The following is a 44,179-nucleotide window of genomic DNA, read 5'->3' on the forward strand; positions in this document are numbered from 1 at the left end:
GAATGTAGATAAAGTTAATGAAAGCGATAATATCACATTGTTAAATATATTAAATTAAGCTATATGTGTTAAATTAAACTATATGTATTGAATTAAAATGTAAGTCTATGTTGGGGCCATTGGCCCCAACAAGTTAAGCACTCTTTATCGAAGGCGTTTTATATTTAGCCAAATATTGTGGTTGGAAAATACACATACGAATTGCAGTGCGATATTCACCATTGATAAAGAACTCTTGTTTTAACTCGCCTTCCAATTCAAAGCCTAATTTGCTGTAGATATGAATCGCTTTCTCATTTTCTTTATCCACAATCAAATACAGTTTATAGAGGTTCAGTACGGAAAAACCGTATTCCATTGCTAACTTTGCTGCTGAACCTGCATAACCTTTGCCTTGATGGGCTGGGTCGATAATAATCTGAAACTCAGCACGGCGATGAATGTGATTAATTTCAACTAACTCAACCAGACCGACTTTTGTCCCCTGGCTTTCAATAATAAAGCGGCGTTCGCTTTGATCATGAATATGTTTATCATACAGATCAGACAGCTCGACGAAAGCCTCATAAGGCTCTTCAAACCAATAGCGCATAACGCTGGCATTGTTATCTAACTGATGTACAAACGGCAGATCATCCCGTTCCAATGGACGTAACCGGACGCTGCTAGTGGTAGACATGCTGATTCCTCATATGACGACAGCGGCTGCTGCCAGAGGAATTATAACCTGAGCGCCTGTTTTGAGCGATAATAGACAGGTAAAAATGCGAATATTATATCAATCGCTTTTAGTTAATGCCCATTCCCAAAATTATTGGAGTTATTCAGCCGCATAACCCTGTGGTGGCAAAGGCTTATCATCCAACCAAGCTGCATTATCGCGCATTGCTAAACGGCCATCAGTAAACCAACCGACCACTAACGGATAAATATTGTGTTCTTGAGTTTGGACTCTCTCGACCACATCCTCTTCAGTATCATCACTGAAAATCGGGACTTTGGCTTGCAGGATGACCGGGCCGCCATCCAGTTCTTCCGTCACAAAATGGACTGAAGTACCGTGCTCCAGATCGCCGTTTTCCAATGCTTGACGATGGGTATGCAAGCCGGGATACTTCGGTAAGAGTGAGGGGTGAATATTCAACATCCGGCCAGCATAATGCTGAACAAACTCAGGACTGAGAATACGCATATAACCCGCCAGTACCACTAAATCGGGCTGATATTCATCAATGGCTTGCGCTAATGCCAGGTCGAAACTGGCACGCGAGGCATAGGATTTGGCATCTATTGCATGGTGTGCAATGCCCGCCAATTCAGCACGCTCTAACCCATAAGCTTGCGGATTATTACTAAAAACAGCACTAATCTCGCCTGGAATACGCCCTTGCTGCTGGGCGTCTATCAGTGCTTGTAAGTTACTGCCCTGGCCTGAAACCAATACCACGATTTTTTTCATATACCCTTCGGACTTGAAGTTGCAGGGGTGTTGTCTTGTAGCCTGGCTGCAACTTCAATGACTTTGGGTAATACCCTTAGTCCTTGAAATTGCAGGGGCAGCAATATTATGGATTGATAATAACTTGCTCTGCACCCTCGGCCGCCGCAGCAATGACACCAATTTTCCAGGCTTTTTCGCCGGAGGCGGTCAGCAACTCAACCGCTTTATCTGCCAGTTCCGCAGGTAAGGCAACAACCATGCCGACGCCACAGTTAAATGTGCGGTACATTTCGTGGCGGCTAACATTACCGGTTTCTTGCAACCAGCTAAATACTGCGGGCCACTGCCAGCTTTTTTCATTAATAACTGCTTGAGTTCCTTGTGGTAATACGCGTGGGATATTTTCCCAGAAGCCGCCACCGGTCAAGTGAGCAATAGCATGGATATCAAGTTGCTCAATCAAGCTAAGAATGGATTTTACATAGATTTTGGTCGGTTCCAGCAAATGGTCGGCCAGAGATTTACCCTCTAATTGGGTCTGTTCTGGAGAGGTATTGCTGACTTCCAGAATTTTACGCACCAGTGAATAGCCATTGGAATGCGGGCCGCTGGCACCTAAAGCCACCAGAGCATCGCCCGGCGCGACTTTGCTGCCGTCGATGATTTCAGATTTTTCGACCACGCCGACACAGAAGCCTGCAACGTCATAATCTTCGCCGTGGTACATCCCCGGCATTTCGGCGGTTTCGCCCCCAACCAGCGCACAACCTGACTGTTTGCACCCTTCGGCAATCCCGGTAATCACACTGGCGGCAGTATCCACATCCAGTTTACCGGTCGCAAAGTAGTCAAGGAAAAACAGTGGCTCAGCACCCTGGACCACCAAGTCGTTGACACACATGGCGACCAAATCGATACCGATGGTATCGTGGCGTTTCAGATCCATCGCCAGACGCAGCTTAGTGCCGACGCCGTCAGTGCCTGAAACCAGAATAGGTTCACGGTATTTTTGTGGCAAAGCGCACAGGGCACCGAACCCGCCCAATCCCCCCATCACTTCTGGGCGACGAGTTTGTTTAACCACACCTTTTATGCGATCAACAAGGTTATTGCCGGCATCAATATCTACACCTGCGTCTTTATAGCTGAGAGAGGTTTTGTTGGTCACTGCGAGGTCCCCACGGCGGTTGGCGGTTTAAAGAAAACGCGACAATTCTAACAGCGCAGGCAAACGTTTGCGAGTGGCTTGTGATATCACGCTGATTTTTAGCTTGCTTGACTTAATAATGATTTTCTATTGATCTGAATCAGGCTATTCATTGTGGTGTTCAAAAAAAAAGGCGGTATAATCTCGCGATTTTTTTGGCCGCCAGTCGCCTAACCAGGAGAAAAATAATGAAGATCGTTGAGGTGAAACACCCGCTAGTAAAACATAAACTTGGTTTGATGCGTGAGAATGATATCAGTACAAAGCGTTTTCGCGAGTTAGCGTCTGAAGTGGGAAGTTTACTGACTTATGTAGCAACCGCCGATCTAGAAACTGAAAAAGTCACCATCGAAGGGTGGAATGGGCCGGTTGAGATTGAACAGATTAAAGGTAAGAAAATCACGGTAGTGCCTATTTTACGTGCCGGTTTGGGCATGATGGAAGGGGTCTTGGAGAATGTCCCTAGCGCGCGTATTAGTGTGGTAGGGGTCTATCGTGATGAAGAAACTCTGAAGCCAGTACCTTACTTCCAGAAGCTGGTGTCAAATATCGATGAACGCATGGCGCTGGTGGTTGACCCGATGCTGGCAACCGGTGGTTCGATGATTGCGACCATTGATTTACTTAAGAATGCTGGCTGTAAGAGCATCAAAGTGTTGGTGTTGGTTGCTGCACCTGAAGGTATTAAAGCACTGGAAGCCGCTCATCCAGATGTCGAGCTGTACACTGCTTCTATCGATCAAGGCCTAAATGAACACGGCTACATTATCCCAGGATTGGGTGATGCCGGTGATAAGATTTTCGGAACCAAATAAAAGGTCACACCATTATGCTATTCGTTTGCCATTTTGAACCTGGGCAGTGCTCGAAATCCTCACGTACTTATGATTTACAAGGTCATGGTGTACGCTCTTGGTTTCTGTGCGCTGTCCGTGTCCAAACTGCCTGCGCTCATTACCGCATACTGGAATAACCTTTAGATAGCCGACTCGATAGTCGGCTTTTTTTTGAATAATTTTTAGCATAAATCACACCATTGAAGAGGATAGAGAAAATGAGCCGTCGCACCATTGGCGTCAGCGAGCGTCCACCGTTGCTCCAGACAATCCCCCTGAGTTTCCAACATTTGTTTGCGATGTTTGGTGCCACTGTTTTAGTTCCTATTCTGTTTAAAATTAATCCGGCGACAGTACTGCTGTTTAACGGTATCGGGACCTTGCTTTACTTATTCATTTGTAAGGGAAAAATCCCCGCTTATCTGGGTTCCAGTTTTGCCTTTATTTCACCGGTATTACTGTTGTTGCCATTGGGATACGAAGTCGCCCTGGGCGGTTTTATCATGTGCGGCGTGCTGTTCTGCCTGGTGGCGCTGATTGTGAAAAAAGCCGGTACCGGTTGGTTGAATGTGCTCTTCCCGCCCGCGGCGATGGGGGCGATTGTTGCGGTTATCGGCCTTGAATTGGCTGGCGTGGCTGCGGGAATGGCGGGGTTGCTGCCTGCCGAAGGAGTGACCGTCGATTCCACCACCATCATCATTTCAATGGTGACCTTGGGGGTGACCATTCTTGGCTCGGTGCTATTCCGCGGTTTCTTCGCCATTATCCCTATTCTGATTGGTGTGTTGGTGGGCTATGCTTTGTCATTTGTGATGGGCGTGGTTGATTTGACCCCTATTCGTGACGCCCATTGGCTTGCTTTACCGACATTCTATACCCCGCGTTTTGAGTGGTTTGCCATTTTGACCATCTTGCCCGCCGCATTGGTGGTGATTGCCGAGCATATTGGGCATTTGGTGGTAACGGCGAATATTGTGAAAAAGGATTTAATTCGTGATCCCGGCCTGCACCGTTCAATGTTTGCCAATGGTATTTCGACCGTGATTTCCGGCTTCTTCGGTTCCACACCGAATACTACTTATGGTGAAAATATCGGGGTTATGGCGATTACCCGTGTTTACAGCACTTGGGTGATTGGTGGTGCTGCGATTCTGGCGATTATGCTCTCTTGTGTTGGCAAGTTGGCGGCGGCAATTCAAGCTGTTCCGGTGCCAGTTATGGGCGGTGTTTCACTGCTGTTATACGGTGTTATTGCGGCGTCAGGTATCCGGGTGTTGATCGAGTCAAAAGTTGACTACAACAAAGCACAAAACCTGATCTTAACCTCCGTCATCCTGATCATTGGGGTGAGTGGCGCGAAAGTGAATATTGGTGCAACTGAACTGAAAGGCATGGCGCTGGCAACAGTGGTCGGTATCGGCCTGAGTCTGCTGTTCAAGGTGATCAGTTTGATCCGCACTGAAGAAGAGATTATTGAGGCCACGGAAGAAGAGCCGACACTCAAATAAAGTGATAGCTGGTCGAGCCGCGCTTGTTGGTTCGGCCAGTTTTTCGCCGCAGATCAGGTTTTTATGCTGTAGCCAGTTTTTGTGGTAAACTTGCCATGTTTTCCCGCCCGTTTTGTTGGTTGAGGTGCTTCTGAATACGCCGGCACAGCTTTCACTGCCACTCTATCTTCCCGATGATGAAACTTTTGCTAGTTTTTATCCGGGGGAGAACCCATCCCTATTAGCGGCGATCCAGTCTGCTGTTCACCAGTCTCATGGCAGTTATATCTATTTCTGGTCGCGCGAAGGCGGTGGCCGCAGTCATTTGTTGCATGCGGCTTGTGCTGAGTTATCGCAAAAAGGTGAGGCGGTAGGTTATGTCCCGCTGGATAAACGCGCTTATTTTGTGCCGGAAGTGTTGGATGGCATGGAGCAATTGGCTCTGATTTGTATTGATAATATTGAGTGCATTGCTGGTGATGAACAGTGGGAAATGGCGATATTTAATCTCTATAACCGCATTGTAGAAACAGGGCGCACCCGCTTATTGATTACCGGCGATCGCCCACCGCGGCAGTTGAATCTCGGTTTACCTGATTTGGCTTCCCGACTTGATTGGGGGCAAATCTACAAATTGCAGCCCTTGTCAGATGATGAAAAATTGCAAGCTTTGCAATTGCGCGCCAAATTGCGGGGCTTTGAATTACCGGAAGATGTTGGCCGTTTTCTGCTAAAGCGCCTGGACAGGGAAATGCGCACGCTGTTTATGACGTTGGATCAGCTTGATCGCGCCTCTATTACTGCGCAGCGCAAACTGACCATCCCCTTTGTGAAAGAGATCCTCGGATTATAGATATTGAACGAATAAGCAGCCTCGCATTCGTTCAATCATTATCTTTTAACTATTGATTAAATCATAACTACTGATTAAATCACTTCAAGATTTCCAATACTTGCTCTGGTGGGCGGCCAATACGCGCTTTGCCGTGATAAACCACAATTGGGCGCTCGATAAGCTTCGGGTTATCACTCATGGCTTGCAGCAATTGCTCTTGTGTCAGCGTGTTATCTGTCAGATTCAACTCCTTATAGCGTTCCTCCTTGGTGCGCATCAATTGGCGGGCGTCACTGAAGCCCAACTGTTGCAGTAATTCTTTTAACGTCGACACCGAGGGCGGGGTATCTAAATACAATACCACTTGCGGTTGAATGCCCTGTTGCTCGACTAATGCGAGTGTTTCCCGGCTTTTGGAGCAACGCGGATTGTGGTAAATCGTGACGTCTTTCATAGTAACTTTCCTTAGGACTTCTGGTATTTACGGAAGCGCTCATTCAATTGGCGCAACTGATCAATGCGGGCATCATAGCGAGCCTGTTCTAAACTCCCTAACTTCATCCGAGCACTGGCATCACTGAGCAAGCCAATGGCTTGAGTCAATTTACCACTCAATGCCAGGCTTTCTGCACGCGCAGCCAGTTCTTGATCGCGCAGGCCCAGTGCCGCCGCCGCTTGTGCCAATAAATCCCAGCCGTTAGGGTCATTTGGATAACTGAAAGTATAACGGCGCAAGATTTTGATGGCCTCTGCCGGTTTTCCGCCCTCAACATAAGCATTAGCCAGATTCAGCTGTAATACCGGCTGCTCATCTTTCAGATTGGCTGTTGCGGCTTGCAGGCGGCTAATGGCGCTAGCGGCTTTATTTTGCCCCAAATCGATATCAGTCATTAAATCGAGGAACCAAATGTTGCCCGGCTGTTGGGTTAACAGCGGTTGTAACTGATTACGGGCTTCATCGTATTTTTTGGCCTGGTACCATAAAATGGCCTGGCCGTATTTAGCGGCCAATTGCTCGCGCGTCGTCCCTTTACTCAGGGTTTCCAATAGATCGGGCGTCAGGCTATTTTCGGTCGAACCATACATGCCCAAAATACGAACTTTGGCGAACAAATAATCTTGCGACGAGGCAATCGGGTGCGGTTTCATCTGATTAGCCCGGTTACGCGCATCAGATAATCGGCTGTCGGGTAATGGGTGAGTCAAGAGCATTTCCGGTGGTTTGGATGCATATCGCGACTGATCGGCTAATTTTTGCAGGAAGTTCGGCATCGCTTGTGGATCAAACCCTGAACGTTGTAGCACTTGAATGCCAATTCGATCGGCTTCCTGTTCATTGCCTTGGGTAAAGCTGATAATCCCTTGCTGAGCACCGGCTAATGTACCGCTCAAGCCCGCCATGCCCGCCTGTGGGCTGGCCATTGTTAGCAGAATAGACCCTAGCACACCCACCCACGTCAGGGGGGCCATGCGCTGCTGTTCTTCCATTGCTCGCGCCAGATGGCGCTGAGTGACATGCGATATTTCATGGGCTAATACCGAGGCCAGTTCGCTTTCATTATCGGTATAGCGGAACAGGGCCGAGTGCAGCACCACATTGCCGCCAAAGAATGCAAAGGCGTTTATTTGATCGTTATTCACCAAGTAGAAATGAAATGGTGTACGCACCGAATAAGCATTGGCGACTAAGCGGTTACCCAGCGAATTGATATATTGTGTTAATAATGGGTCATAAATCAGTGGCGCGCTGGCGCGCATCTGGCGGACATAAAAGTCCCCCATGGCTTTTTCCTGATCAATACTTAATGTTGCACCCGCTGAAGTACCGATGTCGGGCAGCAGGTCTTGGGTCTGTGTCTCAGCATTGACAGCTATAGGGCCGGTAAGCAGTAAGCTACTGAGCAGCGTAGCAATCACCGTCTTACTGACCCGGCCAGTTTTATTTAACCGACCTGTTTTGTTTAACTGATCTGTTTTACTTAGCTGATATGTCATAAACGAGGTTGCCCCTACTGATGTAATGACAATTAGACTCCGAGATGTGTAAGAGTTCTTCTTCCTTGCAGTGCTCTCCAGTACAATCATCACGGAAGCGAACTAGATCACAAAAATAGTCTTAAATAGGTCAAAGGTTAAGCTCATCATCCCTAACTGAGACTCGCAACTATCTTAGTCAGCCTATAGGTATAAAGAAATAGTTATATAAAGGAATGGCGGCTAAGGCAATGGCGATAAAGAAACGGCTGGCGCGTAAAACTGACCTTCGGGTTATGCCTCTGTATGATGGGGCTGTTTAAGGAATTCCCCAATCTGCGGGTTCCTCATGGTACTTAAGGAGCAATTTCGGATGCTAGAGCTGTTGTTACAATGGTATCGCCGTCGTTTTACCGACCCACAGGTTATCGCGTTGCTGGTTATTCTGTTGGCTGGGTTCTGTATTCTCTACTTCTTTAGCGGTATTTTAGCTCCGCTATTGGCGGCGATTGTTCTGGCGTATCTGTTAGAGTGGCCGACGGCTCGGTTACAGCGTATTGGTTGTTCGCGCCCGTGGGCGGCCAGTATTGTGTTGGTGGTGTTCGGCGGTATTGCGTTGTTGGCGGTGTTTGTTGTTGCTCCCACCGTCTGGCAACAGGGCAATAATCTGATGTCAGACATGCCGAAAATGCTGAATAAATTCAATGCGTTTGCTCAAACATTACCCTCGCGCTACCCCGCATTGGTGGATGCCGGTATTGTCGATATGATGGCGGAGAATCTGCGCAGCAAGCTCTCTGGTATGGGCGAGTCAGTGGTAAAAATCTCGCTAGCTTCATTAATCGGTTTACTGACATTGGCTATCTATTTGATTTTAGTGCCGCTGATGCTGTTTTTCCTGCTCAAAGATAAAGAACAAATGCTGAATGCCGTGCGCCGTATTTTACCGCGTAACCGGGGTTTGGCGGGTCAGGTTTGGCTGGAAATGAACCAACAGATTACCAACTATATTCGCGGAAAAGTGCTGGAAATGGTGGTGGTTGGCATCGCCACGTATTTGGTGTTCTTCGTGCTGGGGATGAATTACGCCCTGTTGCTGGCGGTGTTGGTCGGTTTTTCTGTTCTGATTCCATATATTGGCGCGGTGATTGTGACCATTCCGGTGGTGTTAGTGGCGTTATTCCAATGGGGGATTGGTGCAGATTTCTGGACGCTTTTTGTCGCCTATTTGGTGGTGCAGGGGCTGGATGGCAACTTGCTGGTGCCGGTGTTATTCTCGGAAGCCGTGAATTTGCATCCACTGGTTATTATCTTGTCAGTGATCATTTTTGGTGGGATGTGGGGTTTCTGGGGGGTATTTTTTGCCATCCCGTTGGCGACTTTGGTCAAAGCCGTTATTCATGCCTGGCCGGAAGAGTTTATTCCTGAAGCCGATTGATCTTGGGTCAATAAAAAGAGCGCCTTGGCGCTCTTTTCAGACTGCTGACAAACCTCGACGACTCGATATCGGGTGGTGAGGACGGGCAGAAGAGTAAAGCGTCCGCGCCAGGGATGGCGCGGCTCGAGCCATCAGGGACGATTTTACGGCGTCTTTACGATCTGCCGGTTTTCACCGCTGCGAGCACTTTGTCAATAACCTCAAAAGAGCGCCTTGGCGCTCTTTTTTTGCTCTTCTGGCTAACTAATCACTCAAGCACTTTGGCGTAAATAGTCCAAAACGATATCGTGGTGATTGGTGGTTTTGAAATTATCAAACACATGTTCCACCTTGCCATCAGTACCAATTAAGAAGCTGATGCGATGGATGCCGTCGTAGGTTTTCCCCATAAAGCTTTTCTCGCCCCAGACACCAAATTGCTCTGCAACTTCATGATTTTCATCAGACAGCAAAGTGAAATTCAGCAGCTCTTTTTCGGCGAAACGTGACAGCTTTTCAGGTTTATCGGTGCTAATACCCAGCACTTCAACGCCTGCATTTTTCAATTCATCCATATTGTCGCGCAGACCGCAGGCCTGAACAGTACAGCCAGGTGTCATGGCTTTCGGATAAAAATAGACCAAGACACGTTGTCCCTGGAAGTCGGCCAAACTAATTTGCTCGCCGTCTTGGTCGGGCAAACTAAACTTTGGCGCAATATCACCGGCTTTCAATGGGCTCATTACTAACTCTCCATTCGTGAGTCATGCTGTGGATAGTTCACAACGCTAATACTGCCTTGTGCATTGAGTTCTGTACATAGCTGATAAAAAGCGTGTTCGATTATTGAACTGTCTTGGCTAGCGGGACTGTGGGCACTCATCTGGATATGTAATCGAGGAGGAATGTCACCTTCAGCCGGTTGAGTCTTGGAAACCAACTCCGCAATATTCATATTGTGACAATGGAACAGATTGGTAAACCGTTCAATAATATGGGGGGAATCATTAACTTCAACTTTAACCCATACGGTATCAGGCATTGCTTTCTGATTTTGCGCATTGGTGCGTTTCATCACAATCAGCAAATCAAGCTCTGCGCCTTTTTGCGGCAAGGTTGATTCCAGTTGGGTGATGGCGTTCCAACTGCCTGAAAGCAGCATAATAAAGGTGAATTCTTCACCGAACATGGCCAGCCGGCTATCTTCAATATTACAACCGCAGCTACTGACATGGCGGGTGATGGTGTTCACTATTCCAGGGCGGTCAGCACCGAGTGCGGTAATGACCAGATAATGTTCAAGCTGCGGCAAAATCGCTCTTCCTGTCATGCTCTTTGGGGTTACCATGGTAAACATAAAAAAAACCTGCTGCCAAGCGCTTACAACACAGTTGTTTACTTGCTTTTGGGTAGAGGTCAAAAGTACCATGAGGAACTTGTTTAAGGAGTGGGTGGGCAATGTTTATGGGAAGTCCAGAATTTACAGAAAATCGAATGTTTACCGGAAGCATAGTTGCACTGATAACGCCGATGGACAACAAAGGTGCTGTCGATCGCGCGAGCCTTAAAAAACTTATCGATTATCATGTGACCAGTGGTACTGCGGCGATTGTTTCCGTCGGCACGACCGGCGAGTCAGCAACACTAAATCATGATGAGCATGTCGATGTGGTTTTGCAAACCCTCGAACTGGCCGATGGCCGCATTCCAATCATTGCCGGAACTGGCGCTAATGCCACCTCCGAAGCGATTTCTCTCACACAGCGGTTCAATGATACCGGTGTGGTGGGTTGCTTGACGGTAACGCCGTATTATAACCGCCCGATGCAGGAAGGGTTATACCAGCACTTCAAAGCGATTGCTGAAAGTACCGATTTGCCACAAATTCTCTATAATGTGCCATCGCGTACCGGTTGCGATATGTTACCGCCGACCATTGCCCGTTTAGCTAAGATTAAAAATATTGTTGCTGTTAAAGAAGCAACAGGGAACTTAAGTCGTGTAAGTCAGATCCAAGTGCTGGTTGATGATGAAGATTTCATCCTGCTCAGTGGTGACGATGCGAGCGGTTTAGACTTTATGCAACTGGGTGGCAAAGGGGTTATTTCGGTGACAGCAAACATTGCTGCGCGTGAAATGGTTGAACTTTGCGCATTGGCTGCACAGGGTAACTTTGCAGAGGCACGCCGTTTGAATCAGCGCTTGATGCCGTTGCATCAGCATTTATTTGTAGAAGCAAACCCAATTCCGGTGAAATGGGCCGCGAAGAAGCTGGGATTAATGGCGAATGACACTCTGCGTCTGCCAATGACCCCACTGACTGACCCGGCTCAACGGGTTGTGGAAGACGCGCTGAAAAGCGCAGGTTTGCTGTAACTCTTAGGGAAATTTGATGGCAATAACATTGCAAAAGTCGACGGTGGTAACGGTTGTGGGGGTTTCGCTGGCGATGTTGCTGGCAGGCTGTACCACCGACCAACGCTATAAACGCCAGGTTAGTGGTGACGAGTCTTATCTTGAAGCTCCGGCGCTGAAGCCGCTGAACTCACCAGCCGGGATGATTTTGCCGGTACAAAATGGTGATTTTGATATCCGTTCCGTCAACACTCAGGGCGCGGTGGGCAAACAGTTGGACATTCGTCCTCCGGTACAACCATTAGCATTGTTAAGCGGCTCTCGCGCTGAAAATGCTAACGATACCAGCAAGCTATTGTTAGAAAATAGCCCGCAAAATCGTAATCTGTGGGTGCAGGTTACTCGTGTTCTACAGGATAAAAACTGGGCGATCGCCAGCCGTCAGGATGCCAGCCAAACCTTGACAACTGATTGGATTAAATGGAATCGCGCAGATGAAGACGTCCAGTTTGAAGGCCGTTATCAGATAAGTGTGCAGGAGCAAGGTTATCAGTTAGCTCTGGTGGTGAAATCCCTTGAATTACAACAAGGTGGCAAACCGGTTACCAGCTATACCGAAATCCAGCGCTACAATGGCGCAATGCTGAATGCCATTATCGAAGGTTTGGATAAGGTGCGTTCTGATAGCGAAAGCAGTCAGGCGGCACGTAAAGTCGGTACTTTGGATGTTCAAAGTGGTAGCGATGATACTGGCTTACCGCAACTGATTGTTCGCGCCCCTTATGCTGTGCTGTGGGAACGCCTACCAGCCGCGCTTGAGAAAGTCGGCATGAAGGTTACTGACCGTAGCCGTCCACTGGGTACAATTAACGTGACCAGTAAATCCATGAGCAGCAGTAGCTGGGATGCGTTGGGTGCTAAAGACCCAGAATTGCCAACCGGTGATTATAAGCTACAAGTCGGTGATCTTGATAACCGCAGTAGCTTACAGTTCATCGGCCCTAAAGGGCAGCCTCTGACTCAGTCGCAGAATGATGCGCTGGTCGCAGTGTTCCAGGCGGCGCTTAGCCAGACCAGTGCGACAAGTACCAACTAAAACCAAAGGGGCTTCGGCCCCTTTAAACCCGTCATACTTCAAGCTGCATATGCGTTGGCTACGTTCATTACTCGGCCCATCCGTGGGCCTCGCCTCGTGGAGGCCGCTGCAAGCAGCGTTCAAATCTGCTCCCGGCGCTAAGTATTAATAGAAGCTGTCACCCGAATCATTGGCTCACGTCAACTCATCGGGATTTACTCAGTTGCCGCCTTCCTGCAGCTCGAATTATTTAGGGTTTAGTTATTTTATGGCAAGTTACATTCTCACATTACTGGAGTAATAAGATGCAAAAGCTAGCTGAGTTGTATCGTGGCAAGGCGAAGACCGTCTATACCACCGAAAACCCTGACCTGTTGGTATTGGAGTTCCGTAATGATACGTCAGCACTGGATGGTCAGCGCATTGAGCAGTTCGATCGTAAAGGCATGGTAAACAACAAATTTAACCATTTCATTATGGCTAAATTGGAACAAGCCGGTATTCCAACCCAGATGGAAAGCTTGCTGTCAGACACCGAAGTGCTGGTGAAAAAGCTGGAAATGATCCCGGTTGAGTGTGTTATCCGTAACCGTGCCGCCGGTTCTTTGGTTAAGCGTTTGGGTATCGAAGAAGGTCTGGAACTGAATCCACCGCTGTTTGACTTGTTCTTGAAAAATGACGCCATGCATGACCCGATGGTCAATGAGTCTTACTGCAAAACATTTGGGTGGGCGACAGAAGCACAATTAGCGCGGATGAAAGAACTGAGCTATTTGGCCAATGACGTGCTGAGCAAGCTGTTTGATGATGCGGGTTTAATCCTGGTGGACTTCAAATTAGAATTCGGCCTGTTCAATGGTGAAGTGGTGTTGGGGGATGAGTTTTCTCCTGATGGCAGCCGTTTGTGGGATAAGAAAACCCTGAACAAAATGGATAAAGACCGCTATCGCCAAAGTTTGGGTGGTTTGATTGAAGCCTATGAAGAAGTTGCGCACCGTATCGGCGTAAAATTAGACTAACTGCGCAATCGATTACGTTTTCTCTGACGTAATCATTTTAAGGGGAGATAACCTCTATCTCCCCCTATTATCTCCCCCTATTCTTCTTATTCTCCCCGCAGCATTAATCATTTATGCTTTTAATGGTATTTGCCTTGCAGATTTCCTAGGATAATACATAAGGAATATATCTGGAGGCAAAGCTATGCGTTGGCAAGGTCGTCGCGAAAGTGACAATGTAGAAGACAAACGGGGTGATTCTTCTGGCGGTGGTGGCGGTTTTCGGCCACCCATTGGCGGCAAAGGCGGCCTTGTCATCCTCATCGTGGTGCTGGTGGCGGGTTACTATGGCGTTGATTTGACGCCGTTGCTAAATGGCAGTGACCCTATGTCTCAAACCCAGACTCAACCTCGCTCGCAAAGCGCTGTCAGCGCCAAAGATGACCAATATGCCAAATTTACCTCCGTGGTACTGGCTGATACCGAAGATACCTGGAAACCTATTTTTCAAAAGATGGGGCGCAACTACCAGGAGCCTAAACTGGTGATGTATCGTGGTGCAACCCGTACCGGCTGTGGCACCGGTCAGTCGGTGATGGGGCCATTTTATTGCCCGGCGGACAGCACGGTTTATATCGATTTATCTTTCTATGAAGATATGAAAAACAAACTGGGTGCGGACGGTGACTTTGCCCAAGCCTATGTGATTGCTCATGAAGTTGGGCATCATGTGCAACATTTGTTGGGCATTGACACCAAAGTGCGGCAACAGCAGCAGGGTGTCTCTGAAGCAGAAGCTAATCGCCTGTCAGTCAAAATGGAATTACAGGCCGACTGCTTTGCTGGTGTGTGGGGCAAAGCGATGGAAAAGCAAAATGTGTTGGAAGTCGGTGACTTACAAGAAGCGTTGAATGCCGCGCAGGCCATTGGTGATGACCGATTACAGCAACAACGCCAAGGGCGGGTGGTGCCAGATAGCTTCACTCATGGTACTTCAGCACAACGTTATACTTGGTTTAAACGGGGGTTCGACAGTGGCGACCCTAATAACTGCAACACTTTTGCCACCCGCTAATAGCGCTAGAACCTCACGTAAGCAGAGACTATTATAAGAAAACTTTTTGCCGGCGCATTCATCGCCGGTATTTCATTGCAAGGCAGGGATAACTATTATGGTAAGGCAAAATAACTATGGCCGCTCTTGATCCCACTTTATTAATCCTCTTGGGGCTGGCTGCACTCGGCATTATCAGCCACAACATGACTGTCACACTCGCTATTCTGACATTAATCGCGGTGCGTATTACTCCGCTGAATCAGTTTTTCCCGTGGATAGAAAAATACGGTTTAACCATCGGCATATTGATTCTCACTATTGGCGTGATGACACCGATTGCCAGTGGGAAAATCAGTGCCAGTGAAGTGCTGCACTCCTTTGTTCAGTGGAAATCTATTTTAGCCATTGTGGTCGGGGTGGCAGTGTCCTGGCTCGGTGGTCGGGGTGTTTCGCTAATGACTCATCAACCCTCTGTGGTGGCGGGGTTATTGGTCGGGACCGTGTTGGGCGTGGCCCTGTTCCGCGGTGTACCGGTCGGGCCATTGATTGCCGCCGGATTACTCTCATTGGTTATCGGTAAATCCTGAGGTGACCAACGGCATTATCGCCAGCCAGGCGCTGATGGCGCAGCAGGGGCATCGGCGTTTACTGGTGCTCAGTGGCAGTGCTGATTGGGCGCGGCAGCAGGCGATAAATCTGTCCGATCAATTACCCGGAGATTGGTGGTGGGTTGGTGAATCTCTGCCGCCCAATATTAATGGCATCCGGCCTGGTGCGGCCAAAACTTTGTTGGGGCTGGAGGGGCTACACGGCGTATTTGATGCCAGCGATGGCCTGAATACCGAAGCGCTGGCGGTATTGGCCGGGGCATTGCGGGCTGGCAGTTGGTTGGTGATGTTGGTGCCCAAGTGGGGCAGTTGGCCACTTTTACCCGATGCCGACAGCTTGCGTTGGAGTGAGCAGAGTGCCCCAATCACCACACCGAATTTTATCCGCCATCTACAGCGCCAACTTCTGGCCTCTCCCGATGTCGTTTTGTGGCAGCAGGGGCAGTTGCCACCAGAAATGCAGTTTGATATTCGCCCAAATTGGCGGCAACCTGACGGCACGCCCACCGCAGAACAGCAGAATATTCTTCAGCGCTTGATGCAGGCCAGGCAAGGTGTGTGGGTGCTGACGGCGGCACGTGGGCGCGGTAAGTCGACACTGGCGGGTATGCTGGTGGCGCAGTGGTCGGGCAAGTGCTGGGTCACCGGGCCGGGCAAGGCAGCAACTCAAGTATTAAGCCAGCAAGCCGGAGAGCGCGCGCGTTTTTGGGCACCAGATGCGCTGCTAGATTTCTGTCAGCGCAATGATGTCAGTGATGTCGACTGGCTATTGATTGATGAAGCCGCCGCCATCCCAACCGCGCTACTGTCGGCGCTTTTGGCCTACTTCCCACGGGCATTATTAACCACCACGGTGCAAGGCTATGAAGGCACCGGGCGCGGATTTTTATTAAAGTTTTGCGCGACTCTAAGTGATTGGCATCATTTAACATTGACCAACCCGATCCGCTGGGCCAGCCATGACCCACTGGAGCAGATTATCGACGACATCATGTTGTTTAATGATGACTGGGTGAATGATGACTTACCGCCGACCGCTTCCGCCAATGCACAGGTCGAGATCTCTGCTTGTAAACAGTCTGATTGGTTGAATAATCCCGAGCTATTGCGCCGTTTTTACGGTTTGCTTTCCAGCGCCCATTACCGCACCACCCCGCTGGATTTACGGCGTTTGATGGATGCGCCGGGCATGCATTTTTCTGCCGCAAAGATGGCGGATTCAGTAATAGGCGCTTTGTGGCTGGTGGATGAGGGCGGGCTGGATAGCCGATTAGCGCACGATGTTTGGGCGGGCAGGCGGCGGCCAAAGGGCAGTTTGGTGGCGCAATCGCTGGCCGCTCACAGCGGGCAATGGCAAGCACCGATCTTATTATCCAGACGAATTAGTCGCGTTGCGGTAGCGCCATCCTGGCGACAACAAGGGATTGCCCGGCAGATGATTGCTGCCGAACAAGCTCATGCGCAGCGAGAAGAGCTGGATTTTCTTTCGGTCAGTTTTGGCTATACCGCAGAATTAGCGTGCTTTTGGCGCGCCTGCGGTTTTCAACTGGTGCGCATGGGCAGCCATAAAGAAGCCAGTAGCGGCTGTTACGCGGCAATGGCTATGCTGCCCCTCAGTCCGGCAGGGGAAATGCTTTGTGAGGCCGCACGGAAGCAATTAGAGCGCGATTGGTATTGGTTGCAGCAATGGATTGGTCTGGAAACGCCAGTATCCTTACTCCCGCCAGAACAACCTGATATCACCTTAAATAATGATGATTGGCGGGAGTTGGCCGGTTTTGCTTTTGCTTTGCGCCCGTTAGAGGCGAGTTTGCCCGCGTTACAGCGGCTGTTGTTGCAAAAAAAGCTGTTGCAGACAGAATTACCGCTTCCCGCCTTGCGGCAATATTTGCAGCAGGGGCGTGCAGCCGCGGAAATTGTTCATCAGTTGGGTCTTTCCGGACGCAAAGCATTGGTGGCTAAGTGGCGGCAGGAGGCCGCCGAGGGGATGGCGGCGATTGATGTTGATAAAAAATACCACTCTTTCAATTCTCTGCACCAACTCCATCAATAAAACCCAATATCCTTTTCAAACCAGCCGCCTATAGTTAACCGTATAAATTATTTTGATACTAAAGGCTGCGAAATGAGTAAGAAATATATTGTGGTGCAACAACCGACACAACCCGAACAATTAATTTTGTTATTTCATGGTGTTGGCGACAGTGCTGCCGGGATGGCACCGGTCGGCAGCCATTTTGCTCAAGCTTTTCCGCAGGCGCTGGTGGTCAGTATTGATGGGCCGTTTGCCAGCGGAATGGGCAGTGGGCGGCAGTGGTTTTCCGTGCAGGGGATAACCGAACAGGGGCGGCAAGGGCGTATCGATGAAGTGATGCCCGAATTTATTGCCACGGTGCGCCATTGGCAGCAACAAAGTGGGCTTGGCGCACAACAGACTACATTGGTGGGTTTTTCACAGGGCACCATAATGTCATTGGAAGGGGTAAAAGTTCAGCCACAATTAGCCGGGCAGGTCATCGGGTTCAGTGGGCGTTTTGCCTCTTTGCCACAGCAACCTATCACCGACGTGGCCGTCCATCTGATTCATGGGGAACAGGATGGCGTTATTCCGGTAGAACAGGCCAAAGCCGCAGCGCGGTGCTTAACGGCATTGGGGGCTGCTGTGACATTGGATCTGGATGCCAATACTGGGCATGGTATTAATCAGCCGATGCTGGCGCGGGCTATTGCCCATTTGCGCCAGGATTTTGCGGGGAATTAACTCAGGGTAAGCCGCGCTCCGGCCATTTACTTTTTCTTGTCTTTGTCCGGCCAGTCGTCGTCATCATCCCACTGCGCATTATTGTCGCGGTGGGGGGGGATCTCCGGCTTATTGCTCAAAAATCTCTTATGATCAAGACGACGTAACTCTTTGATGCCATTTAAGATCATGCCGACAAGTATGATAAGAATGACCCACCAGTAATCCGCTAGCCAATGCATGTTAAATTCCTTTACCCGTCATATTTCAAGAGGTTGTGTCTTGAAACCCATTGGGTATAGTTATAAATCGTGAAAAAATCATGGGTAAATGGCTGGAAAGCCACTCACTACCCGCCACATCCTGTGAGTGCCAGGCTTCCAGTAGGATGGCTGGTGTCAGTAAATGCTGCGCCGCTGCCGCCAGAGGGTGGTAACTCAGGTGCCAAGGTTCTGCGGCAACACCGCCGGTATCTTTGCTAAAGGGCTGGTAAAAACCAAATTCAGCCATGTGCGCATCAAGCCATTGAGTTAGTGGATAAAAATACCCCCCCGCTTGATACTCCCACGGCTCCAGTTGCAGTTTTTCCCCCATGGGTAACAGTGATGGATCGTAAATATCTAAATCACTGCCCCAATGGTGGCGGCTGGCCCCCGGCAGGGCAGACCAGCGCAAGATAGCTTCGCAACGGGCGGCGGCATCAAGCTGAGAAATGTCTATCGGTTGGCTATCTTTATCTAATACTGGCCGCTCGCCGCGAAATTTACCATTCCAGATAGCCAATTGGCGGTCAAAATCACGAAAAGTGCTGGCCGGCTGTAAATCAAAACCCGCCACTTTGGCCGCTTGTTGCATGGCCCGAAAGGCATCAACCGCCGCTGGCTGCATGCGGTGGTTGCCGGTTAACATCACTAAATGCTCCGTTGAGCGCCCGGTAAGCATCTGTGGTGTCAATGTATTGGCTGTCATGCGATGAGTTGCTCCATGATTCTCTGATACATCCGGCTGAGCAGTTGTAAATCAGCGGCGTGAACGCATTCATTCACTTTATGGATTGTGGCATTAACCGGCCCCAGCTCCACCACCTGCGCGCCCATTAAAGCAATAAAACGGCCATCGGAGGTGCCACCGGTGGTCAACAATTGTGGCGTAATTTCAGCATAATGTTCGACGGCGTTGACCACGGCATCCACCAAAGCGCCACGGGCGGTCAGGAATGGCTGGCCGGATAATACCCATTCGAGGGTGTAATTGAGTTGATGGCGGTCTAGCAAAGCTTCAACCCGCTGCTTAATCATGCTGTCAGTCAGTTCAGTGCTGAAGCGGAAGTTAAACTGCACATAGAACTCACCGGGGATCACGTTATTGCTGCCCGTTCCGGCATGTAAATTGGCGATTTGCATGCTGGTGGCGGGGAAAAACTCATTGCCTTCATCCCATTGGGTGGCAACCAACTCATTCAGGGCGGGCATCGCGCGGTGAACCGGGTTGTCAGCCAAATGAGGATAAGCCACGTGCCCTTGAACACCGTGGATATGCAAGTTGGCGGTGATTGAACCGCGGCGGCCATTTTTCACCACATCACCGACGCGGTCGGTGCTGGATGGCTCACCCACCAGACAATAATCCAGCCGCTCATGGCGCGCCATCAGGGCATTAACCACTTTAACTGTGCCATTAATGGCTTTGGCTTCTTCATCGGAGGTAATCATAAAAGCCAACCGGCTTTGATGATTCGGATGTGCGGCAACAAAGCGCTCAGCCGCAACCACCATGGCTGCCAGCGAGCCTTTCATGTCGGCGGCACCCCGGCCATACAGCATGCCATCGCGAATGGTCGGTTCAAAGGGCGGGCTGCTCCAGTGGTTTTCATCACCGGTAGGAACCACATCGGTATGACCGGCAAACGCCAGTGTTTTACCTTCGCCACGCCATGCCCAGAAATTAAGGGTATCACCAAAATTCATTGGCTCGACAGTAAAGCCGATGGCCTCTAAGCGCTGAATCATGATCTCCTGGCAGCCCGCATCATTTGGGCTGAGCGACGGGCGTTTAATCAATTGTTGGGCCAGGTCGATTACCGGACAGATCATGTTATTGCACCTCAATAGCGTTTTGGTTATGGGTCATATTTTGTTGCGCCAGATATTGCTGAATAAATAGTGGGTAACTTTCTATTTTGAAGCCCAATAGCATCTCGCCATTGGCGGCTTCCAGCAGCGGGCGTTTGATGATAGCGGGCTGCTCCAGCATCAGTAATTTGGCTGATTGCGCATCAGTGATTGTATCGCGCTGGGTCTGCGGCAGTTTGCGCCAAGTGGTACCGCGGGTGTTCAGCAACGGCTCCCAACCCAGTTTATCGATAAAACCTTGCAACTGCCCGTCACTCAATCCATCCACGCGATAATCGTGAAACTGATAGGTAATACCTTGATCTTCCAGCCAGCGACGGGCCTTTTTTATGGTGTCACAATTTTTAATGCCATAAAGGCGCAATAATGGAGCTGCTGGGTTCTCTGACATGGGAAAATAATACCTATATGTGCGTGTTAGTTCAAAACAACAACTCTCTGGCGCTGGTTTAGATCGCCACGAATCAATGTTGATTAGATACTTCGATGATAACGCAAGTTGCTACGACTTTGATCCCAATTATGAATTAATCGTGGATCGCGGGGTAAGTGCTGAAAATTCAGATGGTTATGGGGATTTAAATGCAGCCGAGAGTTTTAGCCAATCTGGTCAAGGTCTGCGGCATATTGGCGAATGGCTTTTTGGTAGAGACTGATATCCTGATGATTTGAAGTTTCAGCCAGCAATATCAATAAGGCGGCGACCGCTTCTTTGGTTTCACCCAGATTGTACAGTGTCATCGTCCGGAGCAAGGTTATTTCTTTAGCCTGTGGGAAACTCACCAGCGCGCGATCAAAAGTATCCAATGATGCTTGATATAACCCCAAAGCCCGATAAGTGCTACCCAATCCCAGATAAGCTTCCTGCAACTCTTGACCCGCCAGATTATGCTCGATAGCAGCACGATAGAAGGGGATCGCTTGCAACTCTAACCCTTGCACATCATACAGCGAGGCAATTTTATACAGCAGACTGGCGTTATGGGGATCACTGCGCAGTAAATTTTGCGCCATTGTCACCGCATCATCATAACGGCCCAACTCTTTCAGCGAATCAATAGAATGCTTCATGGTTTTGCTCTGTGGTTGACCCATAAACAAAGTATATCAATGAGCACGCTACTCCGGAATCACCTAACAGGCAAGCAAAGTGGCGGTTTACTCACTAATCGGCCCATTTTGTATTCCACTTTGAATCTTTGTAGATAATTTTATTGAGTGATAATCACACTCAGTCAAGGTTAAAAAATGAGCACTATCACAAAATAGGAAGACAAAGAATTAACTTCATTGCTAATTAATGGATATTGAATATATGTTCGTGATTGGTTTCATAAATGTAAATTGGAGTTAATTCTATGTTATGGAAGATTAAGGTGTTTATGATCAAAGCAGTGGCACTGACAGCTTTCTCTGTGTCCGCTCAATCCGCAGCGCAACCCCCAGTTTATTACCCCGCTGATTATCAAAAAATTGTAGAAGGCGCCCGAAAGGAGGGCAAGGTGGTGGTGTATGCCTCCACGGATATCAAAGCTGCCGCCCCGCTGATTAAGGGGTTTGAAGCCACCTATCCGGGGATTAAAGTTGAATATAACGACATGAATAGCACCGAGTTATACAACCGTTATATCAGTGAACAAGCATCGGGCAGTGGCAGTGGTGACGTGGTGTGGAGTTCCTCTATGGATACCGCCCTGAAATTGGCGATTGATTATGCGCAGGAATATCTCTCACCAGAACAGAAAGAATTACCCGCATGGGCGGTATGGAAAAATAGAGCCTATGGCACCACTTACGAACCGGTGGTGTTTATTTATAACAAACGGCTGATACCGCCAGCCGATTTCCCAACCACCCACGCCGCCCTGGCAAAATTCATCGCCAGCCAGCCGGATAAATTCAAAAAGAAAGTTACCACCTATGATATTGAAAAATCAGGTTTAGGATTCATGCTATCAGTACAAGATTTCAAAGCTGATCCTAACTATTTCGCGACCTTGGCGGAGATGGCCAAAGGGGGGCTGACGGTGCAGTCTTCCACCGGCACGATGATGGAAAGAGTGTCATCCGGCGAAAATCTGATTGGTTTCAATCTCCTCGGCTCTTACGCGGAAGCTCGAGCCAAAACGGATCCTTCTCTTGGGATTGCCTACCCGCAGGACTACACCTTGGTGCTGTCGCGCGTCATTTTCATCAGTAAAAATGCAGCCAATAATAATGCGGCCAAACTGTGGCTTAACTATGTGCTATCGGAAAAAGGCCAAAATATTTTGGCTAATCAATCGGATATTCCTTCCATCCGCAATGATATCGAGGGTAGCAATGATATCGACGGCATGACCAAAAAACTGGGGGCGGCACTCAAGCCTATCCCGGTTGATGAAAGTCTCTTGGAATATATGGAGCAGGCTAAGCGTCTGGATTATATCAAGCAATGGCGTCTTGCTGCGGCGAAATAAAGGCATCCTCTGGTGTGTATTGCCGATGGCGGTGCGCACCCCTGACTTACCCTTTGTTATTCATGGATATCTAACCCACAGGACTCATTATGAAAGCATTGCGCAGAAAGTGGCAGGGCTTGCCGCGCGGCTTGGTCGTGTTGATAACAACATTGGTTATTTACATACCGCTGTCATTTATTGTTATTCAAAGTTTCCTTTCAGCGCCTTTCTTCTCACCCGCCAAAGTGCTCAGCTTCGAAGCATTCCGCTTTATTTTTGCTGATCCTGATTTTTATAAGGCGCTGAAAAGCGGATTTATTCTGGCTTTCGGGCTGGTGGTTATTGCTATTCCGCTCGGGGGAATTCTGGCCTTTCTGATGGTCAGGACGGATTTACCGGGGCGGCGGATCATAGAACCCTTAATTCTGGTGCCTATTTTTGTTTCCCCGATGGTGCTGGCGTTTGGTTATGTGGTGGCGGTCGGGCCGGTGGGCTTTATGTCCCTGTGGGCCGAAGCTCTGCTGGGCGTGGTGCCGTGGAATATTTATGCCATGTCCAGCATTGTGGTGATTGCTGGCTTAACGCATGTTCCCCATGCTTATTTGTATATCTCATCGGCATTACGCAGTGTGGGTTCTGATGTTGAAGAAGCCGCGCGCACGGCGGGGGCTTCCCCTCTACAGGTTATGAGTTCAGTGAGTTTGCCGATGGTGCGCCCGTCAATCCTCTATGCCACGGTATTGCTGTTCTTCCTCGGGCTGGAAGTGTTTGGGCTGATGTTGGTATTGGGTGATCCTGAGGGCAACCTGGTATTGGCAACTTATCTCTATCAGTTGACCAATAAACTGGGTACCCCGTCCTACCATCTGATGGCCGCGGTTGCTGTGGTGCTTATTTGCATCACTATCCCGTTAGTGATGTTACAGCGCGTATTGATGCGCACAGCTAATCGTTTCGTGACAGTCAAAGGCAAAGCTTCTCAGGCGCGGCTGTTGCCATTGGGTAAATGGCGTTGGGTGGCGGGGGGCGTGGTGGCCTTTTGGCTAACCGTCACTATTGGCGTCCCGCTGCTGGGAGTGGTGCTGCGCGCTTTTGTGTCCAACTGGGGGGTGGGGATATCCCTCTGGGATGAGTTATCCCTCGAGACTTTCCGCACTATTTGGCAGCAACCTAATCTGTTGCGCGCTATCGTCAACTCAATGGCCATCGGGGTGTTCGGCGGTGCGCTGGCGGTTATCTGTTATCTGTTTATCGGCATTGCCATGCACCGCAAACCGGATGGCGTCACGCGCTTTCTCGACTACAGCGTGCTGGTGCCGCGTGCGGTTCCGGGCTTGCTGGCGGGGCTGGCATTTCTCTGGGTGTTCCTGTTTTTGCCAATGTGGCTGGATAATTCATTGAAAGAGGGCTGGTTATCCGTCTTGCCGATAGCTGAATGGTTGCGGGAACATCTGGTGGTGTGGCTCCGTTCTTTGCGCAGCACCATCTTCAGTGTTTGGTTGGCCTACACCGTGGTGTGGATGGCCTATGGCCTGCGGCTGATTTCCTCGACATTGCTACAAGTGGGGCCAGAGCTGGAAGAAGCGGCGCGCAGCAATGGTGCCAGCCGGGGCCAGGTCACTCGCCATGTCACCATTCCGTTAGCCCGCTATGGTCTGATTGGCTCGTGGTTGCTGATGTTCCTGATTTTTGAGCGCGAATATTCCACTGGGGTTTATCTACTTTCTCCGGGGACGGAAACTATCGGCTCGATGTTGGTCTCGCTGTGGGCGGCGGGTGCGATTGATATCGTCGCCGCACTCTCTTTTATTAATATCCTGCTGGTGGTGTTGGGGCTGGGTGTTGCGCTGCGCTTTGGAGTTAAATTAAATGATTGAACTTTCAGTAGATAACTTGCATTTAACTTATGGCGATAATCCCGTATTGAAAGGGGTTTCGATGCAATTAAAACGCGGTGAGGTCGTCTCATTGCTGGGGCCATCGGGGAGTGGCAAAACCACGTTATTGCGGGCAGTTGCCGGGCTGGAGAAGCCGGTGCAAGGGCGCATTATCATTGGCGAAAATACGGTTTATGACGGTATGTCGCGCCATGAAATCCCAGCCGAACAACGCAATCTGGGCTTGGTGTTCCAGTCTTATGCTTTGTGGCCACATAAAACGGTGTTTGAGAATATTGCTTACCCGTTGAAATTACGCAAAATCTCGGCGGTGGAAATCACCCGGCGGGTACAAAATGTACTGGATCAACTGGGGCTGGGGGAATTGGGCCATCGTCATCCTCACCAACTTTCCGGTGGTCAGCAGCAACGTGTGGCTATTGGTCGAGCACTGATTTACAACCCGCCGGTGATTTTGCTGGATGAGCCGCTGTCGAATCTGGACGCCAAACTGCGCGAAGAAGCGCGGGTATTCTTGCGCGAATTGATCATTAAACTCGGCTTGTCCGCACTCATGGTCACCCACGACCAAAACGAGGCTATGGCAATATCGGATCGTATCTTATTGCTTAATAATGGGCAAATTGAGCAGCAAGGCACGCCACAGGAAATGTACGGCTCGCCATCGACGTTATTCACGGCTGAGTTTATGGGCAGCAATAACCGCTTACACGGTAAGGTTACGCAGGTGCACGAGGGTAAGGCGCGAATCGAGGGTAAAGATTGGGCCTTGTGGGGATGGGCTGGTGAGGGGGTGATTGCCGGTCAGGAGGGGACGGCGGTGATCCGCGTGGAGCGCGTCTGTCTGGGGGATGACCCGAATGGCAACCAACTGACTTTACCTCTGCTAACCAGCATGTATCTGGGAGACCGCTGGGAATACCTGTTCCGCACGGCGGCTGAGGATTTTGTCATCCGTGCTTATGGCGCGAAAGTGGGGCAGGAGGAACTCTGCCAGCTCTCTTTGCCGGTTGAGCATTTATGGGTCTTCCCTAAAGTATAAATCTGCCTTACAACCATATTAAGCTGGATGACCCCCGGCCAGCTTCCCCCAAAGCAGGCCGGGTTTGCCGCCCCTTTGCGGGTCTTCTCATTCGCCGGCTTTCAATTTTGACTGTTCAAAAAATAGGCGTATAATCAGCCGCGATAATTAGAGAGGAAGTTATGGTCGATTTTGAGTTAAGTACGTGGAAAGAGTTTATCGAGGCTATGCTGCACAAAGCCTAGGCGAATAAACCGGCAGTAAGAATTGATATCTTTTGTTGTTTTATCGATACACACCAAGGGGCGAGGATTCGCTCGCAGGAAGGCAGAAACGCTATAGTTTCTGCCTTTTTTATTGGCCATTTATCACTCTTATTTATCACTCTCAGTCGATTGTCACTAACGGTTTTGATATTGATAGCCCATCCAGGGAACAACGATGTTGCCACTGTTAATAAGAAAGAAACGCTCAAAGCCGGGGATCAACACATTGACGACAGTACAACCGGAAGCGCTTTGATAGAGAATATTAACCAGCAGTTGATATCCGCGCTTATTTAACTCCCGCTCCACCCGCAATAATTGCTCAATCACTGGTTTGATGGGGGCGTCTTCTGGAATATCGATACTATGCAAGGTTCTATCCGTTAATAATCCGGGCAAATAGGCTTCACAACTGCGGCGCAGTTTTGGCCAGCGTGATAAACGACGTAAAGAATGATGCTGCGTATTAACAAGATAAGGATAGCGATTTACGATGGAATGAAACTGAATGAGTTCTGTTATCGCTCTGGATATGGCGTAATAAGGCGAGAGGGAGGTTCCTGCACCAAATAAATGTACCGCCTGACAGGGTTTATGGCCGAAAGCGATAAAAGTTCGACAGATGGAAGATTGGCTGATTTCGAGAACTGTAATGTTATCTGCTATTTCCGCCTCAGCATTTCGCCATAAGGTGTGAAGTTGTTCTTGTATCGAATCAGGGTTAACCAGCCGTAACGCTTTGTTGCTATCTTGATAAAAATAATTAATCAAAAACTGTGATAAATCTTCGCGCTCAATGCTTTCGTTCGCGGCATGCAGCGTGGCTTCCTGAAAAGAGGAGCCAATGGCTGTGCCACTGTTACTGGAATAACGGCGTAATACCTGATAATCGAAGTTGTCTCCTTCGAGGGGCGAATCTGCGTAATCTGGGGTTGAAAAAACGACGGGGTAAAAAATCGAAATATCTCCGGAGATATTACTGTAATGGCGACAAGCAATTCTTGTATTGGGTTGAGTTTGTAGCTGATCTCTGACGAAATCAGTACAACCCAATGTATGTTGTAGTGTATTGGTTTTACATAATGTCATTTCGCCGAATTTTTGGTGATTGGTTGAAACATAATGTTCAAATGCTTCATAAAAAGCACCGGTTAGAGCCGCACCATCAATACCTTTACCTACACCTTTACTGAGTAAATTATTATTATGATCATAAATATCACATGTGGTTGTAATGATATTTTGACCCAAATTTTCTATATGGGGAGTGATGGCATCATCTTGAAATTCAGCCAGAATTCGTTTTTTTGCTTCGGCTAATGTGATTTCACGCTCATAAGGTAATTCCATTCATTTATCTCCTGTTAACAATTAATTAAGGAGGCCAAAGCCCCCTTAATTATGATGCTATTCATTTTCCAGTTCAGCTAACTCCTTTTCTGTTAGACAAGTAAGATGTTCATTGTTTTCAATAGACTCATCTTCATCGACTTTATTTGGTAATAAACCGAGAATACCCATGGTTATATCTCCTGAGTTTCTTGAGGTTAATGTTGTGTTTTTATTCCCGAAGTATAACGGGAGAAATAAATATGGATGATGAATTTAAATTGGTCAAGACATAACTAAAATATATGGTCGCTATTTTTTATTTTATTTTTAATTAGTTATTAGAATATAATTAATATATTTGCTTATTGTTCTTTGTTTCACTTTAAATAAAAAAGGTGACACTAATTACTCGTGTCACCTTTTACCTATCGCCAGTATTTACTGAGTGTCACTATTTTTCGCGCGCGGTGGCCTGCCAGGGAAGCGGCGGCGTACCAAGACAAAGAACAATGGCACGAAGAAAATAGCCAGCACAGTCGCAGAAATCATCCCGCCCATCACGCCAGTACCCACCGCATGCTGGCTACCTGAGCCAGCGCCTTGACTGATAGCCATCGGCAATACACCAAAGATAAATGCCAGAGAAGTCATCAGAATGGGCCGCAACCGCAGGCGGGAAGCTTCAAGCGTCGCCTCCACCAAATCCTTGCCTTTATTGTTTAACTCACTGGCAAACTCGACAATCAATATGGCATTTTTGGCGGATAGCCCAATAATGGTCAGCAATCCGACCTGGAAATAGACATCATTTTCCAAGCCCCGCATCCAGGTGGCAGCCACCGCCCCAATCACCCCGAGCGGCACCACTAACATCACCGAGAAGGGTATCGACCAACTTTCATATAACGCCGCCAGACACAAAAACACCACTAACAGCGAGATAGCATACAGCGCCGGAGCTTGTGAGCCGGATAGCCGCTCCTGATAGGACATTCCCGTCCATTCCAGACCGAATCCATTGGGCAGTTGTTTAACCAACCCTTCCATCACATTCATGGCGGTGCCGGTACTGACGCCTGGAGCGGCTTCGCCGACAATTTCTAATGCCGAATAGCCGTTATAGCGCTCCAGCCGTGGCGAGCCATATTCCCAGCGGGTGGTAGAAAATGCCGAGAAAGGCACCATGCCGCCACTTTTATTGCGCACAAACCATTTGTTGACGTCTTCCGGCAGCATCCGCGCCGTGGCTTCAGATTGGACATACACTTTCTTCACCCGGCCGCGGTCAACAAAGTCATTAACGTAAGTCGAGCCCCACGCAGTTTTTAGCGTGTTATTAATATCATCCAATGACACGCCCAGTGCTTGTGCTTTGCGCTGATCAATATCTATCTGCAATTGCGGGCTGTCATCCAACCCGTTATGGCGCACGCGAGTCAGCGCGGGGTCTTGGGCGGCCATTTGCAGTAATTGGTCACGGGCGGCCATCAGTTTATCGTGGCCTAAGCCGCGGTGATCTTGTAATTCCATATCAAAACCTGATGAGCCACCTAAACCTGAAATGGCCGGTGGGCTGCTGACAGAGACTCTGGCCTCGACGATTTTATTAAACACTTTGGTGGCGCGTTCAATAATGGCAAAAGATGAGTCATTGCTGTCTTTGCGCTGTTCCCAGTCGGTCAGCCGGATGAACAAGCGCGCAACGTTTTGGCCATTACCGCCGGGGCCAGACCCCACGGTGGCGAATACCGACAGCACGTTATTTTTCTCTGCCGTCAGGAAGTAATTCTCGACTTTCTGCACCACTTTGAGTGTTTGTTGCTGAGTAGAACCAACAGGAAGTTGCACCTGCGCCATAAACACGCCACGGTCTTCCAGCGGCAAGAATGAAGTAGGTAACTTGATAAACAGCAGTGCCAGCCCACCTAACAGCAATAAATACAACAGCATATAACGCGCACTATGGTGCAAGACACGCGCTACGCCCCGCTCGTAGCGGTGTGTATTGCGGTCAAACATGCGGTTAAACCAGCCAAAAAAACCGCGTTTGGCATGATGATGCCCCGGTTTGATGGGCTTGAGCATGGTGGCGCAAAGTGCAGGGGTCAGAATCAAGGCGACCAGTACCGAAAGCACCATGGCGGAAACGATAGTAATGGAGAACTGGCGGTAAATGGCCCCAGTGGTGCCACCGAAGAAAGCCATCGGGATAAACACCGCCGACAGCACCAGCGCAATTCCCACCAGTGCGCCCTGAATTTGCCCCATAGATTTACGGGTGGCTTCGCGCGGATCAAGCCCTTCCTCGCTCATCACGCGCTCCACGTTTTCCACCACCACGATGGCATCATCGACTAACAGGCCGATGGCTAACACAATGGCAAACATGGTTAAGGTATTGATACTGAAACCAAATGCCGACAGTATCGCGAAAGTGCCCAATAACACCACCGGCACGGCGATAGTCGGGATGAGTGTGGCGCGGAAGTTTTGTAAGAATAAATACATCACCAGGAAAACCAGCAAAATGGCTTCCAGCAAGGTTTTTACCACGTCCTTAATAGACGCTTTCACAAAGGGGGTGGTTTCGTAAGCAACTTTCGCCTCAAGGCCCTGCGGGAAGAAAGGTGCCAGTTCGGCGATGCGCGCTTTCACCAGAGCATCGGTTTGCAATTCATTGGCACCGGAAGCCAGCTGAATACTCATCCCCGATGCGGCTTGACCATTATAGCGGCTCAGATAATTGTAATTCTCTGCACCCAATTCAACTTTTGCGACATCCCCTAAGGTGACCAACGAACCGTCCTGATTGACTCGCAGCGTAATCCCCCTGAATTGTTCGGGAGTTTGCAATTGAGATTGTGCATTAATAGTGGCATTCAAAGATTGGCTGTCTACCGCGGGCGTTCCCCCAAGCTGGCCCACCGCAATTTGGCTATTTTGTGATTGGATGGCGGTGACAATATCTTGGGTCGTCAGTTGATAATTATTGAGTTTATTGGGGTCGAGCCAAATTCGCATCGCATATTGAGAACCAAAGGCATTGATACTGCCAACCCCTTCAATTCGGCTCAGTGGATCTTGCAAATTACTGGCCACATAGTCGGCAATATCTTGTTTATCCATGCTGCCATCGGTGGACACAAAAGCTAGCATCATCAAGGTGCTATCACCGGATTTGGAGACTGAAACACCCTGTTGCTGGACATCCTGCGGCAGTTTTTTGGTCGCCGATTGCAGCTGGTTTTGCACCTGCTGCATAGCTTCATTGGGGTTAGTGCCCGCCAGGAAGGTCAAAGTGACGGTGGCCGTACCCGCACTACTGCTCTGTGATGACATATACAGCAAGTTATCCAGCCCGGTCATACTTTGTTCGATGACCTGCGTGACAGTATTTTCCAGTGTTTGTGCCGAGGCTCCGGGATAGGAGGCACTGATGCGCACATTTGGCGGTGCGAGGTTGGGATATTGCTCAACCGGGAGGGTGGAGATTGCCAATGCGCCAGTAAGACACAAAATTATCGCCAATACCCAAGCAAAGATTGGGCGGTCGATGAAAAAATTTGCCATGCAGTGCCAGCCTCTCAAGTTAAATGCAGCAGAATCTACGCTGCACTTTACGCGGGAATACTGAATAAAACGTGAAGAAAATAAGGAGAAGCTGTAAAAGATGTCATTAAATTCGAGTTAATTCACCTTGATGGCGGTAATAATGATAAACAGGTGTTTTTTTCTGCTATCAAGTAGACTATTGATAGCTATCCAACCCAGGAAGGTATTATGGAACTTAATCCGGTGTTTGCTCGTCGTCTCTACCTTTGCTGGCTTATCAGCCGAGGGGAATCATTGAATGTGCCGCGCTTAATGGAATTGACGGGGTGGCCGCGGCGCACATTGCAGGATGTCTTGAAAGCACTGCCAGGATTGGGCATCACAATGACATTTGTGCAGGATGGGGTGCGCAATAATGCCGGATATTACCGGTTAGATAGCTGGGGGCCACTGAATAAAAAATGGATAGACGAGAATCATGTGTTTATTTTAGCAGCCATTGAGTAACCTAATAATTTGGCTGCCATTAAATAACAGGGTGGTTATTAGTATTTTTTATTTTCTAAAAATAGGATAGTTGCCGCAACACGCGAGCGAACATTCAGTTTCCGTAATAAATTACGAATATGCACTTTTACCGTCTCTTCGGAAATGTGTAACTCAAACGCGACCTGTTTATTGGACATTCCGCGCGCGACTTCTTGCAAAACATCTAATTCCCGCTCGGTTAATTCAGAGAATGGATTAACTTGTTCGTGTCGGGAAGATAAATACTGTGTGACCTCATCACTGAATACTTTCCCCCCCTTTGCGGCAAGGCGGATATTTTCTAGCAATATTTCAGGTTCGCTGTCTTTGAGCAGATAGCCATCCGCACCAGCATCTATCATTGCATACACATCACTGCGCGCATCAGAGACAGTCAAAACAATAATTCGCGCATCTATGCCCTCATTGCGTAATGCTTTCAATGTATCCAGCCCAGACATTCCTTTCATGTTCAGATCGAGCAGAATGACATCCGGCTGATACGCGGCCGCTGCGGTAATAGCATCGCTACCGCAGTTGGCTTCAGCAATCACATTAAAATTGCTATCCAGTTCAAGTAACTGTTTTATCCCACGGCGCATGAGGGGATGATCATCAACGATCATAATGGTGTGATTTTGGGTCATGATAAGTAAGGTCCCTGTAACCAATGGCATTAAATGATTGGCTATTGATCGTGGATTATTTGGGGTCGTTAATTTGGCCGACCATGTTATCCATCATAGTTAGTTTAACCACGCTTTAAGTGTACCTTAAAACTCCGGCCAAATTCATTTAACAGCGGCAATTTATCTAAAGAATAATGACTAAATAGCATTTCTTTTTGATAGCTATTCTCATCAAATGAATCGTTATATAAAAAAGATAATAACGCAAATAGATTTAACAGTGAGAAACCGCGCAAATAACCACTAAATTAATTGATCTTGCTCAATATCTACTGACGATTAACCCTAAAGAGTAATTATTTTAATACTCATTATTCTGTATCTAATACCCCAACACTGGGGAATCTCCTTTAATACAAATAAGAATTATTATCATCAGCTTGGAGGGAAAACTCGCCGAGCTTTAAATGAACACTTTGCTAACCTATACGCACGCGCGCCAGTAGATGTTAAGGATATCAGCATGACTGATTTATCACGGCGTAAATTGTTGACGGGTTTTTGGCAAGCAGGCAAGCAGCAAACCTCGGCGACCCGTCCACCGTGGTCAGTCATCGAAAGCGACTTTATTGCTGGCTGTACCCGTTGCCATGACTGTGTAGCCGCTTGTGAAACTGGCGTGTTGATTGCCGGTAGTGGTGGGTTCCCCGAAATAGATTTTCAGCGTGCCGAGTGCAGTTTCTGTCAAGCCTGTGTGCAGGCCTGTGAAGCGGGTGTGTTCACCGCTACGGCGCTGCCCGCCTGGTCGCTGAAAATCAATATATCAGACCGCTGTTTACCTTTTCACAATATTGAATGCCGCAGTTGTCAGGACAGTTGTGAAACGCGGGCGATTAAATTCCGTCCACGGCTAAATGGCATTGCTCAACCCGAATTAGACCTTCCTGCTTGTACCGGCTGTGGTGCCTGTGTACCCAGTTGCCCAGTCCAGGCAGTAACCCTCACCCGGAGTGAAGATGGACGATAAAGAATGGCATGTCTGTGGATTGGTTATGCAAGCCAAACCCGCGCGAATAGCGTCGCTAATCGACAGCCTGCTGGCGATTCCGGGAACAGAAATACCCACCAGTGATGCCGCTCTGGGTAAGTTGGTGGTGGTTATGCAGGCAGCGCGCTCAGACGTGCTCCTGAATTATATTGAGTCAGCACGCAATCTGGATGGTGTGCTGGCGGTATCGCTGGTTTATCACCAGCAGGAAAGCCAAGGTGAGGAAATGCCATGAAACTCAGTCGCCGGGATTTTATGAAGGCCAATGCCGCGGTAGCCGCCGCTGCTGCTGCCGGATTGACCATACCCACTGTCGCTAAAGCGGCTATGGGTGAGACAACAAACGCCATCAAATGGGATAAAGCCCCTTGCCGATTCTGTGGTACTGGCTGCGGAGTCTTGGTCGGCACGCAAAATGGCCGAATCGTGGCATCTCAAGGAGACCCGGATTCACCGGTCAACCGTGGGTTGAACTGCATAAAAGGCTATTTCCTGCCTAAAATCATGTACGGCAAAGACCGCCTGACCCAGCCGCTGCTGCGCATGAAAGACGGCCAATATGATAAAGAGGGCGATTTCACCCCAGTAAGCTGGGAAAAAGCCTTTGATATCATGGAGCTGAAATTCAAAAATGCACTGAAAGAAAAAGGCCCGACGGCGGTAGGCATGTTCGGCTCCGGCCAGTGGACGGTATGGGAAGGGTATGCGGCATCGAAACTGCTAAAAGCGGGTTTCCGCTCCAACAACCTTGATCCCAATGCGCGCCATTGTATGGCTTCTTCTGTGGTGGGCTTTATGCGCACCTTTGGTATGGATGAGCCGATGGGGTGTTTTGATGATATTGAAGAAGCAGATGCCTTTGTGCTCTGGGGCTCCAATATGGCGGAGATGCACCCGATTCTGTGGTCGCGCATGACCAGCCGTCGCCTGACCGATGACAATGTCAGAATCGCCGTGTTGTCTACTTTTGAGCATCGCAGCTTTGAACTGGCCGATAACCCGATGGTCTTTACCCCGCAGACCGATTTGGCGATTATGAATTATATCGCCAATTACATTATTCAAAATAATGCGGTTGATCAGGGTTTTCTTGACCGCCATGTGAATTTCCGTCGGGGTGCGACGGACATCGGCTATGGTTTACGGCCAACACATCCACTGGAAAAAGCGGCTAAAAACCCGGGTAGCGATGCCTCTGAGCCAATGAGTTTTGATGATTTTAAAGCTTTTGTGGCCGAGTATACGCTGGAAAAAACTGCCAAAATGAGCGGTGTGCCGGAAGACCAACTGGAGTCACTGGCGCAGTTATATGCAGACCCTAAAGTGAAATTGGTGTCCTACTGGACCATGGGCTTTAACCAGCATACCCGTGGTGTGTGGGCCAATAACATGTGCTACAACCTGCACTTGTTAACCGGCAAAATTTCTAAACCGGGTTCTGGGCCTTTCTCTCTGACCGGCCAGCCTTCTGCTTGCGGCACAGCCCGTGAAGTGGGGACTTTCTCCCACCGCCTGCCTGCCGACATGGTGGTCACCAATGAAAAACATCGCCAAATTGCTGAAACCAAATGGCAGCTACCGCCGGGCACTATTCCAGAAAAAGTCGGTTTACATGCGGTGGCCCAAGACCGTGCGCTGAAAGATGGCACCCTCAACGCCTACTGGGTGATGTGTAATAACAACATGCAGGCTGGGCCAAATATCAATGAAGACCGCATGCCAGGTTGGCGCGATCCACGTAACTTTATTGTGGTTTCAGACCCTTATCCCACCATCAGCGCACTGGCTGCGGACCTTATCTTGCCGACCGCCATGTGGGTCGAGAAAGAGGGCGCTTACGGTAATGCCGAGCGCCGTACCCAATTCTGGCGGCAACAAGTGCCGGCACCGGGTGAGGCAAAATCTGATTTATGGCAGATGGTTGAGTTTGCCAAGCGCTTCAAAGTTGAAGAAGTGTGGCCAGCCGAACTCATTGATAAAAAACCGGAATATCGCGGTAAGACACTGTATGACGTGCTGTTTGCCAACAATGTGGTGAATAAATATCCGTTGAGCGAGATCCCGGCTGATCAATTAAATGATGAAGCGCGCGATTTCGGCTTCTACCTGCAAAAAGGGCTGTTTGAAGAATATGCCGATTTTGGCCGTGGCCATGGCCATGATTTAGCGCCGTTCGACCGCTACCATCAAGAGCGCGGTCTGCGCTGGCCGGTGGTGAATGGCAAAGAAACTCTCTGGCGTTATCGCGAAGGTTTTGATCCCTTCGTGCCGAAAGGCGAGGATGTCCGTTTTTATGGCAAACCGGATGGTAAAGCGGTGATATTCGCACTGCCTTATGAACCTGCCGCCGAAAGTCCGGATCAGGAATATGACCTGTGGCTCTCCACTGGCCGCGTGTTGGAGCATTGGCATACCGGTTCCATGACGCGCCGTGTGCCTGAGTTACATCGTGCTTTCCCAGAAGCCGTGCTATTCATTCATCCATTGGATGCTAAAGCCCGTGATTTGCGGCGCGGTGACAAAGTGAAAGTGATTTCACGCCGTGGCGAAGTCATTTCGCTGGTCGAAACCCGTGGCCGTAACCGCCCGCCACAAGGGCTGGTGTATATGCCGTTCTTTGATGCCGCGCAGTTGGTGAATAACCTGACGCTGGATGCCACTGATCCTTTATCCAAAGAAACTGACTTCAAGAAATGCGCAGTGAAATTGGCGCGGGTTGTTGCGTGATTGTGCAAAAGACGCGGTCTTTCAGGAGAAAATAATGAATAACACGAAGTTTCATGCATTCAGCCGCCGGGTCATATCGGTGATATCGCTACTGGCGGTGTTGGTAGTGGCCGGTGTGGTTAATGCTGCCAGCAATGTCGAGATGGATTTAAGCCAATCGCCCGAAGTCTCCGGCACGGCGGAGGGGGCGGTGAAAATGCCCAAACAGCAACAGCGGATGGCACTGAACTACGTTAACCAGCCGCCGATGGTGCCACACAGTGTCGATGGCTATCAGATCAGTAAAAACACCAACCGCTGCCTGCAATGCCACGGCGTTGAACATTACCGGGCTACGGGCGCGCCGCGTGTTAGCCCAACCCACTTTATTGACCGCGACGGCAAGGTATCGAGTGAAGTTTCGCCGCGCCGCTACTTCTGCTTGCAATGCCATGTGCCGCAAACTGATGCCGCACCCATTGTCGGTAATAGCTTCCAGCCAGCACCTGGTTTTGGTCAATAAGTGAGATGGTTATTGTGAGAATAAACAATGAATGAGACTAAAAAACCCGGGATTATCAAACGATTATGGCAGTGGTGGCGCAGGCCTAGCCGGCTGGCACTCGGGACGTTACTGCTGATTGGCTTTGTCAGTGGCATCATTTTCTGGGGCGGTTTTAATACCGGCATGGAAATGGCGAATACTGAGAAATTCTGTATTAGCTGCCATGAAATGAAAGACAACGTTTATCAGGAATACATGGGAACCATCCACTACAGCAACCGCAGTGGTGTGAAGGCGACCTGCCCGGATTGCCATGTCCCCCATGAGTGGGGGCCGAAAATGGTGCGTAAAATCAAGGCCAGCAAGGAATTGTATGCCAAAACCTTTGGTTTGATTGATACGCCGCAGAAATTTGAGGCTCACCGCCTGACCATGGCTGAAAATGAATGGGCGCGAATGAAAGCCAATGGCTCGCAAGAGTGCCGCAACTGCCATAATTTCGACAATATGGACTTCACAGCACAGAAAACGGTGGCGGCGAAAATGCACAGTAAAGCCATTGAAGCAGGTAAAACCTGTATCGATTGCCATAAAGGTATTGCCCATAAGTTGCCGGATATGAAGGATGTGCCGACCGGTTTCTAATACCCTGCAATTTCAATGACTTTGGGTATCTCTTTGATACTTGAAGCCGCAGGGGGGTGGCTGCGCTCGTGAACCCGAATCAAATGCTCTGTGGACTGCGTGTCGACAGGGCATTTTTTATTGCTATATTAGGTATTCTTTTGCATGATAAGACCTGTTAACTGGTCTTATTGAGGTGCTTATGCCAAGTATAATTTTGTCAGACACTAGCGCGAGTGTCAGTGAACTGAAGAAAAATCCCATGGCAACAGTGAATGCCGGAGCGGGTTTCCCTGTTGCTATCCTGAACCGTAATCAACCGGCATTTTATTGTGTGCCTGCTGAACTTTATGAACAAATAATGGAAGCGCTTGACGATCATGAATTGGCTAAGTTGGTTAATGACCGTCGTAACCAACCACTTCATGATATTGATTTGGAAAACTATTTATGATCTATATCGTTAAGTTCAGAGAAGAAGCGCTAAAGGAATGGCACAAACTGGATAAGACGATACAACAGCAGTTCGCCAAAAAATTAAAAAAGTGCAGCGGTAATCCACATATTGAAAGTGCTAAACTCCGTGGGATGAAAGACTGTTACAAAATTAAATTACGTTCATCAGGTTTCCGGCTATTGTATGAAGTTATTGATGATATTTTGATAGTGGCTGTGGTTGCAGTAGGAAAAAGAGAGCGTAGTGAGGTTTATAAACTGGCCAGTGAAAGATTACGCTAATTATTGTTAGTCCGCTAAAGAAGGTGCTATGTCAGTCAAAATTGAAAATATCCAAAAAGAGCTGTTATCAAAAAACTGGTTCAAACTATATAAATATACCTTTGATTTAATAACCAATAATGGAACTCCCGTACAACAGACTCGTGAAGTGTATGACCGGGGGAATGGCGCGACTATTCTGTTATATAACCGCTCCAATGGCTCTGTAGTGCTGACTAACCAATTTCGCATGCCAACCTATGTAAACGGTAATTCCGACGGTATGTTGCTGGAAACCTGTGCCGGTTTGCTGGATAACGACTCACCGGAAGAATGTATTCGCCGTGAAGCGGTTGAAGAGACCGGTTATCAGGTCGATAAAGTACAAAAACTGTTTGAGGCTTATATGTCGCCGGGTGGAGTGACTGAAATTATTCATTTCTTTGCCGCTGAATATCATCCGGATCAGAAAATCACCGATGATGTCGGTGTGGAAGACGAGGTCATTGAGGTGGTGGAGTTGCCGTTCACTGAAGCCATTGCCATGATGGCGGATGGCCGAATTAAAGACGGCAAAACCATTATGCTGTTGCAGTATGCACAACTCCACGGCTTATTAAATTAATAATCTTCTTATGTAGATTACAGCGCTATGTTGTTGCCGTGATTTCGCGGCACTTTATCCCTGATTGTTGATTATCCCCCCTGATTGATAAGTAAATTCTTCTGTTGATGCAAAAATGTTATGCAGAGTATGGCCTGCTTCATAGATTGTGATAATTCACTCACTATACTGGTTCTCTACCACCTCAAAGCATAAAAGCAAAGGGAACCTACGATGGACGAACAATTGAAACAGAGTGCGCTTGATTTTCACCAATATCCTACTCCAGGGAAAATTCAGGTGTCGCCAACCAAACCGCTAGCCACCCAACGGGATTTGGCGCTAGCTTATTCTCCGGGTGTTGCTGCCCCCTGTCTGGAAATTGCTGCCGACCCACTGGCCGCCTATAAATATACTGCGCGCGGGAACTTGGTCGCGGTTATTTCGAACGGTACCGCGGTGCTGGGGCTGGGTAATATTGGCGCATTAGCGGGTAAACCGGTGATGGAGGGGAAAGGGGTTCTGTTCAAGAAGTTCTCCGGTATTGATGTGTTTGATATTGAAATAGATGAACTCGATCCTGACAAACTGATCGACATTATTGCTTCGCTGGAACCCACCTTTGGCGGTATCAATCTGGAAGATATCAAAGCACCGGAATGCTTTTATATTGAGAAGAAACTGCGCGAGCGCATGAAAATCCCAGTGTTCCATGATGACCAACATGGCACGGCGATTATCTGTACCGCGGCGGTGCTCAACGGCTTGCGGGTGGTGAAGAAAGATATTAGTGATGTGAAATTGGTGGTCTCTGGGGCTGGGGCGGCATCCATTGCTTGCTTGAACTTGCTGGTCGCTCTGGGATTAAAGCCACACAACATCACAGCATGTGATTCCAAGGGCGTGATTTATAAAGGCCGTGAAGCCAATATGGCGGAAACTAAAGCGGCTTACGCGATTGAAGATAATGGCCAGCGCACACTGGGCGATGCTATGCCGGGTGCGGATATATTCCTCGGCTGCTCCGGCCCCGGTGTGCTTACGCAAGACATGGTCAAAACCATGGCACCTAGCCCGCTGATTCTGGCGCTGGCGAACCCGGAACCTGAAATTTTACCGCCATTAGCCAAAGCGGTGCGCCCAGATGCGATTATCTGCACTGGCCGCTCGGATTATCCGAATCAGGTCAACAACGTACTCTGCTTCCCGTTTATCTTCCGTGGTGCATTGGATGTGGGCGCGACCACCATTAACGAAGAGATGAAACTGGCTTGTGTGCATGCTATTGCCGATCTGGCGCTGGCTGAGCAGAGTGACGTGGTGGCATCCGCCTATGGTGAACAAGATCTTTCCTTTGGCCCTGAATACATCATTCCTAAACCATTCGACCCGCGCTTGATTGTGAAAATTGCACCGGCGGTGGCGAAAGCGGCTATGGAATCTGGTGTGGCCACTCGTCCAATCACTGACTTTAGCGCTTACATCGAAAAACTGTCGGAATTTGTCTATAAAACCAACCTGTTTATGAAGCCGATTTTCTCGCAGGCGAAAAAAGAGATGAAGCGAGTGGTGTTGGCTGAAGGGGAAGAAGAGCGCGTATTACATGCTACTCAAGAGCTGATTTCTCAAGGGTTGGCGTATCCCATCTTGATTGGTCGCCCGAGTGTGATTGAGACCCGGTTGAAGAAATTGGGCCTGCAAATGACTGCTGGGAAAGACTTCGAAGTGGTCAATAATGAATCTGATCCGCGCTTTAAAGATTATTGGCATGAATACTATCAAATCATGAAGCGCCGTGGCGTTTCACAGGAACAGGCGCGCCGCGCCGTGATTGGCAACCCAACACTGATTGGCTCCATCATGGTTCATCGGGGCGAAGCCGATGCGATGATTTGCGGCACCATTGGCACTTATCATGAGCATTATGATGTGGTCGAGAAAGTCTTCGGTTTCCGCGCGGGTGCGCATGTGGCGGGCGCAATGAATGCGCTGCTGTTACCCACCGGTAACACGTTTATCGCTGACACTTACGTCAATGATGACCCTACGCCAGAGCAGTTAGCCGAAATCACCTTGATGGCGGCTGAAACTGTGCGCCGTTTTGGTATTGAGCCAAAAGTGGCGTTATTGTCTCATTCAAGTTTTGGTACCTCGAATTGCCCGGCAGCCCGTAAAATGCGCCGTACTCTGGAGTTGGTGAATCAGATGGCACCTGAACTGGAGATTGACGGTGAAATGCACGGTGACGCGGCGCTGGTGGAGAGTATCCGTCATAACCTGATGCCGGACAGCCCACTGAAAGGGGCGGCTAACGTGCTGATTATGCCTAATATGGAAGCGGCGCGAATCAGTTATAACTTGCTGCGCGTCACTTCTTCAGAGGGCGTAACAGTAGGGCCAGTGCTGATGGGGGTAGCAAAACCGGTGCATATTCTGACGCCGATTGCTTCGGTGCGCCGAATTGTGAATATGGTGGCGTTGGCGGTGGTAGAGGCAATTGCTCTTCGTCCTTGACGCCGCAGCTGTGTTAGCAGCGCTCGCTCACCCGAATCACTTACCTGTGTAAGCTCATCGGGATGAGTTTGCTTGCTGTCTTGCTGCAACGCCAATGACTTTGAGTAATGCTCTTTTTCTTGGTGTTGCAGTATCCATCACTCTCGTGCTTATTTTTCTTGGTTGCGTGCCTGCTGTAACCACTTATCCAGCTCATTGGCAAATTGCTGGCGATCCCGCTGATTTAAGGTATTGGGGCCGCCGGTTTGAATACCACTGGCGCGCATGGTGTCCATAAAGTCGCGCATATTCAACCGCTCACGAATGGTATCCGGGGTATAACGCTCACCGCGAGGGTTTAGCGCAATTCCCCCTTTTTCAATCACTTCTGCCGCCAGCGGAATATCGGCGGTGATCACTAAGTCGTTTTTTTCGACGCGCTGCACGATTTCGTTATCGGCCACATCAAAGCCGGAAGCCACCTGTAAGGTGCGGATAAACTTCGAGGGCGGTGTTTTGAGTGGCTGATTCGCCACCAGTGTGACCATCATGCCGGTTCTGTCTGCGGCACGAAATAACACGTCCTTAATGACATTCGGACAGGCGTCCGCATCAACCCAAATTTGCATCAGTGATGTTCTCCTGCGGCCAACCAGTCTTTGACTGGTAGAAAATCGCGGTACAGTGCCGCTTCAGCGCTATCTGCTGTCGGTTGATAATTATATTCCCAGCGCACCAGTGGCGGTAGGGACATTAAAATAGACTCTGTGCGACCGCCGGTTTGCAGGCCGAATAGTGTGCCACGGTCCCAGACCAGATTAAACTCAACATAGCGGCCACGGCGATAAAGCTGGAATTCGCGCTCGCGTTCACCCCAACTCAGTGCTTTGCGCCGTGCAACAATCGGCATATAGGCATCAAGAAAACCATTGCCGACCGCCTGAGTAAAATTGAAACAGGTAGCAAAATCGGGGCTGTTTAAATCGTCGAAGAACAGGCCACCAATACCACGGGCTTCATTGCGGTGCTTAATATAAAAATAATCATCGCACCATTTTTTATAGCGCGGATAGATTTGCTCACCAAAGGGTTGGCACAGCTCATTGGCGGTTTTATGCCAGTGAACCGCATCTTCTTCAAAACCATAGAAGGGGGTTAAATCAAAGCCGCCGCCAAACCACCACACGGGATTCTCGCCGGGTTTTTCAGCAATAAAAAAGCGCACATTAGCATGGCTGGTAGGCAAATAAGGGCTGTTCGGATGAATGACCAGTGACACGCCCAGTGCCTGAAAACTGCGACCAGCTAGTTCAGGGCGATGTGCTGTAGCAGATGCGGGTAATGCCGCGCCTGACACATGCGAGAAGTTAACGCCAGCTTGCTCGAAGACCGCCCCCTTGACCAATACCCGACTGCGGCCACCACCGCCTTCCTCACGAACCCAATTTTCCTCTGTGAATTCAGCGCTGCCATCGGCTTGAGCCAGTGCAGCACAGATTTTATCCTGCAAACCCAGCAGGTAAGTTTTGATTTGGTCTGTATCGGGTAAATTCATCAGAAAGGTTCTAGTAGCCGGGAAATTATCAGGAGCCAAGTATACCCCGATTTACCGCCATTGTTGTACTCTCGGTGCGGATGAGTGCTGAATGGTAGGATTTCGGCGAGATTTATCCGGATCTTCTCAAATATCATTACAGACTATCACTATGGGAAATATCACTTTATTATTGCGTGATATAATAAGGCGTAATAATCAGCATATTCATTTTACTCAAGGGTGCGAATATCCATGGAAATCCGCGTATTTCAGCAAGGCGATTTTGAAGAAGTGATTCTGCTGTGGGAGCATTGCGACTTATTGCGGCCATGGAACGATCCAGAAATGGATATTGAGCGTAAGCTGAATCATGACCCCGAATTGTTCCTGGTAGCGGAAGTCAGCGGCGCGATTGTTGGCTCGGTGATGGGCGGCTATGACGGTCACCGAGGTTCTGCTTATTATCTGGGTGTTCATCCTGATTTTCGTGGTCGTGGCTTTGCCAATGCGCTGATCAGCCGCCTTGAGAAGAAACTCATTGCCCGCGGCTGCCCGAAGCTCAATATCATGGTGCGCGAAGACAATGATGCAGTGATCGGCATGTATGAAAAGCTGGATTACGAAACCCAAGACAGCATCATGCTGGGCAAACGGTTGATTGTGGATCAGGAGTATTGAGGGGTTAGTGGGTTGAATTTAAAGAGTATTAATTTTAAATTCACTTTTAATTCGATAGCGCCACTGGCCGAAATGACCGAGCAATAGATAAGGTGATTTTGGCCTTTGTCTCAAAGTTTTTAGCCGCCAACTTTTCTATTTTCTGCTGTTTTTCTCTCCTCAAATCGACCTTATTTGCCATAACTTATCCATGCGCATAGATAAATAAAATCTTTTTTGCCACACTCTTGCCACAATTAGAAATAAAAGAGTGCAGAATGGCGACGATCCGCAAGCGTGGTGCCTATCAATGGGAAACTCAAATCCGTAAACGTGGCTTCCCGTCACAAACTAAAACGTTTAATACCAAAGCCGAGGCTGATGCCTGGGCAAAAATGGTTGAGTCGGAAATGGCTCGCGGCGTGTGGCTTAGTCGTAGCGAATCGGAATCGACAACGCTATATGACTCGTTAGTGCGTTATGAGAATGAAATTGTCACCAACAAAAAGGGAGCGGTGCAAGATAGGTCTATTATCCGCATCTTTAAGCGGCAACCATTAGCCAGATGTTATATGGCCAGTATTCGTAGTGCCGATGTTGCCAAATTAAGAGACGAATGGTTAAAAGACTATGCGCCGGCCACGGTGCTACGCCGCCTATCTCTGCTTTCTCACTTATTTAATATTTCCCGCAAAGAGTGGGGAATGGAAAGCCTGATTAATCCTGTTGATCTGATCCGCAAACCCCAGCCCGATAATGCCCGTACACGGCGTATAGCTGTTGAGGCCGTTTCAGCCGTAGATGAATTGGGTAATGAGGTTAAAACGCCAAGAAACACCGCTCAGGACGAAATCGAGCGGATTGTTACCAATACTCAATCTCCGATATTGCCATCAGCGGTTTGCCTGGCGTTGGAAACGGCTATGCGACGTGGTGAAATTGTTGGGTTACGCTGGAAATATGTCGATTTAAAGCTGCGTGTCGCTCACTTGCCTAAGACAAAAAATGGCGATTCGCGTGATGTGCCGCTTTCTTCAAAAGCGGTAGCAGTATTAGAAAAGTTAAAGATTATCGCGGAGGCCAGGGAAGAGGACGAGAATTCAACTGATGATCGGGTATTTAAAGCTCGAGTTGACGCAATAAGCTGTGCATTCGATAGAGCCAGAAAGCGCGCTCGTAAACTGTATGAGCAAGAATGTGCTGCTTCAGGAAAGAAAGCCAACTCAGATTATTTACTGGATTTGCGATTCCACGATTTACGCCATGAAGCCACCTCACGCCTGGCTGAAATCTTTCCTATGCACGAACTCACAAAAATAACTGGCCACAAAGACCCTAGAATGCTGATGAGATACTATCATCCTAGGGCAGAGGATTTGGCGAAGAAGTTGGTTTAACTATATATTTTAGCTTTATTAATTGGAGGTTTTATTAGTTACTTACTGTCATTATATAAATG

General features: G+C 48.9%; 44 protein-coding genes. 26 read left to right on the forward strand and 18 right to left on the reverse strand.

What is annotated here, in order from left to right; all coding sequences use genetic code 11:
- Positions 1 to 133 precede the first annotated feature (133 nt).
- The 3 genes from speG to purM form a co-directional block, all read right to left on the reverse strand.
- The gene (speG, locus tag FTA91_RS07255) at positions 134 to 679 is read right to left on the reverse strand and encodes a spermidine N1-acetyltransferase (protein ID WP_038635191.1); all 546 of its coding nucleotides are present in this window, start codon (positions 677 to 679) and stop codon (positions 134 to 136) included.
- Positions 680 to 820: 141 nt separating this feature from the next.
- Entirely contained in the window at positions 821 to 1,459 is a 639-nt protein-coding gene (gene purN, locus FTA91_RS07260; RefSeq protein WP_050112503.1) for a phosphoribosylglycinamide formyltransferase, read from the reverse strand.
- Between the two features lie 106 nt (positions 1,460 to 1,565).
- Positions 1,566 to 2,609, reverse strand: coding sequence for a phosphoribosylformylglycinamidine cyclo-ligase (gene purM / locus FTA91_RS07265; protein WP_050112504.1), 1,044 nt, complete (start codon positions 2,607 to 2,609; stop codon positions 1,566 to 1,568).
- 227 nt (positions 2,610 to 2,836) lie between these two features.
- On the opposite strand from purM, the gene upp reads away from it, so the two are divergent.
- From upp to hda, 3 genes are all read left to right on the forward strand, one after another.
- The gene (gene upp, locus FTA91_RS07270; RefSeq protein ID WP_038635186.1) at positions 2,837 to 3,463 is read left to right on the forward strand and encodes a uracil phosphoribosyltransferase; all 627 of its coding nucleotides are present in this window, start codon (positions 2,837 to 2,839) and stop codon (positions 3,461 to 3,463) included.
- 239 nt (positions 3,464 to 3,702) lie between these two features.
- Positions 3,703 to 4,992, forward strand: coding sequence for a uracil permease (uraA, locus tag FTA91_RS07275; RefSeq protein ID WP_004391282.1), 1,290 nt, complete (start codon positions 3,703 to 3,705; stop codon positions 4,990 to 4,992).
- A gap of 124 nt (positions 4,993 to 5,116) precedes the next feature.
- Positions 5,117 to 5,824 (forward strand): DnaA inactivator Hda, encoded by a 708-nt coding sequence (gene hda, locus FTA91_RS07280; protein WP_032820160.1) that lies wholly within the window; start codon positions 5,117 to 5,119, stop codon positions 5,822 to 5,824.
- A gap of 79 nt (positions 5,825 to 5,903) precedes the next feature.
- Here the strand turns inward: hda and arsC are convergent, their stop codons facing one another.
- Together arsC and bepA are read right to left on the reverse strand one after the other, a co-directional pair.
- Positions 5,904 to 6,260, reverse strand: coding sequence for an arsenate reductase (glutaredoxin) (gene arsC / locus FTA91_RS07285; RefSeq protein ID WP_145535297.1), 357 nt, complete (start codon positions 6,258 to 6,260; stop codon positions 5,904 to 5,906).
- An 11-nt stretch (positions 6,261 to 6,271) separates the two neighbouring features.
- Positions 6,272 to 7,801, reverse strand: a complete 1,530-nt coding sequence (gene bepA / locus FTA91_RS07290) for a beta-barrel assembly-enhancing protease (RefSeq protein WP_235896833.1) — start codon at positions 7,799 to 7,801, stop codon at positions 6,272 to 6,274.
- Between the two features lie 352 nt (positions 7,802 to 8,153).
- Here bepA and FTA91_RS07295 point away from each other — a divergent pair, with 352 nt between their 5' ends.
- Complete coding sequence (locus FTA91_RS07295) at positions 8,154 to 9,218, forward strand: AI-2E family transporter (RefSeq protein WP_050112509.1); 1,065 nt, start codon at positions 8,154 to 8,156, stop codon at positions 9,216 to 9,218.
- Positions 9,219 to 9,469: 251 nt separating this feature from the next.
- Here the strand turns inward: FTA91_RS07295 and bcp are convergent, their stop codons facing one another.
- Entirely contained in the window at positions 9,470 to 9,940 is a 471-nt protein-coding gene (gene bcp, locus FTA91_RS07300) for a thioredoxin-dependent thiol peroxidase (RefSeq protein ID WP_038635170.1), read from the reverse strand.
- 2 nt (positions 9,941 to 9,942) lie between these two features.
- On the reverse strand, positions 9,943 to 10,509 hold the full coding sequence (locus FTA91_RS07305; RefSeq protein WP_050112510.1) for a glycine cleavage system transcriptional repressor: 567 nt from the start codon (positions 10,507 to 10,509) through the stop codon (positions 9,943 to 9,945).
- Positions 10,510 to 10,691: 182 nt separating this feature from the next.
- On the opposite strand from FTA91_RS07305, the gene dapA reads away from it, so the two are divergent.
- From dapA to ypfH, 7 genes are all read left to right on the forward strand, one after another.
- Positions 10,692 to 11,573, forward strand: a complete 882-nt coding sequence (gene dapA, locus FTA91_RS07310) for a 4-hydroxy-tetrahydrodipicolinate synthase (RefSeq protein WP_050112870.1) — start codon at positions 10,692 to 10,694, stop codon at positions 11,571 to 11,573.
- Positions 11,574 to 11,589: 16 nt separating this feature from the next.
- Entirely contained in the window at positions 11,590 to 12,648 is a 1,059-nt protein-coding gene (bamC, locus tag FTA91_RS07315) for an outer membrane protein assembly factor BamC (protein WP_050112511.1), read from the forward strand.
- Positions 12,649 to 12,932: 284 nt separating this feature from the next.
- The gene (purC, locus tag FTA91_RS07325; RefSeq protein WP_050112512.1) at positions 12,933 to 13,646 is read left to right on the forward strand and encodes a phosphoribosylaminoimidazolesuccinocarboxamide synthase; all 714 of its coding nucleotides are present in this window, start codon (positions 12,933 to 12,935) and stop codon (positions 13,644 to 13,646) included.
- A gap of 184 nt (positions 13,647 to 13,830) precedes the next feature.
- Positions 13,831 to 14,700, forward strand: coding sequence for a KPN_02809 family neutral zinc metallopeptidase (gene ypfJ / locus FTA91_RS07330; protein ID WP_145535288.1), 870 nt, complete (start codon positions 13,831 to 13,833; stop codon positions 14,698 to 14,700).
- Positions 14,701 to 14,816: 116 nt separating this feature from the next.
- Positions 14,817 to 15,269, forward strand: a complete 453-nt coding sequence (locus FTA91_RS07335) for a DUF441 domain-containing protein (RefSeq protein ID WP_050112514.1) — start codon at positions 14,817 to 14,819, stop codon at positions 15,267 to 15,269.
- A 1-nt stretch (position 15,270) separates the two neighbouring features.
- Entirely contained in the window at positions 15,271 to 17,343 is a 2,073-nt protein-coding gene (locus tag FTA91_RS07340; RefSeq protein WP_328592878.1) for a tRNA(Met) cytidine acetyltransferase TmcA, read from the forward strand.
- Between the two features lie 72 nt (positions 17,344 to 17,415).
- The gene (gene ypfH, locus FTA91_RS07345; RefSeq protein WP_050112516.1) at positions 17,416 to 18,051 is read left to right on the forward strand and encodes an esterase; all 636 of its coding nucleotides are present in this window, start codon (positions 17,416 to 17,418) and stop codon (positions 18,049 to 18,051) included.
- A 26-nt stretch (positions 18,052 to 18,077) separates the two neighbouring features.
- Here ypfH and FTA91_RS07350 read toward each other — a convergent pair whose 3' ends face one another.
- The 5 genes from FTA91_RS07350 to FTA91_RS07370 form a co-directional block, all read right to left on the reverse strand.
- The gene (locus tag FTA91_RS07350) at positions 18,078 to 18,272 is read right to left on the reverse strand and encodes a YpfN family protein (protein WP_050112517.1); all 195 of its coding nucleotides are present in this window, start codon (positions 18,270 to 18,272) and stop codon (positions 18,078 to 18,080) included.
- 25 nt (positions 18,273 to 18,297) lie between these two features.
- Positions 18,298 to 18,999 (reverse strand): M15 family metallopeptidase, encoded by a 702-nt coding sequence (locus FTA91_RS07355; protein WP_145535286.1) that lies wholly within the window; start codon positions 18,997 to 18,999, stop codon positions 18,298 to 18,300.
- Complete coding sequence (gene dapE, locus FTA91_RS07360; RefSeq protein ID WP_050112519.1) at positions 18,996 to 20,123, reverse strand: succinyl-diaminopimelate desuccinylase; 1,128 nt, start codon at positions 20,121 to 20,123, stop codon at positions 18,996 to 18,998. The genes FTA91_RS07355 and dapE overlap by 4 nt, the downstream gene beginning before the upstream one ends.
- A 1-nt stretch (position 20,124) precedes the next feature.
- Complete coding sequence (locus FTA91_RS07365) at positions 20,125 to 20,553, reverse strand: ArsC family reductase (protein WP_050112520.1); 429 nt, start codon at positions 20,551 to 20,553, stop codon at positions 20,125 to 20,127.
- 206 nt (positions 20,554 to 20,759) lie between these two features.
- Positions 20,760 to 21,233, reverse strand: coding sequence for a tetratricopeptide repeat protein (locus tag FTA91_RS07370; RefSeq protein WP_050112871.1), 474 nt, complete (start codon positions 21,231 to 21,233; stop codon positions 20,760 to 20,762).
- A gap of 287 nt (positions 21,234 to 21,520) precedes the next feature.
- Between FTA91_RS07370 and FTA91_RS07375 the strand changes: the two genes are divergently transcribed.
- From FTA91_RS07375 to FTA91_RS07385, 3 genes are all read left to right on the forward strand, one after another.
- Entirely contained in the window at positions 21,521 to 22,621 is a 1,101-nt protein-coding gene (locus FTA91_RS07375; RefSeq protein ID WP_145535284.1) for an ABC transporter substrate-binding protein, read from the forward strand.
- A gap of 89 nt (positions 22,622 to 22,710) precedes the next feature.
- The gene (locus FTA91_RS07380; RefSeq protein WP_050112522.1) at positions 22,711 to 24,480 is read left to right on the forward strand and encodes an ABC transporter permease; all 1,770 of its coding nucleotides are present in this window, start codon (positions 22,711 to 22,713) and stop codon (positions 24,478 to 24,480) included.
- Positions 24,473 to 25,543, forward strand: coding sequence for an ABC transporter ATP-binding protein (locus FTA91_RS07385; protein WP_050112523.1), 1,071 nt, complete (start codon positions 24,473 to 24,475; stop codon positions 25,541 to 25,543). The genes FTA91_RS07380 and FTA91_RS07385 overlap by 8 nt, the downstream gene beginning before the upstream one ends.
- A gap of 380 nt (positions 25,544 to 25,923) precedes the next feature.
- On the opposite strand, the gene FTA91_RS07390 is transcribed toward FTA91_RS07385, so the two are convergent.
- Both FTA91_RS07390 and acrD read right to left on the reverse strand, forming a co-directional pair.
- A complete protein-coding gene (locus FTA91_RS07390) occupies positions 25,924 to 27,138 on the reverse strand; it encodes a YcaO-like family protein (protein WP_050112524.1) in 1,215 nt (404 codons plus the stop codon).
- Between the two features lie 420 nt (positions 27,139 to 27,558).
- Complete coding sequence (acrD, locus tag FTA91_RS07395) at positions 27,559 to 30,690, reverse strand: multidrug efflux RND transporter permease AcrD (RefSeq protein ID WP_050112525.1); 3,132 nt, start codon at positions 30,688 to 30,690, stop codon at positions 27,559 to 27,561.
- A 210-nt stretch (positions 30,691 to 30,900) separates the two neighbouring features.
- Here acrD and FTA91_RS07400 point away from each other — a divergent pair, with 210 nt between their 5' ends.
- Positions 30,901 to 31,179, forward strand: coding sequence for a winged helix-turn-helix domain-containing protein (locus FTA91_RS07400; RefSeq protein ID WP_050112526.1), 279 nt, complete (start codon positions 30,901 to 30,903; stop codon positions 31,177 to 31,179).
- Positions 31,180 to 31,217: 38 nt separating this feature from the next.
- Here FTA91_RS07400 and narP read toward each other — a convergent pair whose 3' ends face one another.
- A complete protein-coding gene (narP, locus tag FTA91_RS07405; protein ID WP_145535278.1) occupies positions 31,218 to 31,847 on the reverse strand; it encodes a nitrate/nitrite response regulator protein NarP in 630 nt (209 codons plus the stop codon).
- A 505-nt stretch (positions 31,848 to 32,352) separates the two neighbouring features.
- On the opposite strand from narP, the gene napF reads away from it, so the two are divergent.
- The 9 genes from napF (at position 32,353) to maeB (ending at position 40,547) form a co-directional block, all read left to right on the forward strand.
- Entirely contained in the window at positions 32,353 to 32,856 is a 504-nt protein-coding gene (gene napF, locus FTA91_RS07410; protein ID WP_050112528.1) for a ferredoxin-type protein NapF, read from the forward strand.
- The gene (napD, locus tag FTA91_RS07415; RefSeq protein ID WP_050112529.1) at positions 32,846 to 33,112 is read left to right on the forward strand and encodes a chaperone NapD; all 267 of its coding nucleotides are present in this window, start codon (positions 32,846 to 32,848) and stop codon (positions 33,110 to 33,112) included. Before napF ends, napD begins: the two co-directional genes overlap by 11 nt.
- Complete coding sequence (napA, locus tag FTA91_RS07420; RefSeq protein WP_050112530.1) at positions 33,109 to 35,604, forward strand: nitrate reductase catalytic subunit NapA; 2,496 nt, start codon at positions 33,109 to 33,111, stop codon at positions 35,602 to 35,604. The genes napD and napA overlap by 4 nt, the downstream gene beginning before the upstream one ends.
- Positions 35,605 to 35,638: 34 nt before the next feature.
- The gene (gene napB / locus FTA91_RS07425) at positions 35,639 to 36,106 is read left to right on the forward strand and encodes a nitrate reductase cytochrome c-type subunit (RefSeq protein ID WP_050112531.1); all 468 of its coding nucleotides are present in this window, start codon (positions 35,639 to 35,641) and stop codon (positions 36,104 to 36,106) included.
- A gap of 27 nt (positions 36,107 to 36,133) precedes the next feature.
- On the forward strand, positions 36,134 to 36,733 hold the full coding sequence (napC, locus tag FTA91_RS07430) for a cytochrome c-type protein NapC (protein ID WP_004392519.1): 600 nt from the start codon (positions 36,134 to 36,136) through the stop codon (positions 36,731 to 36,733).
- A gap of 181 nt (positions 36,734 to 36,914) precedes the next feature.
- Positions 36,915 to 37,166, forward strand: coding sequence for a type II toxin-antitoxin system Phd/YefM family antitoxin (locus FTA91_RS07435; RefSeq protein WP_050112532.1), 252 nt, complete (start codon positions 36,915 to 36,917; stop codon positions 37,164 to 37,166).
- Positions 37,163 to 37,450, forward strand: coding sequence for a type II toxin-antitoxin system RelE family toxin (locus tag FTA91_RS07440; protein WP_145583127.1), 288 nt, complete (start codon positions 37,163 to 37,165; stop codon positions 37,448 to 37,450). The genes FTA91_RS07435 and FTA91_RS07440 overlap by 4 nt, the downstream gene beginning before the upstream one ends.
- Positions 37,451 to 37,478: 28 nt before the next feature.
- Positions 37,479 to 38,054: a GDP-mannose pyrophosphatase NudK gene (nudK, locus tag FTA91_RS07445; protein ID WP_050112534.1), complete on the forward strand. Its 576-nt coding sequence runs from the start codon at positions 37,479 to 37,481 to the stop codon at positions 38,052 to 38,054.
- Between the two features lie 213 nt (positions 38,055 to 38,267).
- A complete protein-coding gene (maeB, locus tag FTA91_RS07450; protein WP_145583129.1) occupies positions 38,268 to 40,547 on the forward strand; it encodes an NADP-dependent oxaloacetate-decarboxylating malate dehydrogenase in 2,280 nt (759 codons plus the stop codon).
- A gap of 149 nt (positions 40,548 to 40,696) precedes the next feature.
- On the opposite strand, the gene FTA91_RS07455 is transcribed toward maeB, so the two are convergent.
- Both FTA91_RS07455 and hemF read right to left on the reverse strand, forming a co-directional pair.
- The gene (locus tag FTA91_RS07455; RefSeq protein ID WP_050112536.1) at positions 40,697 to 41,155 is read right to left on the reverse strand and encodes a YaiI/YqxD family protein; all 459 of its coding nucleotides are present in this window, start codon (positions 41,153 to 41,155) and stop codon (positions 40,697 to 40,699) included.
- The gene (hemF, locus tag FTA91_RS07460; protein WP_050112537.1) at positions 41,155 to 42,081 is read right to left on the reverse strand and encodes an oxygen-dependent coproporphyrinogen oxidase; all 927 of its coding nucleotides are present in this window, start codon (positions 42,079 to 42,081) and stop codon (positions 41,155 to 41,157) included. The genes FTA91_RS07455 and hemF overlap by 1 nt, the downstream gene beginning before the upstream one ends.
- A gap of 234 nt (positions 42,082 to 42,315) precedes the next feature.
- Here hemF and FTA91_RS07465 point away from each other — a divergent pair, with 234 nt between their 5' ends.
- The gene (locus FTA91_RS07465; protein WP_004392525.1) at positions 42,316 to 42,741 is read left to right on the forward strand and encodes a GNAT family acetyltransferase; all 426 of its coding nucleotides are present in this window, start codon (positions 42,316 to 42,318) and stop codon (positions 42,739 to 42,741) included.
- 46 nt (positions 42,742 to 42,787) lie between these two features.
- On the opposite strand, the gene FTA91_RS20400 is transcribed toward FTA91_RS07465, so the two are convergent.
- Positions 42,788 to 42,922, reverse strand: coding sequence for a hypothetical protein (locus FTA91_RS20400; protein ID WP_268967487.1), 135 nt, complete (start codon positions 42,920 to 42,922; stop codon positions 42,788 to 42,790).
- A gap of 76 nt (positions 42,923 to 42,998) precedes the next feature.
- On the opposite strand from FTA91_RS20400, the gene FTA91_RS07470 reads away from it, so the two are divergent.
- A complete protein-coding gene (locus tag FTA91_RS07470) occupies positions 42,999 to 44,117 on the forward strand; it encodes a site-specific integrase (protein WP_145583131.1) in 1,119 nt (372 codons plus the stop codon).
- The last annotated feature ends 62 nt before the right edge of the window (positions 44,118 to 44,179 follow it).

This window comes from Yersinia thracica, from assembly GCF_902170565.1.
GTDB classification, from domain to species: Bacteria; Pseudomonadota; Gammaproteobacteria; order Enterobacterales; family Enterobacteriaceae; genus Yersinia; species Yersinia thracica.

What these genes read in the sequence shown, in the direction of transcription:
- bepA (WP_235896833.1), bottom strand. Translation starts at nt 7,801, where the DNA reads ATGACATATCAGCTAAGTAAAACAGATCAGTTAAACAAAACAGGTCGG.
- bcp (WP_038635170.1), bottom strand. Translation starts at nt 9,940, where the DNA reads ATGAGCCCATTGAAAGCCGGTGATATTGCGCCAAAGTTTAGTTTGCCC.
- FTA91_RS07390 (WP_050112524.1), bottom strand. Translation starts at nt 27,138, where the DNA reads ATGGAATTACCTTATGAGCGTGAAATCACATTAGCCGAAGCAAAAAAA.
- napA (WP_050112530.1), top strand. Translation starts at nt 33,109, where the DNA reads ATGAAACTCAGTCGCCGGGATTTTATGAAGGCCAATGCCGCGGTAGCC.
- FTA91_RS07400 (WP_050112526.1), top strand. Translation starts at nt 30,901, where the DNA reads ATGGAACTTAATCCGGTGTTTGCTCGTCGTCTCTACCTTTGCTGGCTT.
- purC (WP_050112512.1), top strand. Translation starts at nt 12,933, where the DNA reads ATGCAAAAGCTAGCTGAGTTGTATCGTGGCAAGGCGAAGACCGTCTAT.
- napD (WP_050112529.1), top strand. Translation starts at nt 32,846, where the DNA reads ATGGACGATAAAGAATGGCATGTCTGTGGATTGGTTATGCAAGCCAAA.
- uraA (WP_004391282.1), top strand. Translation starts at nt 3,703, where the DNA reads ATGAGCCGTCGCACCATTGGCGTCAGCGAGCGTCCACCGTTGCTCCAG.
- ypfJ (WP_145535288.1), top strand. Translation starts at nt 13,831, where the DNA reads ATGCGTTGGCAAGGTCGTCGCGAAAGTGACAATGTAGAAGACAAACGG.
- hemF (WP_050112537.1), bottom strand. Translation starts at nt 42,081, where the DNA reads ATGAATTTACCCGATACAGACCAAATCAAAACTTACCTGCTGGGTTTG.
- maeB (WP_145583129.1), top strand. Translation starts at nt 38,268, where the DNA reads ATGGACGAACAATTGAAACAGAGTGCGCTTGATTTTCACCAATATCCT.
- FTA91_RS07295 (WP_050112509.1), top strand. Translation starts at nt 8,154, where the DNA reads ATGCTAGAGCTGTTGTTACAATGGTATCGCCGTCGTTTTACCGACCCA.
- FTA91_RS07350 (WP_050112517.1), bottom strand. Translation starts at nt 18,272, where the DNA reads ATGCATTGGCTAGCGGATTACTGGTGGGTCATTCTTATCATACTTGTC.
- upp (WP_038635186.1), top strand. Translation starts at nt 2,837, where the DNA reads ATGAAGATCGTTGAGGTGAAACACCCGCTAGTAAAACATAAACTTGGT.
- FTA91_RS07355 (WP_145535286.1), bottom strand. Translation starts at nt 18,999, where the DNA reads ATGACAGCCAATACATTGACACCACAGATGCTTACCGGGCGCTCAACG.
- speG (WP_038635191.1), bottom strand. Translation starts at nt 679, where the DNA reads ATGTCTACCACTAGCAGCGTCCGGTTACGTCCATTGGAACGGGATGAT.
- FTA91_RS07470 (WP_145583131.1), top strand. Translation starts at nt 42,999, where the DNA reads ATGGCGACGATCCGCAAGCGTGGTGCCTATCAATGGGAAACTCAAATC.
- FTA91_RS07370 (WP_050112871.1), bottom strand. Translation starts at nt 21,233, where the DNA reads ATGAAGCATTCTATTGATTCGCTGAAAGAGTTGGGCCGTTATGATGAT.
- FTA91_RS07435 (WP_050112532.1), top strand. Translation starts at nt 36,915, where the DNA reads ATGCCAAGTATAATTTTGTCAGACACTAGCGCGAGTGTCAGTGAACTG.
- FTA91_RS07335 (WP_050112514.1), top strand. Translation starts at nt 14,817, where the DNA reads ATGGCCGCTCTTGATCCCACTTTATTAATCCTCTTGGGGCTGGCTGCA.
- FTA91_RS20400 (WP_268967487.1), bottom strand. Translation starts at nt 42,922, where the DNA reads ATGGCAAATAAGGTCGATTTGAGGAGAGAAAAACAGCAGAAAATAGAA.
- FTA91_RS07385 (WP_050112523.1), top strand. Translation starts at nt 24,473, where the DNA reads ATGATTGAACTTTCAGTAGATAACTTGCATTTAACTTATGGCGATAAT.
- arsC (WP_145535297.1), bottom strand. Translation starts at nt 6,260, where the DNA reads ATGAAAGACGTCACGATTTACCACAATCCGCGTTGCTCCAAAAGCCGG.
- FTA91_RS07380 (WP_050112522.1), top strand. Translation starts at nt 22,711, where the DNA reads ATGAAAGCATTGCGCAGAAAGTGGCAGGGCTTGCCGCGCGGCTTGGTC.
- nudK (WP_050112534.1), top strand. Translation starts at nt 37,479, where the DNA reads ATGTCAGTCAAAATTGAAAATATCCAAAAAGAGCTGTTATCAAAAAAC.
- acrD (WP_050112525.1), bottom strand. Translation starts at nt 30,690, where the DNA reads ATGGCAAATTTTTTCATCGACCGCCCAATCTTTGCTTGGGTATTGGCG.
- dapA (WP_050112870.1), top strand. Translation starts at nt 10,692, where the DNA reads ATGTTTACCGGAAGCATAGTTGCACTGATAACGCCGATGGACAACAAA.
- napC (WP_004392519.1), top strand. Translation starts at nt 36,134, where the DNA reads ATGAATGAGACTAAAAAACCCGGGATTATCAAACGATTATGGCAGTGG.
- FTA91_RS07365 (WP_050112520.1), bottom strand. Translation starts at nt 20,553, where the DNA reads ATGTCAGAGAACCCAGCAGCTCCATTATTGCGCCTTTATGGCATTAAA.
- FTA91_RS07455 (WP_050112536.1), bottom strand. Translation starts at nt 41,155, where the DNA reads ATGCAAATTTGGGTTGATGCGGACGCCTGTCCGAATGTCATTAAGGAC.
- dapE (WP_050112519.1), bottom strand. Translation starts at nt 20,123, where the DNA reads ATGATCTGTCCGGTAATCGACCTGGCCCAACAATTGATTAAACGCCCG.
- ypfH (WP_050112516.1), top strand. Translation starts at nt 17,416, where the DNA reads ATGAGTAAGAAATATATTGTGGTGCAACAACCGACACAACCCGAACAA.
- purN (WP_050112503.1), bottom strand. Translation starts at nt 1,459, where the DNA reads ATGAAAAAAATCGTGGTATTGGTTTCAGGCCAGGGCAGTAACTTACAA.
- napF (WP_050112528.1), top strand. Translation starts at nt 32,353, where the DNA reads ATGACTGATTTATCACGGCGTAAATTGTTGACGGGTTTTTGGCAAGCA.
- FTA91_RS07465 (WP_004392525.1), top strand. Translation starts at nt 42,316, where the DNA reads ATGGAAATCCGCGTATTTCAGCAAGGCGATTTTGAAGAAGTGATTCTG.
- narP (WP_145535278.1), bottom strand. Translation starts at nt 31,847, where the DNA reads ATGACCCAAAATCACACCATTATGATCGTTGATGATCATCCCCTCATG.
- FTA91_RS07375 (WP_145535284.1), top strand. Translation starts at nt 21,521, where the DNA reads ATGTTATGGAAGATTAAGGTGTTTATGATCAAAGCAGTGGCACTGACA.
- bamC (WP_050112511.1), top strand. Translation starts at nt 11,590, where the DNA reads ATGGCAATAACATTGCAAAAGTCGACGGTGGTAACGGTTGTGGGGGTT.
- napB (WP_050112531.1), top strand. Translation starts at nt 35,639, where the DNA reads ATGAATAACACGAAGTTTCATGCATTCAGCCGCCGGGTCATATCGGTG.
- FTA91_RS07440 (WP_145583127.1), top strand. Translation starts at nt 37,163, where the DNA reads ATGATCTATATCGTTAAGTTCAGAGAAGAAGCGCTAAAGGAATGGCAC.